This window comes from Microcoleus sp. bin48.metabat.b7b8b9.023 (assembly GCF_013299185.1).
Classification (GTDB): domain Bacteria; phylum Cyanobacteriota; class Cyanobacteriia; order Cyanobacteriales; family Microcoleaceae; genus Microcoleus.
Map to the genome: position 1 here is coordinate 1 of NZ_JAAFKG010000017.1, position 57671 is coordinate 57671.

The following is a 57671-nucleotide window of genomic DNA, read 5'->3' on the forward strand; positions in this document are numbered from 1 at the left end:
AGTGAAAGTCTTACCTCATGAGTTAAAACAGTATTTGCCCTCATGGCAACGTTCTGAAACTTTACCAAAATGGGATATCACAATTATCCCATTGTGACTGGTATTTTATTTATCCGCGAGTCCCTAGTGCGGACTTCAGTCCGCAGCAGAAAGCGGACTGAAGTCCGCACTACGAACCTTTATGATATGAGGTATGACTCGCTAGGATAAACTTATTTCACAATGCCTGTTAAGGGCAGGCATTCTGCCTGCCCACAAGAATTATGAGAGATGTTCAATCGATTTAGACTAGCGATATTTCGCTGCCTAAGTTGCACTCACAAAAACAGAAGCCGCAAGCTGACTTTGACTGACACCCTGCACAATTCCCAGATAATTGCTACCCGACTTAATCGCCGTAGAAGCGACACTTGCGGCTCCATTCAACTGCAAACTCACAGCTTCAAAAGTCAAGTTAGCAAATCCGATACCGTCAGTCAAACCAATCTTATCTCCAGCCACAAAATCGGTAATCACATCGGCACCAACTAAGGTAGCCGAAACAGACAAACCTCCCGCTAGGATAAACGTATCACTTCCAGCGCCGCCGGTCAGAATGTCTTGCCCGCGATCGCCCGCCAAGACATCATCGCCGTTACCACCAATCAAGATATCGTTTTCCTTGCCGCCTCGGAGAGTATCGTTACCGTCTCCTCCGATTAGTCGATCGTTATCATTGTTGCCGCTGATAAAATCATTACCAGCACCGCCATCAATTGAATCCGAATCTTTGCCGCCGGACAAAAGATCATCGCCGCCTGCACCGTTAATTGTATCCGCACCTTGCATTCCATTAATCGTATCAGCGCCTGCTCCTCCAGTGAGATTGTCTTTGCCGGAAAGGGCAAAAATTTGCAATCCCACAGCACTCGCAGGTATTTGAGTATCAGCAGCATCTGATAGGAAATAATTGCCACCGCTGGCTGTATTCTTGGGTGCTGTCGTCGGGGTGCCGTCCCCTGTAGCATTGGGTATTGGGGAAGTAATCGAGACTAATGTGCTGGGTGTAGGAGTTGGAGTTGGAGTTGGTACGGGAGTGGGAGTTGGAGTGGGAGTGGGAGTGGGAGTGGGAGGTGGTGCGGGATTGACACTACCATCAAGCGAAGTAGCAAAAACTTGCGTCCAATAGTGATTGTAATTGACGCTGCCAGTATCGTTGCCTAGGAAATAGTAACCAATGCCAATCTCTTTCAGGTTCGGGTTAAGAATGTTAGCCCGGTGGCCGCTGCTGTTCATCCATGATGATACAACTTGTTCGGGTGTAGAAGAACCCGCAGCGATATTTTCTGCTGCCGATCTGAATTTATAGCCCGTTGCAGTAATCCGACTTCCCATTGACGAACCATCTTTTCCGGTGTGATCGAAAAAGTCTTGCACTGCCATGTTTTGGGTGTGATTTTGCGCCGCATTCAGCAACTGAGTATTCAAGGTTAGGGGGGACAAACTCAATTTGCTGCGTTCAATGTTCGTGAGTTCTAAAACTCTATAAATAAAGTTTTGATTGGTTGTGGCTGGTGCAGGTTGTGAAACTTGAGAAGCCGATCGCTCTCCTGTTAAAATGTCCGCAGACTGAGAATTGGAATTTTGTAGTTGTTCAAGCATGGGGATGATAAAAATGTTTAAGACTGGGCTGAGCTGGTAGATGGCTTACCGTCTTAACGATAATTTCCCCGATCGCAGGCTGGGCAGGCTTCAACAATTGTCTTAATCCCTGCCACTGTTGTATATATTGTTATTATACCTATTCTTCAACTGCCGATGTCAAGATCCGGACTCTGGTTGAAAAAGCCCAGAGTGCGATCGCCCGTGGCATCAATGCAACCGAGATTCCGCAGCCACGAGTGTGCCACACAGAACAATTACCCACAATCATTGTTTCTGCAAGTAATCTATTATACTTGCTTTTTGAGATTTAACCGTTAATATACGTACAACAATACAATTTATAGCGGTTCTCAAAAAAAGTGAGGTATAGCGGTTCTCAGAAAGATGAGGTACGTTGTTGGGCTTCAGCCCTCTTTCCTAAGATTATAAAGAGCGCTGAAGCGCAACTACGTACCTAACTTGTCTGACGACAATAAAACCGCCCTGCGCGGAATCTGAGATAGAGTTTTAAATTTGAGATTTTTCCCGATTAGTAAGGTTCATATTGCGCGTCCAGTTTACGGGCTGGGGGGCTAGAAACCCGGTTTCTTCGAGTTTTGCGTTTAGTTACGAAAAATATACGAAGAAACCGGGTTTCACTCTTGTTAGCGATCGCGCGCCAACTAATTTTTTAGTAGAATCCTCACAAAAAATTATCCATTAATTCAAAACTCACCGCTTAAGACTCACAATTTCAAAATATTATCTTGTCCGACTTTAGCCTCCTGAGACACTTGCTCAACCTCATCTTTGGCAAGAATTTCCAAAGCTGCATCTGCTTCGACACCGCCCAACCGCCCCAAAGCTTGGGCGACTCTATAACGAATTTGCCAATCTGCATTGGAAGCGTAGGGAAGCAACAGCGGCAGCGCCCGTTTATCCCCTAATTCTCCTAATGCACTGATCGCAATAGTTTGGATCAATTCGTTTTCAGAACCGAGGGCATTTTCTAACATTGGAAATGCTTTCGGATCGCCCATTTCTCCCAAAGCTGCGACGATGCTGAGTTGCACCAACCATTCAGATGTACTGCTGTAAACTTGCTGCAAATCTTCTAAAGCAGCGGTTAATTTCAAGGCGCCCAAAGCATCGGCTGCTGCTGCTTGCACGTCGGGTTCGGGATCGTTTCGCAAGCTGTGAAGCAGTACCTCTAAAGCGTTGGGCAGATTTTGCTCGCCGAGGGTTGATATTTGGCTGACTGCTGCGTATCTAACGCGGACGTTTTTGTCGCCGATCGCAATTTGAATCAAATTATAGGCGATCGCCGGTTCTAGCTGTCGCAGTTGGTTGACACCTCGCAGCCTCTCGCCAAAATCCTCGGATTTTAGCAATTGTTCGACAGATTCAGGGGTAATACTCATGCTATTTTTAAATTGATAATTGGGAAGAAGAAGGAAGAAGGAAGAAGGAAGTTCGGCAACGGATTTTGTAACGGATGTAACGGATGGAATTCCGCTCTAAGTCGGAAGAAGGAAGAAGGAAGAAGGAAGAAATATTTCTGCGCGTATTCCTGACTTTTTTCTGGGGAATCTAGAGACTTATTGCATAAATCTTTGATTGATGGGGAAATCTGAGATAAACGCCAATAAACGCGGATTTTTTTCCAAAAAGCGAGCGAATCAAAGCAATTAACTTCTTAGGTAGTTGGCGATCGCCAAAAGCTTAGAGATTGAAGGAGCGATCGGCTCATTTTCTGATACAATCCTTCAATTGTAACAATTAATTAAGACTGGGCCGCCATCCATCGGATAATATCTCCCCTAGTGAGGATGCCGATTACTTTACCAGCACTATCGACTACCGGCAATCGGTGGATGCTGCGATCGTGCATTAGTTTGGCTGCTTCTTGGATAGATTTGTCTGGTTCGATGGTAATGGGTTCTTTACTCATCGCTTCTCCTACTGTTTGTCCTAAAGCTTTGTGGAGTTCTCGCTCGTAACGCGAGGGATTTTCTAGGTAAATCACGCTGTCGAGTACCATGATGTAAGCGGGCGGAGTGACGCCGGTTTCGCGCCACATCAAGTCGGTTTCGGAGATGACTCCTACCAATAAGCCATTCTCATCTACAACGGGAAGGCCGCTAATACGTCGATCGGCTAAAATTTTAATCGCTTCGTTTAAGGGCGTTTCGGGGCGCGCCAAAATCGGATCGCGACTCATCACATCGGCTACTGTTTTGGGCATGATTGGCGGTTGATTTAGTTGTTGCTCTACTTCCGATCATATAGGGAAAGCGTGACACAGATAGCACAAAGGCAGTCGGGAGAGCGGATTCGTTACCAGCTAGAAGGATGGAAAAAGTTTGAATCCCAGAATTTGAAAGGTTTTTGCGATCGCACTCACGAATTCTGCCGTTTGTCAGTCAAGCGCGCGGGCGATCGACCTGACAACATTGTTAAAATATGTTAAACAGCAGATAAATTCTTAGCGATGCCAGAATCTCCAGCCCCAGAAGCAGATACCCCACCAGAAACGCGCTGTGTATTAGTTTGCCAGTATCAATCTTGCTTGAGACATGGTTCAGCAGCAGTGCTAGCTGCTTTTGAAGCCCAACCAGTCCCAGGGGTAAAAGTTGAAGCTTCTAGCTGTCAGGGACAGTGCAACACGGGCCCAACTGTGCGAGTTACTCCAGACCAAATTTGGTATTGTCGAGTTAAACCTAGTGATGTACCGTTGATTGTGGAACAGCACCTCAAAGGGGGAAAACCTGTAGAGGCGCTGTTCAATCCAAGAATACATATGCGTTATTATTATTAGTCTTGTCTTGATTCGGTGATTTTAATTAGATATAGCGGTTATCAGAAAGATGAGGTATGTTGTTGGGCTTTAGCCCTCTGAGTTCAGTAGTTATATAAGCTGTCAGTGATACCTCATATTTTTGATAAAGGCTATATGTTCGTATGTAATTTGGATTTTTTTATTAAGTCTTTGATGGATGGCAAGCCGCAGATTTAAAGCAGATACGAGCAGATAAATACAGATTTTTTTAGATAGAAATACGTGATGATTGTGAGGGAAGTGACGCTTTGAGAATCAAAGGAATTGCGGTTAGTTTGTTAGTCCTAATTTTGGGGCGCACGTCGGCTGTAGTCGCTCAAACGCCTGCGGTTACTGCGGATATTTGTCCTGGAGAATTGGGGGCGAAGGTAGATGCGATCGCCAATCGTGCTGAATTTAGCCGATCGCGCTGGGGCATTTTGATTCAACCGCTATCTTCTACGGCGACTCTCTACAGCCGTGAGGCCACCAAATATTTCATTCCAGCATCCAATGTCAAGCTGCTAACCACAGCCGCTGCTTTGCAGAAACTCGGTGCCGATTTTCGGATTAAGACATCGGTTTACGGTGGCGCCAATGGCAGTTTGTATGTTGCTGGTAGGGGCGATCCGAGCATTGCTGAGACTCAGTTAAAATCCTTAGCATCGCAGTTGAAGCAGCGGGGAATCAGTCAAGTTAATGAGTTGATTGGCGATGACAGCTATTTTCAAGGCAGTGCAGTCAATCCGAATTGGGAATGGGAAGACGCCCAAGCTGGCTATGGCGCGCCGGTTAACAGTTTAATTTTCAATCAAAATGCGATCGAGCTTCTGTTGTCACCGCAGGCGATCGGGCAACCTCTAAAAGTCTCTTTTGCTGAACCTAAGTTAGCAAATCAGTGGCAAATTCTCAACAATTCCATCACAGTCCCCACCACCGAATCGGAGTTTGTTGAAGTTGGCAGGGAATTCGATCGACCCACAATTAGAGTTAGCGGGCAGTTGAAAGTTGGTGCGGAATCTGAATCAGCTTATGTCGCAGTTGTCAATCCCGCGTCTAACTTTTTGCAACATTTTCAGCAAGTTTTAGTGGCTGAGGGAATCGCTGTCAAACAAACTTTGGTTGCCCCAGTTTCTCGCAATGGCGATCGGGAATTAGCATTTGTTGAATCGCCACCGCTGGCGGAATTGGTGAAAGAAACTAATCGGGAAAGCAACAATCTTTATGCAGAAGTTTTATTGAGATTGTTAGGGAAAGTCACAGGCTCCATGCCTGTGCCACAAGAGGATACAGGTGAAATTGGTTTGAAAGAGTTAAAAACATCTTTAACTCAATTAGGGGTAAATCCAAATAGTTACAAATTAGCTGACGGTTCCGGACTTTCCCGCCACAATTTAATTAGTCCAGAAGCCTTGGTGCAAACTTTGAGATTGATGGCGAATTCACCTGCTGGATCTATCTACCGCGCATCACTGCCCGTGGCTGGCGAGAGCGGTACTTTGAAAAATCGCATAAACAATACACCAAACCGCGTAATTTTGCAAGCAAAAACTGGAACTTTGAGCGGAGTTTCGGCGCTGTCGGGATATATCGAAGTTCCGAATTACGAGCCGCTGGTGTTTAGCATTATCATCAATCAATCCGATCTGTCTGCTGCAAAAATGCGATCGGCAACGGACGAAATTGTGCTATTATTAAACCGCCTCCGCCGCTGTTAAAACAACAGAATCTAATATAAAAAAGTTGATATAGCGCTTCTCAGAAAGATAAGGTACGTTGTTGGGCTTCAGCCCTTTAGTTTAAGCGGTTATCGAGCTGTCTGTCATACCTCATATTTTTGAGAAAAGCTATAAGTAGTTACACCTAAAAAACACGACACCACAAAACTATACAAGTTTTATATTTAACTACATTACAGCGGTCGGGATCGAAAAGCAGCTAGAATAAAAACAGAAGAATTAAAACCATTGGGTCGTTTCAGCCTGCTATCAGTCGGCGGGTTCTGTACTTCCCGAAAATAAGTTTAACTTTCCAACTATGAAATCTTTAGATTCCGAACAGCAACACAGCTTTGTCGAAACCAACAACATCCGCTTGCACTGCGTTTCTCAAGGAGAAGGCGAGCTCGTTATCCTCCTGCACGGGTTTCCCGAGTTTTGGTACTCTTGGCGCCATCAAATTCCTGCTTTAGCACGCCATTTCAAGGTTGTGGTGCCGGATTTGCGGGGCTACAACGATTCGGACAAGCCGGAAAGCGGTTATGATTTGGATACGCTGAGTGCGGATATTCGCGGTTTGATCGATCGGCTCGGCTATACAAAAGCTCACATTGTCGGTCACGATTGCGGTGGTGCGATCGCCTGGAACTTAGCTCAAAAGTTCCCCGAAAAACTCAACCGCTTAGCAATTTTAAACGCTCCGCACCCGCAGCGATTCGTGCAGGAAATGGCAAGCAATTTAGACCAACTCCGTCGCAGTTGGCACATTTTGGCTTTTCAAGTTCCCGGCATCCCCGAATGGTTGATCCGGCAAAATTTGAAAGATTTTGTACAAAATATCTTGCAAGGACAAGCTGTTCGCAAAGGAGCTTTTAGCGCTGAGGAAACTAAGATTTATCAAACCGCTTTAGAAAAGCCAGGAGTGTTAGCGGCTGCGATGAATTATTACCAGCAGATGTTGCACCCGCAGCGTCTTTGGCATTGGGGGCAGAATTTAGAACCTGTGACAGTGCCTACTTTGGTGCTTTGGGGAGAAGAAGATGCGTTTTTGAGCCACACGCTTGTAGAAGGTTTGGATCGGTTAATTACGGCGCCGTTTAAGTTAAAATTAATTCCTCACTGCGGTCACTGGATTCAGCAGGAAGCGCCCCAAACAGTGAATCGAGAATTACTCAATTTTTTGAGAAATTCCTCTCGTTCTTTGGCTTTGGCATAAAACATTTTAAAGGTTGCAAATAAAAACCCGGTTTCCGTGTGAAACCGGGTTTTTATTTTTCTCCGAGCATATCTGTAGGGTGCGTCACTAGAGAATTTCTGAGTTACCAGAGAATTAAATCAGGCTGACGCACCGTGCTATAGCCTTTCTCAAAGAAATGAGGTATGACTGACAGCTTCTATCACTATTAAGCTAAGAGGGCTTAAGCCCAACAACATACCTCATCTTTGTGAGAACCGCTATATCTAACTTATTTCGCCTCAACAACAGATATAAATGCCCGACACGAGGGTCAAAATCGATTCCCAAATTTTAGACCGTAGTTCAAGTTCCCTGATTCATCGAGTTGAGTCAACCTAAAATCTAAAATCTTAAATCGACTTATGAGTCCCAGAGCATATTTTCTTGCATCAACAGTGCAATCATCGCAGTTCTAGAACAAACACCGAGTTTGATAAAAATCCGCCTCACGTAAGTAGCAACCGTCCAGTGACTGATATTTAAATTTTTGGCAATACATTTGTTGGGCAGACCTTGGGCTACTAATTGGGCGATCGCTCTTTCTCGCGGGCTCAGGCTGATTACCGGTTTGTAAATTGTGCTTTGCATAGTTTTGCAGTGCAGTGACGAGTTAAAAAATTAATCAATTAATGGTAGAATCCCCAGTTTCTCTCGGACTTCAGATAAGGGAGTTTCCCAATCAGATGCAACGTCCCAGTCAATTAGTCGCTCGGCTAATTTTCCATGTTTTAAACCTTTGATAATTTGTCCGATCGCACATTTGCCACTGAGCAGTCCAACTAACACTAAAATCGCACAGGAAGGGCGAAATACTTGAGCGCGAGTAAACGCTTGAAGTACAAATTCATCTTCAGGAGAAGGTGAAAGACCCGTCAGAACGTGCCAAACGTCGTGGTTTCGTTGAATCCAGTCTCCAGATGCGATCGGCTCAAACCCTTGTTCGTCTAGAAATCGCGCCACTTCGCACCCTAATGTTCCTGCTGGCAGTTGACGCAATTTTTCCAAGTCTATTTCAAAATGTCGATCGCTCTCAATTTGAGGATTAATTGTTTGAGCCATCTTTAATATAACTCCTAATCGACCGTCAGTCATGATTGATTCTCCCTGGAATAAGAATTTAAGTTCCTGAAAAATGAAATTCATGTTTGTCCAGTTCATTTTTGCGATGAATCAAGACAACTTTTTTTTACAGTTCAGCTCAGAAATCCTACATTCTGTAACAGCAATTAACTTTCAGGAGCTTTTACATTTCTTTACAAACAGCCTCAGAGGTGAAATCTGTCAGTTGTCAAAATCTGGCTAGTGTTCGTTACCGCAGCTTGACCCAGAGGGAAGTAACCGTAAACTCCACAGTATTTAGCGGTGATTGGAACTCCTTTACTTACGTATATGAATCTATTTTGCTCTTAAGTATTTGTACTTGCAATGAGTTAGAAGCTGAAGCGTGTAAACCCAGTGATGCGAGTGCTACCAAGTGAATCAAGGTGAAGAGACCTGAAGCAGGGTGAAGTAAACAGTTGACAGTTGACAGTTGACAGTTGACAGCTTGCCCTGTGGCAAGATTATTCGTAGGGTGTGTCGCCACTAAAATTTTCTGAATTAAAATCGACTTTTCGAGTAGCGACGCACCTCAATAGCTCTCGGTGACAGAAATTGCCCCGGGCGGGCGATGGCTACGTCCCGGCTTGCGCCTACGCACTCGAAGCGAGCTAGTATTGATGCAAAAATGAGATGCACCCATTTAACAGAGAGCATCTCATTTTTGTAACAAGCATTTTTTATTTGAGTGCTGTCCGCGACAAAATTTAAATTTCTTCCATATCTCCTACATCTTGAATGTCATCATCAACATCAATATCATCAGCATCGACATCATCAGCATCGACATCCACAGGAGCGACAGAATTAGCAGAAACCACTGCCCCAGTATCAAGTTTTTCCCGTACTAGGCGCTCGATCTCATTTTTGAAATCGATATTTTTCTCCATGTGTTGAATCACTTTGTCTCGTCCTTGAGCGATGTTCTCGCCGTTGTAACTATACCAAGAACCTTTTTTCAGGATTACTCCCATCTCGTCTGCCAAGTCAGTCAGACAGCCTAAGGTAGAAATGCCTTTACCAAATACAATGTCAAATTCGGCAATGCGGAAAGGCGGAGCAACTTTATTTTTAGCAACTTTAACTTTTGTGCGGTTGCCGTATTCTTCGGTACCTTTTTTCAAGCTTTGAATGCGGCGAATGTCGAGCCGCACGCTGGCGTAAAATTTGAGGGCGTTACCACCTGTTGTTGTTTCGGGGTTGCCGTAAGTTATGCCGATTTTCTGCCGCAATTGGTTGAGGAAAATCACGGTACAGCCGGATTTGCCGATGTTGCCGGTGATTTTCCGCAGTGCTTGACTCATCAAGCGGGCTTGCAAACCCATGTGGGAGTCGCCCATGTCGCCTTCGATTTCGGCGCGGGGGACGAGGGCGGCTACGGAGTCAATGACTACGATATCGACGGCGACGGATCGCACGAGTTGATCGACAATTTCTAGGGCCATTTCGCCGGTATCCGGCTGGGAAACTAAGAGATTTTCAATATCGACGCCTAATGCTGAGGCGTAGGTGGGATCGAGGGCGTGCTCGGCATCTACGAAGGCTGCGATTCCGCCGGTTTTTTGGACTTCGGCGATCGCGTGGAGCGCTAGAGTAGTTTTACCGGAACTTTCGGGGCCGTAAATTTCAATTACTCGGCCTTTTGGCAAACCGCCGCCCAAAGCAATGTCCAGTGTCAGAGCTCCGGTGGGGATGGTTTCTACCCTCATGCGTGTGGAGTCTCCCAATCGGACGATCGCTCCTTTGCCAAAGCTGCGCTCGATTTGGGACAGTACGGAAGTTAGGGCTTTTTGCTTTTCTGTGTTTTCAGTAGTTTTTGTAGAAGCTTCTTTTTTTGCCATTTTCGGTACGCGGGTAGACCCCTTGCGGAGCTTGTTGATTAACTGTACAACACGTATGTTAGCAGTTATTTTTGGGGTCTGGAGGTTCTGGGGGGATTTGGTTTAGAATTCTTGATTTTGGGCTGGTTGGGCGCGATCGCGCCCCGATCCGGAAAGAATTGGTTGAAAGCCCGCCCGCCTTCGAGGGAGAAATTAAAATCATATCGTGTCCGGTCGGTTGACCGCGATAAGATCCGTTCGTAGTGCGGACTTCAGTCCGCAGCATATTGCGGACTGAAGTCCGCACTACGAACAGTCAACTGTTGACGGTGGCTCTTAGTTGAAAGGTAGAAGGCTTTCGGCAGAGGGTAGAATGATGGTCAGTTGGGATCTGTATTGTATCGATCGAGCTTTAACAGGGCCCAAACGGGAGGTTTTCCACAGCAATACAAAGGTTGCAGCAGGCGAACCCGGTAAAAAACCCGGTTTCTGAGCGTAGTGGTGCGATCGTCCCCTAAGTCGATCGGTACGCCTCTGGGACGATCGCCACAATTAGGATAAGCATGGCATCTACAACAAATCAAGACACATCTGTTAATCCCAAAATTCCCCAAAATTCCCGGTTGCTAATCAGCTTATTGGCGATCGGAATTTTACTAGGTATCGGATTTCGGTTCTTCGAGATCGATCGCAAACTTTACTGGCACGACGAAGCTTACACATCAATCCGCGCCGCTGGTTTCACCAGGCAAGAAATCGACGACGAACTATTTCAAAACCGGATTATTCCTGCACCAGAATTGCAGAAATATCAGCAGATAAAACCGGGAAGTACAGCAGCAGACACAATACGTTCGTTAGCACTGGAAGATCCGCAGCATCCGCCTTTGTACTTTTTGATGGCTCGTTTGTGGATGCAGCAATTTGGCAGTTCTCTTGCAGCATCTCGCAGTTTGCCAGCAATATTGAGTTTGCTGTCGCTGCCTTTGATGTACGTTTTAGCCCAGGAACTTTTCGCTTCAAATTTGACAGCCTTAGTAGCAACAACGCTGTTGGCTTTATCTCCCTTTGACATCTTGTTTGCTCAGACAGCAAGGCAGTACAGTTTGCTGACTGTAACGGTGATTGGCAGCAGTTGGCTGTTGCTGAGAGCATTGCGATTGCGGGGCTGGCAAAATTGGGCGTATTACTCGATCGCGATCGCGATCGGTTGCTACACTCACCCTTTCTTCACGTTAACACTTGTCGGACATGGAGTTTTTATAATTGCTTGCTGGCTGTTTGTCAAAAAAAGAAAATTGCGAGGTCACTTAACTAATTCGCAATTTTTCTTAGCAGTAACAGCCGCTTTAATCTTGTATCTGCCGTGGATTTACGTGCTGGCGACCAACCTGGAACGAGCCTCAGCAACAACAGATTGGACGCGAATATCTCCTGGTTGGCTGTACCTGGCAAAATTGTGGACGCTCAGCTTTACAGCCTTATTTTTTGACTTCGACTTCGGCTTTGACAATATCTGGACTTATCTGCTGAGATTGCCATTTTTGCTGTTAATTGTGGCAGCCGTTTACAACATCTGCCGCCGCACAAATATTTCGACTTTGCTGTTTATTGTAACATCAATTTTTGTCCCGTTTTTGATGCTGGTTTTACCGGATATAATCTTAGGTGGCAAACGCTCCGCCGTCAGCCGCTATCTGATTTCCTGCTTTCCGGGGGTGCAGCTAGCAGTTGCTTGCTTGCTGGCCAGTAATGTGAAAACTCAGCAGCGGTTTTGGCAAGTCATTTTAGCGGGGGTATTTACAGCAAGCATAGCATCCTGTACAGTCAGCGGTGTTTCTGATACTTGGTGGAGCAAAGACTTGAGCTATTTTAATGCTGAAGTTGCGAGAAATATTAACAAAGAGGCGATGGCTAATCGCTCGATTAAAGATACAATTGTAATTAGCGATCGCGGTAATGACTTTACTAACATGGGAGATTTGCTCTCCCTGAGTTATTTGCTCGACAAAGATGTACGGCTGATGTTGCTGAGTCAGTCGCCCGATATCGAGATGCTGAACAAATATTCGGCTCCTCTAGTATTCCGCCCTTCGGAAAAATTGCGATCGGCACTCAAGCAAAATCAACGCCGCCTAGAGCCGATATTGGCATACGCCAAACTTTTTCGAGTGCGGCGGATTTCTTAGTTATCGGTAGGGTACGTCAGAAAAAAAACTGTTTGAGTTATCTCAATTATTTGAACAGACGCACCTTAAGTCATTATTTGGACATTTTTGATAATAAAAGTATGTTGTTGCGCTTGGGCGCTCTTTATCTAATATATAAGAGCGCCCAAGCGCAACAACGTACCTCAAGATTAACCCCTATAAGAGTGCCAGTTGAGTTGTTTCAAATATTTGGGCTGACTCACCCTAGACCACCAGCAATCATTATTTGAATAATTAGGATTAAACGTCATGCAAGAGTCAAACAATTCTGCTTCGGAAACCGCACAGAAATTTCGCAATCTTCAGACAGAATTACGCGAACGTTGGCGAGAGATAGAAGAATTTGACAGCGGAGATTGTGATATTATCGTCATTCCTTCTCTCAGCTTAGATCAGCAAGAAATTCTGAAAGTTGAGGGTGCTTACCACTACGAAGAGCGGCATTTATTTTCATTGATTCGCCTGCGAAATCCTCGCACGCGCTTAATTTACATTACCTCGGAGCCGCTGCACCCCATGATTATAGATTATTACCTGCAATTGCTCCCAGGTATTCCATTTTCTCACGCGCGCGATCGCCTTTTGCTCTTCTCGGCTTACGATGCATCGGCGAAATCCCTCACCCAGAAAATTTTAGAACGTCCCCGCTTGATGGAGCGAATTCGCCAAGCAGTACGCCCGACAAAATCTTATATGGTTTGCTACAACTCAACGCCCTTAGAGCGGGAGTTATCTGTTAAATTGGGAATTCCTTTGTGGGCTAGCGATCCGGATTTGCTTTATTGGGGAACAAAAAGCGGCAGCCGGCAAATTTTTCAAGAAGCTGGCGTACCTTATCCTGACGGTTCCGAGTTGGTTTGGAATGCAGAAGATTTGGCCCAAGCTGCGGCTGCGTTGTGGGAAAGACAGCCGGATTTGCAGCGGATGGTAATTAAGTTAAATGAAGGTTTTTCGGGGGAAGGAAATGCAATTTTAGATTTGAAGCCGATCGCAGGTAAAGCACCTCAAGAAAGAGTTAAAGCAATTGGCGATTGCTTCCACAATTTGCGCTTTCAAGCAACAGGCGAAACCTGGAAAAATTTCAGCAGTCGCATTCCCGAATTAGGGGCAATTGCGGAAGCATTTATCGAAGGAGAAGAAAAGCGATCGCCCAGCGTTCAAGGTCGAATTGTTCCCAGCGGCGAAGTAGAAATTCTCTCAACCCACGACCAGATTTTAGGAGGCCCGGACGGTCAAATTTTCTTAGGTTGCCGATTTCCTGCGGATGAATCCTATCGGCTGGCGTTGCAAGAATTGGGATGGAAAGTGGGGAAAAATCTAGCGGCAAAAGGTGCTTTAGAGCGATTTGGAGTGGATTATGTTGCTGTCAAGCAAGCGGACGGGAAATGGGATATTCAAGCAATAGAAATTAACTTGCGAAAAGGAGGTACTACTCATCCGTTTATGGCTTTAAAACTGTTAACAAATGGTCGGTACGAGCGAACTACGGGATTGTTTTACAGCCAGCAGGGGCGTCCGAAATATTATGTGGCTTCGGATAATTTGAAAAAGGAGCGATATCGGGGATTGTTGCCGAATGATTTGATGGATATTATTGCTGACAATCAACTGCATTTTGACACTGGTACTGAGACGGGAAGCGTATTTCATTTAATGGGTTGTTTGTCGGAGTTTGGCAAATTGGGATTGACGAGTATTGGCAATTCGCCGCAAGAAGCTGAGGATATGTATAACAAGGTTGTGAAAGTTCTCGATCGCGAAACTTGAGGCTAAATCTGCTCGTCAACCCACAAACCCCGGCGGTTTCCAACCGCCGAGGATTTGAAATGATTCCGATGTCACCGGAATTGATATCACCCATCAACTCACAAACCCCGGCGGTTGAAACCGCGTCTACACAACCAAAACCCGCCTCCGCGGGTTGAAGAGTCGATCCTAATATTGCTCTGAAATTCCATATTTCTTAGTCCGCGGAGGCGGACATCGTTTGTGTAGACGCGGTTTCCAACCGCCGAGGATTTGAAATGATTCCGATGTCAAAGGATCGGAATATTGATATTACTCATCAACTCACAAACCCCGGCGGTTGAAACCGCGTCTACACAACCAAAACCCGCCTCCGCGGGTTGAAGAGTCGATCCTAATATTGCTCTGAAATTCAATATTTCTTAGTCCGCGGAGGCGGACATCGTTTGTGTAGACGCGGTTTCCAACCGCCGAGGATTTGAAATGATTCTGATGTCACCGGAGGCGGACATCGTTTGTGTAGACGCGGTTTCCAACCGCCGAGGATTTGAAATGATTCTGATGTCACCGGAGGCGGACATCGTTTGTGTAGACGCGGTTTCCAACCGCCGAGGATTTGAAATGATTCTGATGTCACCGGAGGCGGACATCGTTTGTGTAGACGCGGTTTCCAACCGCCGAGGATTTGAAATGATTCTGATGTCACCGGAGGCGGACATCGTTTGTGTAGACGCGGTTTCCAACCGCCGAGGATTTGAAATGATTCTGATGTCACCGGAGGCGGAAATGGTTTGTGTAGATGCGGTTTCCAACCGCCGAGGATTTGAATGGTAGCTAATTTTTAGCGGGATAAATTGGCGTGGGGTCGATCGAGCCTGTGCGGTTGAGAGGCCAAAAACGGACGATCGCCCTACCGATGATATTTTGTCTGGGTACAAAGCCCCAATAATGGCTGTCACAGCTTGCGTTGCGGTTGTCCCCGAGTACCAAGTAAGAATTTTGAGATACTACTACAGGCCCGTAGGGATATTGCGGAATTTCTTCAATATATTTTTCCTGTAGCGGCTGCTTGTTGATATAAACTTTTCCATCTTTGACTTCCACAGTATCGCCCGGAAGTCCGATCACTCGCTTGATATAGGCATCTTTGATCGGCGGTGGCTGTCCCGTGCACAAACTCGCCGGATCGGGAGGCATAAACACGATAATATCTCCTCGCTGCGGGTCTTGGAGTCGATAGCTCACCTTGTCTATAATTAATCGATCGTTAATTTGTAGGGTTGGGAGCATTGAGCCGGTGGGAATGTAGCGAGCTTCAGCAACCAAAGTGCGGATACCAAAGGCTAAGAATGCTGCTAAGCCGATCGTCTTAATTCCTTCTATCCAAGGATTTTCGGTATCTTGCGGGGGTTTCTGGTCGGCTGACTTGTCTAGACGAGTCATAAGTATTTAAGTCACTGGGCTGGATACAAATTATAAACTTATTTCGGGGTTTTTTGAGGAAATCTGCAAAATCTGCGCCCCAGACGTGAGTTTTTGTACTATCTGGTTGAGTAAGGTGCGCCGAGGTCGATCGTAAAAATTACAATTTTCCCGAAAGCTAGTTATATTTATTAGTATTTTTCCAACTCTTTTGAGGATAAAATTTGTCTGGGGTTCTACGTACATTACCTATTTAATTATAGCTTATGCCGACCACATCAAGTTTGTTAATCCGCCGCGCTCGCATTCTGTTACCTGACGGTGAGTTTTTGGTAGGGGACGTGCAAATTAGCGATGGCAAAATTGTTCGGGTTGCTCCGGAGATTGCGGCATCGGGCGATCGCGAAATAAATGCGATCGGCTTAACTCTCTTGCCCGGAGTAATTGACCCGCAGGTACACTTCCGCGAACCGGGTTTGGAACACAAGGAAGATTTGTTTACGGCTAGCTGTGCCTGCGCTAAGGGCGGTGTGACATCGTTTCTGGAAATGCCGAATACCCGCCCCCTAACCACAACCCAAGCGGCCTTAGATGACAAGCTAAGGCGCGCTGCTGACAAGTGTTTGGTCAATTACGGCTTTTTTATTGGGGCGACGCCGGAGAATTTACCGGATTTGTTGGATGCGAATCCGACTCCGGGGATTAAGGTGTTTATGGGTTCGATGCACGGACTGTTGTTGATGGATGGAGAGGAAAATTTAGAGCGAGTTTTCGCAAAGGGCGATCGATTAATTGCAGTACACGCCGAAGATCAAACTAGAATTAATCAGCGCCGTCAGGAATTTGCCGGCAGTACCGATTTAGCCGTGCACTCGCAAATTCAAGACAATCAAGCAGCCTTGTTAGCAACTCAGCTAGCCGTAAAACTTTCTAAAAAATATCAACGCCGACTGCACATTCTGCATCTTTCAACTGGCGACGAAGCTGAGTTTTTGCGACAAGAAAAACCCAGTTGGGTAACAGCAGAAGTAACCCCGCAGCATTTGTTGTTAAATACCAGCGCCTATCAAAAAATCGGCAGTTTAGCCCAGATGAATCCGCCGTTGCGCGATACCCGCGATAACGAAATACTTTGGCAAGCCTTATTAGACGGCGTAATTGATTTTATCGCCACCGATCACGCGCCGCACACATTAGCAGAAAAAGCTCAAGAATATCCAAATAGCCCATCGGGAATGCCCGGTGTCGAAACTTCTTTGCCTTTAATGCTGACGCAAGCAGTCGAGGGAAGATGTACAGTTGCCCAAGTTGCTAATTGGATGTCTGCGGCTGTTGCTAAGGCTTATAAGATCCCGAACAAAGGGGCGATTGCTCCGGGTTTTGACGCCGATTTAGTTTTAGTCGATTTGGACAACTACCGCCCGGTAATCGGAGCAGAAATGGCGAGCAAGTGCGGCTGGAGTTCCTTTGAAGGTTGGAATTTAACAGGATGGCCCGTGGTGACAGTTGTGGGAGGAAAAGTTGTTTTTGAGAACAGTAAATTGGATACAAATGTCCGAGGTGAAGCCTTGAAATTTGACGCAGAGTAGTCAATTTATATAAACAAAGGTATGTAGTTGCGCTTGGGCGCTCTTTCATATATAAGAGAGCGCCCAAGCGCAAGTATAGCCTTTATCAAAAAGGTGAAGTATGCCATATTCTATGTACATCAAGGTTTTCGACATTTAATATATACCTCATCTATCCCAGAACCGCTATACGTACTTTTCTATAGAAAAAAAGAGCGCCCAAGCGCAACTACATACCTAAAACATCAAGGTTTTCGACATTTAATATAGCCTTTCTCAAAAAGATGAGGTATGACTAAAAGCTTACATAACCACTTAAACTCTTAGGGCCCAAGCCCAACAACATACCTCATCTTTCTGAGAACCGCTATATATACCTCATCTATCCCAGAACCGCTATACGTACTTTTCTATAGAAGAAAAGAGCGCTCAAGCGCAACTACATACCTAAAACATTACAGCAAAATTTGTGCTAAAATTATCTGAATATATTACCTGACGAGCGAGGCTATATTATATATGCTTAAAGAACTAGAAATACAACTTCTTGCCTTAACTCCGACTGAGAAATCTGATGCAATACGGCTTTTAACCCAAAGTTTAAACAATACCTGGCCGGGAATTACCAAGACTCCCGATGTGTGCGGCGGCGATGCTTGTATCGCCAAAACTCGCATCCCAGTTTGGCTGCTTGAAAGTTGGCGCCGTCAAGGTTCAAGCGATGCTGAACTTCTACAATTTTATCCCCATCTAAGCGCTGCCAATCTAGTCAATGTTTGGACTTATGCTGATGCACATCTGGAGGAAATCGAAGAAGCAATCCGCAAAAATGAGGAAGATTGACTTATGCTAAATAAGTTTATGAAGCGATTCCTCACCTTGCGAGAAATGTTTCTGAAGAATAGAGAATCGCCCTTTTTCAATCTTGTGATTGCCAATCCAATAAATAGCCGCTACCAATCAATTCAATTTGCCGTCCACTATCTTGATAACTCAGACAAATTTGCAAAGAATTCTCTGGTTTGTACGGCAATCTTTCGGCCCATTCGATCGCCACAATCCCCAAATCCCTTTCTAATCCGTCCCAATAACTCTCTAAGTGCAAAGCCTCCGCTTCTTCGGGTTCGAGTCGATACAAGTCTAGATGGTACAGCGGAATCCGCCCTGCAAAATACTCGTTAATCAGGGTGAAAGTAGGACTTTCCACAGATTCCGAGATTCCCAAGCCTTCGGCGATACCTTGCACTAAGGTGGTTTTGCCGGCGCCTAAGTCTCCTTGTAACAAGATTACAGTGCCTGGTGGGAGCGATCGACCTAATTTTATGCCCAACTTGCGCGTAGCTTCAGCATCTGGAAGAGGAAGTATCATATCAGTTATTTGTTATTTGTTATTTGTTATTTGTTATTCGCTTGGGGCTGCTAATAACCAATAACATTAGTTTGCACAGCCAACAGTCAACAGCCAACAGTCAACAGTCAACAGTCAACAGTCAACAGTCAACTGTCAACAGTTAACAGTCAACTGTCAACTGCTTAAATGTTCTGGGCGCGGCCGTACCAACGCAGCAACATCCCCGCCAATCTTTGGGAATTGTGGCGAATTAAACCGGTATTTTTATCTTCATCCATGACATTGGCGATGACAATGCGCCGCCCCAGTTGCGTTATGGCTTCACGATCGAGTACAACCGGATAGGAATTCTCCTGAGAATAGCGGATCAAAGATTTTGCAGATGGGACTTTTCCTTGAACTACTACAGCATCGAACAGGGGGCGGCCGCAAGCCCGATCGATCGCCCGAATGTGATCGGCAACGCTGTATCCGTCTGTTTCCCCCGGCTGAGTCATAATATTGCACACATAAATGCGCGGAACTTCACTGTGGGCGATCGCATCAGCAATTTCCTTCACCAACAAATTCGGAATTACACTCGTATAAAGACTCCCCGGCCCAATAATAATAAAATCCGCTTCTTGTAATGCTTCAACCGCCCTCGGTAAAGCCGGAGGATTAGCCGGAGTGCAGCCAATTTTGACGATTTGCCCGTTAGCTTCGCTAATGCTGGACTCCCCCTCTATTCTCCGGCCGTCAGCCAGTTCTGCCCACAAAGAAACGTCGCTCAGAGTAGCCGGCAGCACTTCCCCTCTGACAGCTAAAACTTTAGAACTGGCGGCGATCGCCTGTTCCAAATCTCCAGCAATATCGCTCATCGCCGTCAAAAACAAATTACCAAAACTGTGACCGACCAAACCGTCACCGGCCTGAAAGCGGTATTGAAATAACTCGGTTAATAACTTTTCCTCATCGGCCAAAGCTGCCAAACAATTGCGAATATCTCCCGGCGGCAATACTCCAATTTCCCGCCGCAGTCGCCCGGAAGACCCGCCGTCATCGGCCACGGTGACGATCGCAGTAATTTTGGCACTGTAATCCTTCAATCCCCTAAGCAAATGAGAAAGGCCTGTACCCCCCCCAATGGCGACAATTTTCGGGCCGCGATGCAAGCGGCGGTGGTTGAGGAGTCGATCGACCAATTCCTCATTGCCTTCGGGCATCAGCACTTGGGTAATCGAGTTCAAACTGCGAGTTTGGCCCCACAGAATTAACAAAATTCCGCCCGCAATCACGATCGGCCCCGACACGTAATTGGGAATAACTTCGGCAATCCAAGTCAAAAAATTTCTCAACAATTGCAACAGGAAAAAAATCGGAGTCATCCCAGTCCAAATCGCTAAACCCAAACTGGCAAGTACCACACCGCTAGCACTGATCAGCAGCCACCGTTTCACCAACAGTCCGGGGGCCAACCACTTAAACCACTGGTGAACTCGCCCGTTCCGCAAAGAAGAAGGGTAAGGATTTCTGGATTGGACAAAAACCTGCTTAGCTTTGGCAAAGACTCGCAGGGCTTTAGGAAATGAACTAATTGACATGGTTAATTAGTCTTAATGGTATTGGAATAGCTCAAGCTGACAAATTTACAATACAAGAGAGTTTTGATTCTGGCAGTCAATTTAAGTCATTAGTCATTAATCATTAGTCATTAGTCATTAGCTAGACTGATGACTGATGACTGACAACATAATAATCGATCGCATCTTATGGCTGAGCCGCTAATCGAACTCAAGGGGGTAAGTAAGTCCTTCGGGGATAACCAGATCCTCGATCGAGTGGATCTGAGGATATATCGGGGAGAGGCCCTGGCAATTATTGGCCCTTCCGGGACGGGGAAATCTACGATTTTGCGGATAATTGCGGGTTTGTTGGCCCCGGATGCGGGCGAGGTTTTCGTTCAGGGACAGCGGCGGCTGGGATGGGTGGACGACGTGGCAGATCCGATCGGGATTGGGATGGTGTTTCAGCAAGCTGCTTTGTTTGATTCGCTTACGGTAGAGGAGAATGTCGGTTTTTTACTGTACCAGCATTCTAAGCTGCCGCGCCGCCGGATTCGGGAATTGGTGGAGGAAAAGTTAGAGATGGTGGGTTTGCGGGGAATTGGCGATCGCTATCCAGCGCAGTTGTCTGGGGGAATGCGGAAGCGGGTAAGTTTTGCCCGCGCCATCATGGCAAATCCCGATAATGCGAGGGACAATCCGGAGGTTTTGTTGTACGACGAACCGACGGCGGGCTTAGATCCCATCGCTTCGACGGTAATTGAAGATTTAATTCGGGATTTGCAGAGAGCTCAGGGAGTTTGTAGCACTTATGCGATCGTCACTCACCAAGACAGTACCATTCGCCGGACTGCCGATCGCATTGTGTTTCTCTATCAAGGCAAAGTGCAGTGGGAGGGAACTGTCAGCGACATTGCATCGACAGATAATTTGTTAATTAAACAATTTTTTAGCGGCAGCGTTACTGGGCCAATTCAAGTGATTGGGTAGTCAATTGTCAGTGGGCAGTTGGCAGTTGACAGTTGGCAGTTGGCAGTTGACAGTTGTTACTTGACAGTGGGCGGTTGTTAGGAAAGCGGTTGGCCGTGGTTAATTGTTTGTATTATTGGAGATGGAAGATGTCACAAACAAATTTTCAAAAGTTAGATGTTTATAAATTATCAGAAAAATTAGCTGATGAAATTTGGAATATTGTTATAAAATGGGACGCACTAGCAAAAGATACGGTCGGCAAGCAAATTATTCGATCGGCTGATAGTATTGGTGCTAATATTGCTGAAGGAGATGGTCGAGGTAGCTATCAGGATCATCGGAGATTTATCAAAATTGCCAGAGGTTCTTTATATGAAACAAAGCACTGGTTGAGACGGGCTTATACTAGGCAACTACTAACAACTACGCAAGTAGAAACACTCAAGCCAATTATTGACGAACTGTCGCCCCGGCTAAACGCCTATCTAAAATCTATAGGCAACACATCAGATAAAAATTAACAACTGCCAACTATCAACTATCAACTATCAACTGCCAACTGCCAACTGCCAACTGCCAACTGCCAACTGTCAACTGTCAACTGCCAACTGTCAACTGCCAATTGCCAAAGGAGGCAATATGCGATCGCGAACTGTAAGAGAAGGTTCTGTCGGATTCTTAATTTTAGTAGGAATCGGTTTATTTGGTGGCTTAGTGCTCTGGCTACAGGGCGTACAACTAGGGAACCGCAGCTACAAATTCGCCGTAGAATTTGCCAGCGCCCAGGGAATGCAAATAGGTACACCCGTCAGGTATCGCGGCGTCGCCGTCGGTAAAATTACCGCCATCAAAGCCAGCGCCAACGGCGTAGACGTGACGATGGAGATAGCCCCCGGTACTTTAGTCATGCCGCGCGATGTGGCGATCGAAGCAAATAAATCGGGTTTAATTGGCGAATCGTCGATCGACATTACCCCCAACTCAATTTTACCAGACTCCTTACTCACCGCCAATCCCTTTAGTCCCGACTGTCCCCCTGAGATAATCTGCAAAAATTCGCGCTTAAAAGGTCAAGCTGGAGTCAGTCTCGACGAACTAATTCGATCTACCGTCCGCCTAGCTAATTTATACACCGACCCCGCCCTGTTCAACAATATCAAATCGATTTCCGAGAATACAGCCAACACAGCGAAAGGTGCAGCTAAACTCACTCAAGATTTATCAAGTTTAACTCAAACTGCCAAAGCAGAAATCAAAACATTGAATAAATCAGTAACAGGAGACGTTGGCAACTTAACTCAATCAGTCAAAAGCGAATTAGCAACTTTAAATCAATCATTAAAAGGAGAAGCCAACAGTTTAAATCAATCTCTGAAAGTAGAAGTCAACAGTTTAACTCAATCCTTAAAAGGAGAAGCATCCAGCTTAAACCAGTCCCTCAAGGGAGAAATATCAGGAGTTGCCGCCGATGTTTCCAAAGTAGCAGCCACAGCAGACACTTCCACAAAAGCCGTATCTGCCGCTGCCATAAATTCAGCCAATTCAGTAACTCAAGCAGCAAATAAAATCACATTAACAGCAAACGAAGTCAATTCATTAGTGACAACCAACCGCGCCAGTTTAGTCTCAACCCTGAATAACATCAATCAAAGCAGTCAAGAATTGCGGGTAGCCGTCAGCAGTTTGAGTCCAACAATTAATCGAATCAACCAAGGACAATTGCTGACTAATTTAGAAGTTTTATCAGCGAATGCCGCCCAAGCTTCTGCTACTTTGCGAGATTTATCCAACCAGGTAAACAATCCCGCCACCTTGCTATTATTGCAGCAAACCTTAGATTCTGCACGAGCTACATTTCAGAACGTGCAGAAAATCACTTCCGACGTGGATGAACTGACGGGAGACCCGGCTTTCCGCAACAACATTCGCAGGTTATTTAACGGATTGGGAGGCTTGTTGGGTTCGACAGAACAACTGCGGCAACAAGTTAAAGTGGCTCAAACATTAGCTCCTCTTTCCGAGAAAGTAAATGCGAGTACAACGGCAGTAAATCAATCAGTTAAGCCGGGATTTCCCAGTTTTAATAAAAAAGAAAAATTGCCTGTTATCCCTTCTCAAACTGCAAAAACACCAGAATTACTTGCCCCCGAAAAAAACCATTAAAACATGGTATGATTGAATAACAAGAATTGTTGCCAGATTCGCGATTTTCTAGAATTAGTAAGGTGCGCTGCGGCGCACCCGAAAGTTAGTAAGGTACGCAGCGTGTACCCCGATATTCAATTTATTTTGCAAATCCTAATGATGCTGTTACTGAATTCATCAAAGCTTTGCGGGAATAGTTCAAATAACCTAAGATTAAATATACAGCGTATTCCAGGTTCATAAAGGTAGTAGGGACACGGCATTGCCGTATCCCTACGGGGATTTATCGATATGGGGTGTACTTCATAAATGTGGAATCTGTTATAACTAGAATAAAGGAGCGATCGACATGGTTCAAGCTTTAACAAAAATAGTAACATTTGACGAATTTATTGCATGGTATCCTGAGAATTCAGAACATCGCTACGAACTGCACAATGGAGTAATTGTTGAAATGCCCAAAGGAACTGGCCAACATTCAGAAATATCTGGTTTTCTCAACATAGAAGTCGGTATTGTGTGTCGCAATGCCAGATTGCCCTATTTTCTTCCCAAAGAATGCGTTCTCAAACCCGATCGCACTGAATCAGGATATGAGCCAGATGTCATCGCTCTCGATCGCCAGCAAGTGATAAATGAACCGCGCTGGGCAGCAGAATCGATTATCACAATGGGTTCTTCGGTACGTTTAGCAGTAGAAGTAGTTAGCGCTAACTGGCAGACTGACTATCTGACCAAACTGCGAGATTATGAAGAAATGGGTATTTTTGAATATTGGATTGTAGATTATTTGGGATTGGGTGGAAGGCGCTACATAGGCAATCCCAAACAACCGACGCTTTCGGTATATCAATTGGTTGACGGGGAGTACGAGTTGACGCAGTTCCGGGGAGACGATCGAATTGAATCGGCTGCTTTTCCAGAGTTGAACTTGACTGCTCAACAGGTGTTTGAAGCAGGAATTATTAATGAATGAGGAGAATTATCATAGAATAAGAGGTATTAACAACTAAAAAACAGAAGTCGCGGTTCTTCTAAGACAAATCGCATTTTACATTAATTAGATAGACCTAGTTACTTGCGGCAAAAAAGTTTATAATAGATATACAACTCACAGGAAGCACGACCATGACAGCAGTCGTTACCACCCTCAAAACTTCTGAAATCATATACCCTAGCGCTGATGGAGAACCAGTGGCAGAAACTTACGACCATCTTTACGCAATTTTAACCACTTTAGAAGTCTTAAAACAATACCTCGCAGACCGTCGAGCTACTGTTTTAGCAAACCAATATTTGTACTACGCTCAAGGTTTCCCCAAATTGCGCGTAGCACCTGATGTGATGGTGATTTTTGATGTAGAACCAGGTGGCAGAGATAATTACAAAATCTGGGAAGAAGGCCAAGTGCCGAAAGTGATTTTTGAAATAACATCACCGGGCACAAAGTCGGAAGATATAATCAATAAAAAAGACTTGTATGAGGGGATAGAAGTTGAGGAATATTGGTTGTTTGACCCTAGAGGTGAATGGATTCGGGAACAATTGCGCGGGTATCGATTGGGGGAAGATGGGTATGAATTAATCAGAGACAATCGCAGCGAGGTATTGCAACTGCGGTTAGAAATAGAAGGAAAACTGATTGGGTTTTATCGCGAAGATAATGGGGAGAAATTATTGATTCCCGATGAATTGGCTTCAGCTTTGCAAGCGGAACGGCAACGGGCTGCTGAACTCGAAGCTTTGTTAGAGCGTTATCGAGATCAGTTTGGAGAATTACCATAGTAATATCAATAGTAATATCGATTCCGGTTTCACTCCTTATGATATAGAGGAAACGGCAGTGCGGTTTCCTCTGCTGGAACTCCTAAACTTCAGTGTATTCTTTGCTTTTTTGAGAATCTAACCAACGTTGATAAGCTTCCTTGTCTCCTCTAAAGGAATCAAGAGAAACTTGACGTTCTGGCATGGGTTTTAGTGGAGCATCAATGGGCGAATATTGGCAATAGCAGATTACTACGATATCAAATTCGCCGATCGGAATATCGGGAGTATAAGTCTCAACCCGCGCAACTTCCCAATCGCTGGTGCGGTAATGAGTGCTATAACCGTGTCTATCTGGATCGTGTTCTGCTTCTACGCGAACAAACTCTGGGGGACGATAGCCAACTTCAGGAATTTCGTCATTAGAAGAGTCAAAGTGTTCGGCTAAAATCTTGGTTAGGCATTGGGTGTGTTCAAGCTTGCGTTTTTCCCAACCAGGTTGGCGCTTGTCTGCTCTAAAGACAATCCATTTACGCATCTTCATCCTCCTTGCTTTCTAGTTCTTTGTACCAGTCTGGAAACTCCGTTTGACCTTTAAAAACACAATCAACTTTGAAAAATTGGCCGTCAATTTTCTCAACCTCAATTAGTTTCCAACCATATTTTTGTTCCATCTCTTCACAACAATCTGGATCTGCTGCTGCGTGTCGAGACTTGTCTTCATCTGGATCGTAACGCAACCATCGTGGATTTTTTGTCATAATTGATATTGCTCCCTGTGTTGGGTTGACAACCTTGGAGAAGTCGTCTGGACTCGGTATTTGTGGTACTGCGTCCGGGCGCGTCTTTGTAAAATTATATGATAATGGTTATAATATCTGCCTGCTTCTGAACCAGACAATTGGTTGAATTTGCTTGACAATTATCAGTTTGTATGTATGAAGATTCAAGCAAAAAATTTAAATGGGGAGGGCGATCGTTTTGCGATCGAACTTGGGCAATCTAGATATAGGTACGAGTGCGAGTGCCTGGAAACAGCGACGCCAAGAGTTAGCAATGGAAAGTATACAGAAAAAATCTCGTGATAGTGTGGTTCGTAAGGGCGATCGAATTAAGCAGATTTTTGCGTTTCTATCGATGGCTGGTTTTGCGGGTTCGACAATTTTTGGTATGGTGAGCCTGTTCAGCAGCGGTTTGAGCAGTCAGCACCAGCAAAAACCTGTAGCTGCTGCTGTTTCTCAGGAGTCTTTGCTGGCGGCCCAGGAACGCGGTTATATGGGGGTTTTGCAGCGGGAACCTCAGAATCAGACGGCTCTTGAGGGGTTGGCTAATGTGCGGTTGGAGATGGGGAATCGGGTGGGGGCGATCGAGCCTTTGGAGAAGTTGGTGAAGTTGTATGGCGATCGGGCTGATTATAAGGAGCTTTTGGGGCAGGCGAAGGGGAAGTAAGGGGCGAAAGGGCGATCGAAGTAAGCAAAAACACAATTTGAAAACAGGGTATATACAATAATGGAAAATAACGTTTTCAATTATGAACTCAACCGTCTGATTCCTCCTGAAATTAAAAACGATGAATTTTACCGAGCCATCCAAAATATTGCCAAAGAAGAAGATATTCAAACAGTTTTAGAAATAGGCTCGTCTTCAGGACAAGGTAGCACAGAAGCATTTGTAACCGGGCTGCGACAAAATCCCAATCACCCAACATTATTCTGCCTAGAAATTTCAAAGCCTCGGTTTGCAGAACTCCAAAATGCTTACAAGGACGATCGTTTTGTAAAGTGCTACAACGTCTCGTCTGTTTCAATAGAACAGTTTGCTGATGAAGCCGAAGTTATTAAATTTTACAAAAGCAATCAGACTAATCTGAACTACTATCCACTTGAACAGGTTATAAACTGGCTGCATCAGGATACTGAGTATATAAAGCAATCAGGGGTATCAGGCAGGGGTATCGATCAAATTAAAAAAGAAAATAATATAGATTTTTTTGATATTGTACTAATAGATGGGTCGGAATTTACTGCAAGTGCAGAACTCGAAGAGGTTTATGGAGCAAAATATATTATTTTAGATGATATAAATACATTTAAAAATTATTACAATCTCCAGCGGATATATCGGGATTCTAATTATACTTTAATAACCGAAAACAATAGTGTACGCAATGGGTTTGCGATTTTCAAGAAAAAGGCTGTTCAACCAGTCAGCTATAAGACTATTCAGCCTGCTGTTGAAGCTGTTGACGGTTTCATGGTTCCCGGACAAGAAGAGTACCTTTTCAATAAGGTAAAATTACTGCCGCCTGATGCTGTAATCGTTGAAATAGGTTCATACAAAGGACGCTCCACCGTTGCCATGTCCTATGCCTGCATAGGCAGTAATCGAAAAATTTATTGCATAGATACCTGGGACGGAAATGATACAGACTTTTCCGACAGAAACTTTTTTGATATTTGGCAAGAAAATGTAGAAAAAAATGGATTATCTCAATATGTAGTACCCTTGCGGGGTTATTCACATCAAATCTTAAGCCAGTGGGAAGAATTAACTGGATGCAGAGCTATCGATCTTATTTTTATTGATGGTTCCCATCAGTTTTTAGACGTTTTGAAAAATTATGAGCTGTCACTCCCTCTTGTCAAAGATGGTGGGTGGATAGCGTTTCACAACGTTGTACCTACTTGGCCTGGTTCTGAACGTGTATGGCATAATATTGCCAAACATCGCTTGTTCAATCATGAGTATTCGTCAACTCTGGCCTGCGGTCAAAAAAATTCTACTGCTTTCTCCTCTACTTCATCACCCGAATTACCCATTTACTTTTTTACTATTGTCCTCAACGGTCAACCATTCATCGAGTATCACATAGAAATATTCAAGCAACTACCCTTTAAATGGCATTGGCATATAGTCGAAGGTGTAGCGGACTTGAAGCATGATACAGCGTGGTCTTTACAAAATGGCGGACGCATTAGCGACGAAATCCACTCCAAGGGACGCAGCAATGACGGCACAGCAGAATACCTAGACGAACTGGCAAAGCTATATCCTGAAAATGTCACGGTTTATCGCAAACCGGAGGGTATTTTTTGGGATGGAAAACGCGAAATGGTGAATGCACCACTAGCTAATATTGACGAGGAGTGTTTGCTGTGGCAAGTCGATGTAGATGAATTGTGGACTGTTGAGCAACTGTGTACTGCCCGATATATGTTCATCAATAATCCTGAAAAAACGGCTGCTTTTTATTGGTGTTGGTATTTTGTCGGAGAGAATCTGGTTATTAGCACTCGCAACTGTTATGCTCAAAATCCTGCACAAGAATGGTTGCGAACCTGGAGGTTGAAGCCTGGTCATGTCTGGGTACGTCATGAACCCCCCATTTTAGCTGAACCTTTATCAGATGGTGAGTTGAGAAATGTGGCAGATTTTAACGCTTTTCGACACGAAGAAACAGAAAACCTGGGATTGATTTTCCAGCACTTTGCTTATGTGATACCAGAACAGTTGAGATTTAAAGAGCAATATTATGGTTATACCAATGCCCTATGGCAATGGACATCCTTGCAGCGACAGACTAGATTTCCAGCTCTATTACGTGAGTATTTAGGCTGGGTACAGGATGGAACAACGGTTGATACTGCCGAGTCATGCGGTATAATCCCGATCGCCCAAAAAGCATCTAACGGCACTGATTGGCGATTTGTAGAACCCGATGTTTTACAAAGTAGAAATTTAACAAGTCAAACAGAATCTCCGACGATTCTGATTGATGGCGTATTTTTCCAACTTTACAGAACAGGAATAGCTCGCGTCTGGCAATCGTTGTTAGAAGAATGGGCAAAAGGTGACTTTAGCAAGCATATTGTTGTTCTCGATCGAGTTGGCACTGCCCCGAAAATTCCCGGTATTCGGTATCGAGATGTGCTGCCTTACGACTACGGAACTACGGATGCAGATCGAGAAATGTTACAGCAAGTTTGTGATGAAGAGGGTGCAAATTTATTTATCTCGACTTACTACACAACGCCACTATCAACTCCTTCTGTATTCATGGCTTATGACATGATTCCCGAAGTTTTAGGAGCGAATTTTGATGAACCAATGTGGCGAGAAAAGCATTCTGCGATCCGCCACGCATCTTCATACATCTCTATTTCAGAAAATACAGTCCGTGACCTGATAGAGTTTTTTCCCGCTATTTCTTCAGAGTTGGTAACAGTTGCTCACTGTGGAGTCTCAAGTAATTTTTCACCAGCCAGCCAAGAAGATATTAATCATTTCAAAACCAAGTATGGGATATCCAAACCATACTTTATTTCAGTCGGCGGTGGCTCAGACTATAAAAATATTCGATTATTTTTTCAAGCTTTTGCTCAACTGGCTAGCAAACAAGGCTTTGAAGTTGTCTGTACAGGAAGTGGAGTGTTATTAGACGCAGAATTTAGAGCTTATACTTCAGGTAGTGTAGTTCACAAGCTGCAACTCAATGATGAGGAGTTGAGATTAGCTTATTCAGGTGCGATCGCCTTGGTTTACCCATCAAAGTATGAAGGTTTTGGTCTGCCTGTTCTTGAAGCAATAACTTGTGGATGTCCAGTCATTACTTGTCCTAATTCTTCCCTTCCAGAAGTTGCAGGCGACGCGGCATTATATGTGAAGGATGATGATGTTGATGGATTGGCTAATGCACTTTGCGAGGTACAAAAACCGAGGGTTCGCAACTCATTAATTGCTGCTGGGCTGGAACAATCTAAAAAATTTTCTTGGTCAAAAATGGCTAAAACAGTTAGTACAGCACTGATTGAAGCAACTCTTTTGCCCTTGAATTTGAAACATATTAATTTAATTATTTTCCCAGATTGGTCGCAAATAGAAGAGTCTTTGGGTTTTGAGTTAGTACAAGCGCTCGGAAAGCTCGCAACTCACCCAGACAAACATAAAATGGCTCTACTGGTAGACACGAGCAATATTTCTGAGGAAGATGCCAATCTCGCTTTATCAAGCGTAGCGATGAATCTTTTGATGGAAGAAGATTTAGACGTTTCCGACGGGCCGGAAATTTCACTTATTGGGCATTTTAGCGAAATGCAGCGGTCAGCCTTGATACCTCGACTTTACGGTCGGATTGTCTTAGATAATGAGAATCAAGAGGCGATCGCACGATTAGGAACCGAAGAAATCCCATTTTATTCTTTAGATAGTTTGACCAATAGGTAATCTGGGCAGTCAGAATCAGGATCACTATAGTTGCCACTAGGATGAACAGCGATATTTCAACAGCAAAATCAACTCTCAAGTTTATGTTAGACAAACCAATATTTTTTTATTGTACAGAAAATCAATTTTCTCATTTGAGTATATGTTTAGCTGAAGGCTTCAAGGAACTGGGAATACCATTTTATTCAAATATAAACCATTGGCAGATATCACCCGATAGGGAAGAATATCTTTTCTGCTCTGACCCAAGCATCACTTATACTGACTGCTGTGTTGTCATACTGGACTTCAGAGTGCTGCTCAACTCGAACCAAGTAGAACTGCTTAAAAATCTATTTCACTCAGATCGAAAATATATCACCGTATATTTAGACGATATGGATGGTCTTACTATTTGGAATCCTGAGTTGAATAGTTTTGACTTTAGATTTAAAACTCACTACAACAGCAAGGGAGAATATCCATCAAACTGCAAGCCTTGGATTTTTGGGCTATCTAATCGCATCCTCCGAGAAACCAGCGATATATACGAATTCATTGAAAGAAAAAGACATCTACTGGTTAACTTCAGAGTTGAGCATAACAGGTTAAATTATTTTAATTCGTGGCTAAAAATTAATCAAGGTTTGATAAAATTTGACAATGCATTTGTCCTCATTGAGCGCCCTTTAAGGCAGATTAGTAGGGAACAATTTTTGCCTCTAATTCAGGACATTATGCCAGTGGATAGTACGAGCGATGATTTCGGCAATCCTCCCTCAGATAGCTATCACTACTTGCAGTGGTTGCAAACGGGCAAGCGTCACTATCCAAATTACTACCAACGTTTGAAAGAATCTGCTGCTTGTGCTTGCTTTGGGGGTTCTATTAGCCCAAGCTATGTCACAAGGGAACCAATTGTAGAATGGTGGGACAGTTGGCGCTTTTGGGAATCATTGGCGGCTGGGTGCGTAACATTTCACGTAGATTTCGATAAGTATGGAGTTAAACTGCCAGTAATGCCAGAAAACTGGCGGCACTATATCGGAATCGATTTAGACAATATGCAAGATACTGTCGATCGCATTGCTGACGATCCAGGGATTTTAGAGAAAATCTCTAGAGAAGGTCGGCAGTGGGCTATTGACAATTATGCCCCTACTCCTACAGCTTTGCGTTTTTTGGAAATGCTCGGTTTTCACATTCCACAAACGGAAAAATACCAGGAAAATAAAGACGAGCGGGCGTTTTTTTCGCTGTTGCTTGATTTGAGGGAAATTAACTTAATTATTTTCCCAGATTGGTCTCAATCAGAAGAGTCTCTCAGTTTAGATTTGAAAAGAGTGATTGGGGCGATCGCAACTCACCCAGACAAAAGTAAAATTACTCTACTGGTGGACACTACAAACATTTCTGACGAAGATGCCAATTTATTTTTATCTAGCGCTGCCATGAATCTGCTAATGGAACAAGATTTAGATGTTTCTGACGGGCCTGAAATTAGATCCATCGCCCATTTGAACGAAAGCCAACGGGAAGCACTCGTGCCTCGCCTCTATGCTAGAATTGTCTTGGACAAAGAAAATAAAAATTCGATCGCTCTAGCGAATTTAGGAAACATTCGTTCCGTTCAACTAGAGAGTTTTATCCAGCAAAATTACTAACAAATCCTCCTATCTCCTATAAATCTCCCACATCTGCTCGTAAGCTTTCTCCATCTCTCGCGTAAACTGTTTAGCATTCCAAAGAGGAGCAATTTGTCTTGACTGCCGTAATTTCCAGGAAATTTGTTCTCGCAGCGAAGCATCTTTCCCCAAGCGTATCCCCCATTCGACATATTCCTCATCCGTCCAAGCAATTCCCTCAGTCACACCCGCATTCATCATCATCGTGTAGCTGTTACGGGCCGCAAATTGCTCCCCTACCCGCGTCACCAGAGGAATACACATCCACAGAGTTTCTAGAGTAGTTGTAGCACCGTTGTAAGGATAAGTATCCAGGACTACATCGGCAATGCCCAAGTTAGCTCGGTGAACGGCTTCTGCTCCTACCTCTGGCAAAAAACGCAGGCGATCGCATTCTACACCTTCTTCTTCTGCTAACTGAAAAAAGAAGCTTTTAATTGATTCTTCATCAGCAGAACCTTTGATTAAAAAGTAACTATTCGGTACTTCTCCAAGAATCTTTATCTGTAGTCGCGCTGTATCTGGATGGCGTTTATAGCCCCTCTGAGCGCTGAGATATACAACAGCATCACTCGGAATACCCAACATATCCCGACGCAAATCTGGTACGCCCACCTCAAAACCATCAACAGCTATATAAGTTTGAGGCAACCGCCAAATTTTTTCACTGTAATATTCCCCAGCAGACTCCGGCAAAACATAGGGATCTGCAATAAAATAGTCAACCGCAGGCAGTCCAGAAGCATCCCAACCCAGCCAAGTTACTTGAACAGGCGCAGGCTTAAGTGCCATCACTTCACAAGCCACATCCAGGGTGATACTATCGAGATCGATCAAAATATCAATCTCATCTTCATAAATTTGCTCCGCTACTTCACTTCCAAAAAGACCCCCTTTGTAGGCTTTGTCAACCTGATTTACATACCATTCCTGTAGAGAGTCATGATTCTTTCTATATACTGAGAAATAGCCATGAATTTCAAATAGATCGCGATTGTGATACTGAAAGAGCCATCGGGCTAGCCAGCCCACAGAATGTCTTCGGAGGCAATGCGATAAGTAACCAATCTTCAAACGCTTACCAACAGTCGCAATGCTTTTACTGGTTGGCACTCGTTGCCTGTATCGATCTGCCTGATCCTTGGCATAAGTTTCAACATTAGTTTGACATAACTGAGAAACTTGATTTTGAATTGGTTTATTAATCTTCGGAGCGTCTTCAAAGTACGGTAAAAAGAAGGTAGTAAGAAACAGATTTTGGACTGTACTCGGATGAAGTGATTTTGGTTGTTCCGTTATCAGTGATTCTAACAGTAATTTGTGCCTCTGAATGACAGGAAATACCTCGTCCCAATATCCACCTGCACTCATCAATCCCCGCATAATTTGATGGTTAGAAAAAACTCTATCTGGTAATTGCTTGCACAAGGAATAGCGCAATTTTGCAAATTCGATACCCTCATCATATTGCTGAGCATTTTGGTAATAAGTAGCTAACTGTAACAAAATTCCCAGATTATTAGTATCTAAACGGCGAGCCAACTCTGCAAAGCGTATCGCTAGTCCAGGTATCAATGCCGAGTGAGCAATTTCAGCCGAGGCTGCGATCGCGATTTCTATAAAAACTATAGGTTGGCTGACGTGGGGCAGACAGGCTTCCGCAAATTCCAGCGACGAGGGGTGCAGGGGATCGAAATCTAAAACACTTTTGAGGACTTGCATTAATAGCTCAAAGTCTATTTCTCCGAGTTGATCCGACTGGAGATGCTCAATCAAGCCCAGAGAATTGAGTGCCTCCCCTGTGTAAGTCTCAAGCAGAACAGACAATCCAACCAAATGCAACAGGTTGCTAATATCTGTCGGATTAATTTCCCGGATGTGCTGCCGAATTGCCCAAGCTACTGAATAGTCTCCTAGCTCTCTGCGCCGCTCTGCTTCCGCTTGCAGCACTTGTATCAGTTCCGTTGTCCACTCATCGACTTGTTCAGGCTCCCCTTTTGCCATACCTAGCAGCCAAGTCGTCTGAGCTTCTACCTCTTGTTCCTGCATCAACAACATCAAGCCCAAATGCCAGTAATAGGATTTGGTGTCTGGATCTGCTTCAATTGCCTGCTCGTATAACTTTACTGCCTGACCATAATGCCCCTGCATTGCGTATTTATCTGCTTGTTGCTGCAAAGTTTCTTTGTCAGCCGAGCCTGGGTTATCTAAATAGTTAGAACGTGTCAAATTTTTAATATGGGAAACTAATTTTTCTGAAAATTATTGAAATGGGTAGCGTATACAAACACTACCCACTTTCCTAAAAATTTTAGGTTAGGTCGATATGACCATCCTACTAGCTGTAATGTATCTATTACTTGGACACTTCTGTACCACCACCCGCACAGCGAGTATTAGCATTAGTAGCAGCCACGGTAGGATCTGGCACAGCAGCACCTGCAGCAGCACCATCGTACTCGCACAACACTGCGGTGGTGGTTTTATCTCCAGTACCACCACCAATTCCTGCTCCACCCGCGTATGCTTTGAGAGTAGCAGTGTTGATAGGTGTTGCTATATTGACTGCATCGGATAGCACACCTTTAGGATTTTTCACTGAGTAAGTGTAGTTAGTGGTTTGAGTTTTGATTCCCAAACCCAAAGCGTCAACGCCACTTACAAAGGAATTGTCTTCGGCAAATTTAGCTTGCTGAGCGCGGTTCATGGAACCGACGTATTGCTTAGCTTCAGATTGCTTAGCTTTGTTAGCTTGGTTGAGGAAGGAAGGCAATGCAATAGCCGACAGAATACCGATGATGATGATAACGACTAACAATTCAATCAGCGTGAAACCCTTATCTTGTCTTTTTTGATTGAGGTGATGCAGGAATTTAGCTTTTAATTCAGTTTTCATGGTTTGTTTCTCCTAGAGGCGTGGGATGCTTGATTTCTAACTCTTAGAGATAACTTACCCACTTCTGACGGCTTTGATATCACTCGCTGGATTTTTTTTTTCGTTTTTAAGCAGATCGCTCCAAAAGCACATCCAGAAAAGCTTCCAGCATACTTCAGAGTTCATTCACTTCCTTAATAGCTCTCTGGTGGCTCACTGGCTTTGGGGTGACAGCATCCAGTGGGTTGAACTTGAGCCACAGTTCAAGTAAAGACACCATCGGTGGCGCTTTCTTCCGCAAAGCCAGGAGAGAACTACCCACCATGCTCTTTCGAGAGCGTCACTTGGGTGGGCAAAGGGATGTATCGCCGTGTTTCCTCCAGCCCGATGGTAGCAGCTATCCTCGGCTGGCGGGCATCGCAACAGCCAATATAGGAGATGGAGGGCGATCGTCCGTACCACGGTTTGCTACTTTGCTCTCAATCGAGCCCCTCTCCTAAGATTCGATCCAGAAAACCAGAAACTGAAACAATCTTGGTATTGCCCAAAGTTTCTACCTCAGTAAAATCTCGATCGCCAGTTATTAAAAAATCTGCATTACCAGCCAAAGCACAAGCGAGAAATTTAGCATCTTTCCTATCCCTCGGAAAATCTACCTCAACCTCCACCTCAATCAACTGCGTTACCGTATCAAAAATCTCCCACCACTCTTCTATTACTTCCTGGCTTAGCTTAAACTTGGGACGCAACAAAACATCCTTATATTCGGCTATAATTTCTAATGATACCAGCCACTGCCAGTCCGGGCGATCGATGATTGACTGAATCGCTCTTTTGGGCATCCGTCCCCTCAAGATCGCAGATACTAAAATATTAGTATCAACAACAATCTTCATTCGCCTCTCCGGTAAGCTTCTATCTCTGCTGCAATCTCCTCCTCTGTAATTTCTTGAACCTCTGGTATAGCTTGCGTTTTATCAAATAAGTCCTTGACTTTACGAGCAATGATTCGGCGACTATTTTGCTGGGACAAAAGCCTTAACGCTTCTCTCAGCACGGCTTCTATATTTTCATATTTTCCCGTATCTAATTGAGATTGAATCAACTGTTCTAATTCAGGGTTTAAAACAACATTCATCGTCACTTTCCTGGTAAAAACTATAATGTGCCGCAGTCATGGCCCAGACTTCTCCATTGGTATCATCTTAAGTCTGAAAACCTTTGTATCTCTCGTTTGTAGCCCAGTCTAGATCCCCCTAAATCCCCCTTAAGAAGGGGGACTTTGAGCAGCATCTTGTTCCCCCCTTCTTAAGGGGGGCTAGGAGGGATCGATTCCTAATCGTTAAAGAGTAGACTGAGACTATGTTTGACTTTAAGTTGACACCAATGAGACTTGGCATAATAGTCTCAATGCCTAATTATACAACCAACCAGCACATCCATGAACAGCAACATCAGCCCGATCGCCAAAGTATTCACCCTCTCAGCCGCCCTTTCCCTAGCCATCAAGTACGCAGGGCCCAGCCTATCCATAGCCTCAACCGACTTCAACGCCCTGATCGCAGTGTTTACCCCCAGTATCATCCTAGCTGCGATTCTGGGCTGGCGGGCATGGCAACAGCAGGCGAGGTAAGAGTTGAGCAGCCCCACAAAACACCAAAAGCCCCACAATACCCAACAATACAGGACAGACGATCGCATGGATCTAACCACCTTAAATCTCAAACCCTTAAATTTACTGATTTTTCCCGATTGGAACCAACCAGAAGAATCACTTTATTTAGAGTTAGAAGAAATGATGAGGAATCTGATCGCTCATCCCGATCGCGATTTCCTCACTATTTTAATAGATGCCAGCGAAACTTTAGAACGATCCGAATTAGATGCCGATCTAATTATATCAGCAATTGTTCTGAATCTGTTCATGGAAGAAGATTTAGATACTAGCTGCGAACCGGAAATTATTTTATTGGAAAACCTCAGTCAAAGTCAGTGGTTGGATATTTTGCCACAGATTCAATATCGAATTAAGTTAAAGGCAGAAAATCACCAAGCAATAGCCGACTCAGGAACCGAAAAAATCCCTGTATTGGAACTGAAACAACTTAGCGAAATCACCATTGACTCCCAAGCATTAGCAGCGTTGAGACAATTTGGCAGCCAACTCTACCGTCAAGGAAGATACGAAGCAGCGAGCAATTACTATCAAAGGTTTTTGGCATCCCAGACAGGAGATATAGAACTGTATTCTAACTTGAGCGAGTGTTTGAGGAATCTCAACAGAATCGAAGAGGCGATCGCAATTCTCGAACAAGGCATTCGCCATTACCCAACAGCCGGACAACTGCACTTTGAAATCATCAAAATTTGCCAGCAAAACGGACGCATTCAGCAAGCTATATCGAGTGCAGAAAGAGCAACGCAAATACTGCCCGATGAATATGTTTTTAAACTTTTTAAACACTTAACATTGCCGATTGTTTACGACACCTCAGATGAAATCGAATTTTACAAGGAAAGATATGTCGGAGAATTAGAAACATTAATTCAGGAAACTTCCCTAAACAACCCCCAAGAAAAAATTAATGCTTTGCGTGGCTTTGGGAGTTTCACTAATTTTTACCTGGCTTATCAAGCCCACAATGTTGTGGAATCCCAATCCAAATATGCCAATTTAGTTCATCAAATTATGGCGGCGAACTATCCCCAGTGGGTGCAACCGCGCTCGATGCCTCCCTTGTTGGAAAATGGCAAAATTAGAGTCGGTTATATTTCTAGTTTTTTGCATTCTTACAGCGGCACTTTGTGGCTGACTGGCTGGTTGCGTTATGCCAACACTAAACAATTTGAAATTTACTGTTACTACACGGGTAACGATCCAGATCTAGTTACAGAACAATTTCGCGAATACAGCACAGAATTTCGCCACATTCCTCACAACTTAGAAGCTGTATGCCAACAAATTATTGATGACAAATTGCACATTCTTGTCTTCCCAGAAATTGGCATGGATGCACCAACTATCCAAATAGCAGCTTTGCATCTTGCACCGATACAATGTACGGCGTGGGGACATCCTGTCACCTCTGGTTTACCGACGATTGATTATTTTATTTCCAGCGAATTGATGGAACCAGAAAATGCACGATCGCACTACTCAGAAACCTTAGTTAAGTTGCCTAATATTGGGGTTTCCTACCCAAAACCACTCGTGGGAGAATTAAACAATAGTCGCTTGGATTTTGACCTCCGAGAAGATGCAATAATTTACTTTTGCTGCCAAGCTCCTTTCAAATACTTACCGCAATATGATTGTATCTTAGCAGAAATAGCCCGCCGCGTTCCCCAAGCTCAGTTTATTTTTCCGCGCGGTGAACTGTTGCGGAAGCGGCTAAAGCGTGCTTTTGCTGCTGTTAATCTCGACAGCGAAGATTACTGTCTTTTCCGAGCGATTGCAACTCGACAAGAGTATATAGCCATGAACTTTCTTGCCGATGTTTTCTTGGATACTTTCACTTGGTCGGGGGGCAATACGTCTTTGGAGGCGATCGCCTGCAATTTACCCATAGTAACTTGTCCGGGAGAATTTATGCGGGGACTTCATGCAGATAGCTTTCTCAAAATGCTGGGAGTGACAGATACGATCGCACAAAACGAAGCAGCATATATTGAAATTGCTGTCAAGTTAGGTAAAGATTCACAGTGGCGGCGAGATATTGCCGAACGGATGAGTCAGCGACAAGATAATCTGTTTGACGATCGAGTTTGCGTGACTGCGTTAGAGGCTTTTTATCAAGAAGTTGTTCGAGAAAGACTTAAGCAGTTGACAGTTGATAGTTGACAGTTGACAGTTGAAAGCGCGGTTTTTCGGATGGGATTTATATCAAGTCCGATCGAATGATGACAATAAAATTAGTTTGTAGTGAGGACTTTAGTCCTGATTCTATGAAGGACTAAAGTCCTCACTACGAACCTTAGATCCGAAACCCTCGAAAATCGCCCTGGGACTTCGTCCGGGGCACCCTACAAGTCATATAATATAGGTTAGGGCGATCGCAACCATACTTGAGGCACTCACCATGATTCAAACCATAACAGAATTAGTGACATTCGATGAATTCATTGACTGGTATCCTGAGAATTCAGGATGTCACTATGAACTACACAATGGAGAAATTGTTGAAATGCCAAAAGCAACAGGCAAACATTCTAAACTTACAGGTTTTCTCATCGCCGATCTCAACTTTGAAATCAGACGGCTACAACTACCCTACTTCATCCCGAAAGAATCCGTCATCAAACCGATGCGCGAGGAATCTGGGTATGAACCAGATATTATTGTACTCAACGAAGAAACCATTGGAAACGAGCCACGATGGGAGAAATCATCAATTATTACAATGGGTTCATCAGTCCCCCTAATCGTAGAAGTAACTAGCACTAATTGGGAGGATGATTATGCTCGCAAATTAGAGGCTTACGAATCAATGGGAATCCACGAATATTGGATTGTAGACTATCTAGGATTGGGCGGGAGACGGTTTATCGGCAATCCCAAGCAACCAACTTTTTCGGTTTACCAACTAATAGATGGGGAATACCAAGTTAAACTGTTTAGAGGGGCTGAGGTGATTGAGTCCCCAACTTTCCCAGAATTGAATCTGACAGCGCAGCAGGTGTTCGGTAAAGGGAATTGAAGAGGCTGGGTTGTAGGAGTATATTGTAAAGAGGCGATCGCATTTAAGCTATCTTGTAGAGACGCGATTGCAAAAGCGTCTAAAGCAAGGTCGGCAATTCCCCGTTATAATATCTAAAAATCGCATGAAGCTAGGACAGTGGATCGGCTTATTAGCCCTCATCGCATCTTGTTACATCCTCTGGCAAATCAGGCAAGCCCTACTGCTGCTGTTTGCCGCCATCGTCTTAGCCACGGCGTTAAACAAACTAGCACGCTACTTACAAAAAAAATTCCGACTCAAAAGGTCGATCGCCGTACTGTGCTCAATTAGCTTCTTATTCCTCGTCTTCGTAGGCTTGTTTCTGATAATTGTACCACCCTTTGCCCTGCAATTCCAACAACTTACCCAAAGAGCTCCTCAAGGAATAGCAAGATTAAATGATTGGGTAGATCAAATCGAAACTCGCTTCTCGGGACAACTAGGCCAGCGCCTGCCAAATCTTGATGTTAACGACATTATGCGGCAACTGCAACCTTTATTCAACCAACTCGTTGGCGGTGCAGGAGCATTTGTCGGCAATACATTAGGCGTTATCCTGAGTTTTTTGTTAGTCTTAGTTTTGACCTTGATGACCTTAGCAGATCCCCTATCTTACCGCAAAGCATTTATACAACTATTTCCGTCTTTTTACCGCCGACGAATCGAGGGTATTTTAGACGAATGTGAAATAGCTCTCGGTAGATGGGTGATTGGTGCATTAATTAGCATGAGTGTGATTGCTTTTTTGAGCTTAATTGGTTTGTCAGTTTTGCAAGTTCCCCTACCGTTAGCTCACGCTGTAGTAGCAGGATTTCTGAACTTAATTCCGAATATTGGCCCTACGATCAGCGTCATTCCGCCAATGACGATCGCACTTTTAGACTCTCCCTTAAAATCAGGTTTAGTTCTCATCCTTTACTTCCTAATTCAACAGTTTGAAAGCAACATCCTCACCCCCTACGTCATGGCACAGCAAGTATCATTGCTGCCAGCAGTAACATTAATAGCTCAAGTATTCTTCGCCACCTTTTTTGGATTTTTAGGCTTATTACTAGCCCTCCCCCTCACAGTTGTCGCTCAAGTTTGGATTAGGGAAGCGCTAATTAAAGACATTCTCAACCAGTGGAATGCTAATCCTCAAAGGTTGGCCGCAATTGATTCGGCTATCCACGAAGAATATGAATCTATAGGAGTCACACAAAGCCGAGTGGAAAAGTTACCCGAACACCAACCCGACATCCAAGATGATGCTAAAAATGACGCAAATGAAGTTCCGGGAAATCAGTAATTCAAGTTTGTACTCATCCCGATTCTGGCTTAAATAGCAGTTTATTTTTGAGTCCGCGAAGGCGGACTTTGTTTTTATAGAAGCGATTTCAATCGCCGTCTCATCCCGATTCTGGCTTAAATAGCAGTTTATTTTTGAGTCCGCGAAGGCAGACTTTGTTTTTATAGAAGCGATTTCAATCGCCGATTATTATAAATCTATAGCATTTATCAGAAAGATGAGGTATGACTGTAAATGGAGTTTTTGATGCGACCTCGCTTACTATATAATCACTACTCTAAGAGGGCTAAAGCCCAACAACGTACCTCACCTTTTTGAGAACCGCTATATATCTTGTATTCTATCCCTCTAAACGCCATCTTGTCCAGCGCTAAAAATCTGTTTTACAGTCAAATTCAGCTCTGGAAATGTGGGCGAAACAATCCTATCGCTCCCCCGAAACTGACTAACTTGATACTCGCCATCAACCAAATGGTAAACAAAGAAAGTAGGTTGTTTCGGATTGCCAATATAGCGTCTGCCGCCAAGTCCCAAATAATCCGCAATCCAGTATTCAGAAATACCCAAAGCTTCGTAATCAACCAACTTGTAGCCATAATCATCCCGCCAATTGGTACTGACAACTTCGACAATTAGCCGGACAGAACTACCCATTGTAATGATAGATTGCTTTTTCCATCTCTGTTCGCTGTTCGTCCCTTGTCTGTCCAAAACTATCGCATCCGGTTCGTAACCAGATAGCTCGTTATCAGCTTTGACAACGCATTCCTTGGGAAGGAAGTAGGGAAGTCCTAGTCGTCGGACTTCAAAGTTGAGTTCAGCGACAAGGAAGCCAGCTACTTCTGAATGTTCTCCGGTTGCTTTAGGCATCTCAACAATAGCTCGATTGTGCAGTTCGTAACGTTTCTCCGAATTTTCAGGATACCAGTCAATAAATTCATCGAAGGTGACTGGTTTTAATATCGCTTGAGTCATGGAGTTCGCTCCTTATATTATTTATGTAGGACTTATGCAATCATCCTCAGAAACCCGGTTTCTGACCGTATTTATCGCGATCGAACCCAAGATTTTCGTAGAAACCGGGTTTCTTAGCCTCACTCTTATTATGATATTATCAGATCCGTTATAATGTCTTCCTTTCATTTTAAATCTAGACCGATCGCCAAAACTGCATTGGCGCGATCGACATTCCATCCAACTAAAATCTAAAAACTAAAATCTAAAATAGTCTTATGAGATCGATCGACGAAATCAACGATAAAATCAGCCAAGGCAAAGCCACAGTCTGGACAATCGAAGAACTCAAAACCAGAGTCAGAGAAACCAGCATTACCCAAGCCGCCAAAGAAGTCGATGTCATCACCACCGGCACCTTCGAGCCCATGGAATCCTCCGGCGCCATCATCAACCTCGGCCATACCGACCCCCCGATCAAAATCCGGCAGTGCTGGCTGGACGGCGTTTTAGCCTACTCCGGCTTCGGCGCCGTAGATTTGTACCTCGGAGCCACCCAAGTAACCGAAGATGGCGAAGAATCGCGGGAACGGGGCGGCGGACACGTCATCGAAGACTTGATTGCCGGCAAACCCGTGCAGTTGCGGGCTTTAGGGCAAGTAACAGACTGCTATCCCCGCGCCTCCTTTGAAACCACGATTACCCGCGATACCATCAACCAGTTTTATTTATTCAATCCCCGGAACGCCTATCAAAACTTTATTGTAGGAGTCAACGGGGGCGATCGGCCACTGTTCACCTACCTCGGCCCCCTGCAACCGAACCTCGGTAACGCCGTCTATTCGAGCCTAGGAGCCATGTCACCCCTGCTCAACGACCCCCACCTCCAACTCATCGGCATCGGCACCAGAATCTTTTTAGGAGGCGCTCAGGGCTACATCACCTGGGAAGGAACCCAACACTTCCCGCTGCAAAAACGGCAGCCCAACGGCACTCCGATCGGCCCAGCCGCCACCCTGGCACTCATCGGCGACGCCAAACAGATGAACTCGAAATGGGTGCGAGGCTGCTACTTCAAAAACTACGGCCCATCCTTGATGCTGGGAGTCGGCATCCCCTTCCCCGTCTTAAACGAAACAGTCGTCGCCCACTGCGCCGTATCAGACAAAAAAATAGTAGCGCCGGTGGTAGATTTCTCTATCCCCCGGCGCGTTCGTCCCACATTCGGTTTAGTCAGTTACGCTCAATTAAAAACCGGTCGCATTCTCATTGAGGGAAAACCGGTGCGGGCCGCCCCGCTGGCGAGTATGTTTCTCTCGCGGCAAGTAGCATTGGAATTGAAGCAGCAAATTGAAGCTGGTCAATTTACTCTCACGGCGCCAGTTGCTCCCCTACCAGCCGATCGAGTATTTCTCCCACAAGATTTGTGGGGAGCCCAAGTCAGGCTGGAATAGACAATTCGTAGACTAAAGTCATGGATTATAACTTGAATGAACCACGAGAGGATATTCAAAGATGATCGACGAGAACCAATCTAAGTTCACTGATGAGGAGGTTGCTGCTGCTGAGGAACAGATTTTTGAACATACAAAGAGAATTGAGTTCTATCTGACGGAATATTCCATTGAGCTTCTCGCCCAAAAGATGCAGAAAGGAGATTTTGAGATTCCGGCCTACCAGCGCGAGTTCACATGGGAATCAGAGCGCAAATCCCGGTTCATTGAGTCGGTATTGATGGGGCTTCCGATCCCTTTCCTCTTCTTTTGGGAAAGCCCGTTAACAGGTAAGCTTGAAATTGTTGATGGTTCACAGCGCCTTAGAACCATTCAAGAGTTCGTTCTTGGGGACTTTCCCTTAGGTGACTTGGAAGAACTATCGCTACTGACCGGATTTCGATTCAAAGATCTACCCGAATCTCGGCAACGAAAAATCAAGAACCGTTCCATTAGGGGGATCGTGCTCAATGAACACGCCGATGAGCAAGCACGATTCGATCTTTTCGATCGAATTAACACAGGAAGCAAGGTCGCCAACAAGGCTGAGGTGCGTCGAGGTGCGTTAGGAGGTGCTTTCCTCGACCTTGTGATTTCACTCGCCAAAGAGCCGAGCTTTGAAGAACTTGCGCCAATATCTGACAAGCTTTTATTGGAGCGTGAGAGAGAAGAACTCGTTACACGATTTTTCGCCTACGGTGATGGACTGGAGACATACAAAGACAGAGTGTCGCCATTTCTTTTCACCTATACGAAGAAGATGAACGATCACTTTAAACACAACCCAGCGGACATTGACTCCTACCGACGGCGCTTTATGGAAATGATAGACTTTGTGTCGCGCAACTTCCCGTTAGGCTTTCGCAAAGCACCTAAAGGTAAGGCGACACCCCGATCGCGTTTTGAAGCTATAGCCATTGGAAGCTATCTGGCACTTCAGCAACGGCCAGAGATAGCTAACCAATTGATCGAAGTTGAAGAATGGTTGAATAGCAAGGACTTTACAAAAGTGACAGGAGCAGACGGTGCGAACGCAATAGGAAGACTCAGGGGTCGTATAAATTTCGTTCGCGATCGTTTACTTGGAGATTGAGGATGGAGGATTTGAGCCAAGCTTTTGAAGAGCGTTTACAGGAAATTGAAACTTACCTTGACCTGCTTGAGTCTATACAGGAACAAGTGCAGGGAGGAGCTCCACAAATCGGGGAAGCTACGATCACTCCGCAACAGCAGAAAATCCTCTATTCGAGTGTTTACTTACAGCTCTACAATCTTGTCGAGTCAACTATTACTCGGTGCGTAGATGCCGTATCTCAGGCAGTGGTTAATAACAGCTCGCTGCCCAATGAGTTGTCCATTGAGTTGCGCCGCGAGTGGGTGCGATGCACCGCACGTACCCATAATGATCTCAACTACGAGAAGCGCCTGAAATCTGCATTGAACCTCTGCGATCATCTAGTGCAGGCGCTTCCGATATCAACTTTTGAAGTTGAAAAGGGTGGGGGTGGTAGTTGGGACGATAATGGGATTGAGACCATCAGCAAACGTCTGGGCTTATCGTTGCACATCAGCTCCGATGTCTACAGGAGTGTCAAACGACCATTCCGAAACGATCAAGGTGCGCTTGCGTTTATCAAAGACCTTCGGAACGGTTTGGCGCACGGTAGCCTGTCATTTGCAGAGAGCGGCGAGGGTATTACTGTTAGCGATCTCCGTGACCTCACTGAACGAACAGCATTGTATCTGAGAGAGGTTGTAAATTGCTTCAAGTTATTCATAGATGCACATGAGTTCCTAATGCCGGAGAACCGACCTCAATGAGCACAGGCATGAATCAAGATCAGACTATTGTCGGCACTGACATACGCAAAGAGCCTCATACCGATCGCAGAAGTACAGCGATTAGCTGCATCGATCTGTTTTGCGGTTTGGGCGGTCTTACGCATGGACTGATCCGAGGAGGTATTCAGGTTGTTGCGGGCATCGACATCGATCGACAATGCCGCTTCCCATACGAGAGCAATAATGACGCTATTTTCGTCGAGCAGGATGTCAGCACTTTGTCTGGTGCCCAACTTGCAGACATTTTTGGCGATGAGAAATTGCGGTTGCTGGCAGGCTGTGCGCCCTGCCAACCATTCTCTACTTACAGCCGTAAGGGACGCCAAGAACGCCAGGATAGCAAGTGGGCACTGGTATCCGACTTCGGTCGGCTAGTACGGGAGACTCAACCCGAATTCGTGACGATGGAGAATGTACCACAGCTTTTAGAGCATGAAGTTTTCAAGGATTTTTTGAAGGAACTGGAAGGCTATTCGATCAGTTGGAGCATTGTAGATTGTGTTCAATATGGCGTTCCACAGACTCGTAAACGGCTTGTGCTCCTAGCGTCGCGATTAGGGGCAGTAGAGTTAGTACCCCCAATCTCTTCTAGACGATCGTGCACAACTGTGCGTGAGGCGATTTCCCATCTACCCGCCCTAGCAGCCGGATGCTCCGATCCAAATGACGCAATTCATGCAGCGTCCTCACTCAGTGACCTGAACCTCCGCAGAATCAGAGCCTCAAAACCCGGAGGCACATGGCATGACTGGGATGTTTCACTGCTTGCACAATGTCATCGCAAGAAATCGGGACAAACTTATCCTAGCGTGTATGGTCGTATGAAGTGGGACACCCCGGCTCCAACGATCACAACCCAATGTTTCGGCTACGGAAATGGTCGGTTCGGACACCCGGAACAGGATCGTGCAATTTCTCTTAGAGAAGCTGCTATCCTTCAGACTTTTCCAGAAAATTACCGCTTCCTTGCTCCTGGCGAAGGTGTGTGTTTCAGCAAACTGGGTCGCTTAATCGGAAACGCTGTTCCCGTCCAAATTGGCGAAGTGGTCGCGCAAAGCCTACTGGCTCATGTACAGAAATACGATAGGCGGCTAAAGTAAAAATACAACATTAAAGGTTAAAAAACTTTTAATGTTGTATTTTTACTTGCCATATTTTTTACTCTTCAACAGGCTTAGGTTTCTTGACCGGCTTAGGAAGAGGTTCCTTGGGGACAGGCGGTGCTGCGGCGGACTTGATAGTAGGACGCCCTACAGGAGTACCGTCACCGCTTGGCTTAGGAGTAAAGGGACGCTTGTTTCCCCCTCCTTTGTAGCCGCCACCGGGCTTACCGCTCCCGGGGGGGAATTTGCGCTTTTTAATCGGCAGGGCGCCAATATTGTTGGCCTGCTCAATCATCAGACTGTCAGCTTGCAATTTGACGTGGAAATCCCAAAAAAACCCGATCGCCTTTGTTCCTACATCCCCCTTGAGTTTCAGCTTAAAAAACTTCATCTTGTCGTCATTCTTGCGAGGAGCTTGCTTGATTTTGACGATGAGATACTTTTCTTCCTCTTGCGATTGTTGATAAATCACCTCGCCTCGAATCGAAAAATAGCCATCTTCAACATCAGGTTCCGAGGGCGGCAAAGATGCAGTCGGTGGTTCGGCGCTAGTCTCAATCTCCCCTGCTTCCTGATTTTCCTCATCAGAGGAAGTTTCTGGAGATTTTTTCAGGGTTTCCGGCTCCCAAACACCCATAATTTGGGCGTGCAAGTTGCCGTCTTCTTGCCTGGTGCGGGGATAGACCACCCAGAGGTGTTCTTGTTCCAGATCCAGGTGATTTTTGACTAAACTCATAACTCTACCCAGCAAAACTGCGTCGATGGCAGTTCCGTCGGCAGCTATCAACATACCTCGGGTGAATTGCTCTTCAGATTGGGTGTAGCGGCCCCGCACTAAACCAACAGCTCGGTACTGTCTGGGTTCGCTGGGAGGGGGAATGGGATGTTGGCGCATGACAGAGGGTATGTCATCATCATCGACCTGAGTTTCGTTAGTGGGAGGCTTGGGGGTTGGGGTAGGTGCGACTGTGAGTTCAGTTGTCTTACCAGCAGATTCCGCAGGCGCTGCTGGCTCCGAGAGCGCAGGAGCATCGCTGGGCTTTGGCTTTGTTTTGTCCCCATCGGGGGCAGAACTGTAGCGTGGTCGTTGCAGCGTATCCTTTGGCGCTGGGGCGTCCGTTGGCGCTGGGGCGTCCGTTGGCGCGTCCGTTGGCGCTGGGGCGTCCGTTGTCGCTGGGGCGTCCGTTGGCGCTGGTGGTTGCTTTTGATCGACAGGTGCAGCCGACGCGGAAGACACGGGACTTTCGTCTGGTGTGTCGGGCACGGAGGCTGTAACTGCGGGCTGATTCACGGCGGGCTCGGTTGGCTGAGCCTTGCGAGCAGAAGTAGATTTGGACGATTTGGAAGACCGGTTCGGAGAGGGGTTCATAAAAACTCCTTGCAGCGGAGACACATCCCTTGAGGGAAATTAGGAATAAACTGAAGAAACTGATTTAAAAACTACTAGCACCCGACTTGAGGCTTGCGCCGGAAAGTTGGGTTTTGACCCGTCAACGCCAACTTTCTACTGCGCTACGAGCAATCCTGGATTCGCTGGCTGCTCTAATCCTTGTTGGCAAAGAGTTTGAGAGTTGCTAACCCACGGATCGGTCGATCGCCCGAAAGCTGGCGTTGCTGGCTAATAGCGTTTAGGATATTCAGATACTTCAAGTCCGGACAATCTAGGATATATCCCGACATAGCGTGTTGAATACCTGAGCATCCAACCCGGCAATATCTCGCAATGATTTGAGGAAAATCCCCAAAGCGCCGTTCCAATCTCTCTGGAGTAGCTTGCCTATTTTACTTAATCCAATTACCTAACGGACTGATCCGCCATATTTTCGGTAATTTTGAGCTTGACCGCACTCTTATTGGACGAAAGCCACATTCCTTGGGGCTGCGGGTCTTTGTGTCCAAAATAGTTTGGCTAGCGTGGAGTTGCGGGTCTGTTACCATATTAGCTGCAAGCAAAAGACTGGTTTGTGAATTGGGACTTTGAACTTAAGAACTTTTATGGTTGCATAGATCTGGTTAAATCGCAGACGCCCCTAGGCGATGGGTTGATTCTTAGAAAATAGTAGATTTTAAGTTGGGATAGTTGAATTATGGAAAAAGCAAACAAGGGTCGCGGGTTGATTACTGTCGTGGTAGTGCTTGCGCTCATCGCTTTTGTGGGATTTTCTCTGGTTCCAATTTTGGACAGTATTCTCAAGGGCAATCAAGCGCAAAGTCGATCGACTCCAACGCCAACTCAGACAGCCGCATCTAACGATAAGCAATCGCAGTTGCTGCAAGATCAGGTGAGGGGGTATGAATTGGTTTTGCAGCGGGAACCTGACAATGTAACGGCTTTGCGGGGACTTTTGCAGGTACGGCTGGAGTTGATCGGACAAGGAGTGGGGGCGATCAAGGATGTGGTGCCGACTTTGGAAAAGTTGGCTAAACTGAATCCTGAAACTACGGAATACGGGATTTTGCTGGCTCAGGCTAAGGAACGCACGGGCGATCGCGAAGGGGCTGCTGGGGCCTATCGATCGATTTTAGCGTCTAAGCCTGGGGAAATTAAGGCTTTGCAGGGGTTGGTGAATTTGCTGTTGGTGCAGCAACGGCCCGAAGCTGCGATCGGACTGCTGCAAGATACGCTGAAGGCTGCTCCGGCGCAGAATCAGGCGAAACCGGGAAGTATTGATGTCACTTCGGTGCAGTTGATTTTGGGACAGGTTTATGCAGTGCAGAAGCGCTACCCAGAGGCGATCGCGATTTACGACGAATCGGCTAAGGCGAATCCAAAAGATTTTCGTCCGATTTTAGCTCATGCGATCGTGTTGAAGGAACAGGGCAAAACAGACGAAGCAAAAACGCTGTTTGATAAAGCGACTGAGTTAGCTCCACCTAACTATAAAGACCAAATCAATCAGTTAGCTAGTGGCACTCCTTCGCCTTCTCCTGCGGCAGAAAAAGCGAGTCCAGACCCTGCTGCTTCTCCGAGTCCACAACCGGCAGAGTCTCCCAGTCCAGAAGGTGCGCTACCGAAACCTTAAGGACATTTGTAGGGGCGGTACGAAGAGTTTCCGCCCCACGATTTTGAGTTAAAAACTTGATATTTTTAACTCAAAACTTCTTATTTTATTCGGAATTCTAAATTAGAGAGTATCGGCAAAAATAACGATTATAAGGTTTGTAGTGAGGACTTCAGTCCTTTGATTGGATGCGGACTAAAGTCCTCACTACGAACCTAGGATTATAAGGTTTGTAGTGAGGACTTCAGTCCTTTGATTGGATGCGGACTAAAGTCCTCACTACGAACCTAGGATTATAAGGTTTGTAGTGAGGACTTCAGTCCTTTGATTGGATGCGGACTAAAGTCCTCACTACGAACCTGGGACATGATATTATAAATTAAGTCAGACCTCGGAGGGAATTATGACCGAAAGCGTTGACCGCGTTGTTCTACCTCCTGCTTTTCCAGACCACACTCAATTACCAGAGTCGGATGGTACTTTTGTGAAAAATTTCCAGGAGCATCCACAAAGTTTAATTTTAACAGATTCCATCGGCCCGATTTTGCAGCAGCGGCATCCTGACGGACAATATGCGATCGGTCAAGACTGCGGCATTTATTGGCGAGAAACCGATCCACCGGAAAAAGGTGCAGAAGCTCCTGATTGGTTTTACGTTCCCAATCTACCTCCTAATTTAGACGGTCAAATTCGGCGTTCCTACGTGTTATGGCGCGAACACATAGCACCGTTAATCGCGTTGGAATTTGCTAGCGGAAATGGCGATGAAGAGCGGGATATTACTCCGTTGTCTCGCACCGAAGAAGGGGTAATCACCAAACCTGGCAAGTTTTGGGCCTACGAGCGGGTGATGCGAATTCCCTATTACGGCATCTATGAAATTAATAGCGGCAGATTAGCAGTTTATCGGTTGATTGACGGATATTATCAACTCTTGGAACTGAATGAACGGGGTCATTTTGCGATCGCACCTTTAGGCGTAGAATTGGGACTTTGGCAAGGAAGTTATCAGAATCAAACTATGCTGTGGCTGCGCTGGTGGGATGAGGAAGGTAATTTGCTGTTGATTGGCGATGAAAGAGCCGAATTGGAGAGATTGCGAGGGGAACAACAGCGGGAAATAGCCGAACAAGAAAGATTGCGGGCAGAACAAGAAAGATTGCGGGCTGACAGTGCACAGCAGGCACAACAAGCTGAATTTCAGGCAAGAAGGGCTGCAATTCCCCGGTTGTTGGGAATGGGCTTGAGTGCCGAACAGGTGGCGGAGGCGTTAGGTTTATCGGTGGAGGAAGTTAGGGAGGATGGTGGAGAGTGAGATAGTGAGAGGGAAATTGGGAAAAGGGCGATTATAAAGTTAACTTTACCCTCTAGAATATTCTCAAATCTCAACTGTCTGCTTCTCAGCTTTTGGAAGAAGTAATAGCCAGTGCCACATCCTCACGAGTTGCTCCCATCGCTAGCATTGTCCTTACCATCAAATCAAGAGAAACAGACGGATCGCCTGCTTCAATTTTAGCTACCCGTGACTGACTAGACTTGATTTTCTTAGCTAAACTTTCTTGAGAAAGGTTTTGACTGATGCGAAGCTGCTTCAAGCGTTTAATTAGAGACAGCTTCATCTCAATAAAAGCAATTTCTTCGGCTGAAAGTTCTAGAAAGTCTGCGGCATCTCCCACCCGCCAACCTGCTGCTTCTAAACGTTGACGTTTAATGGCATCCATTGTCAATATTACCTCTTGTAATTATATGAATTGCACAGACCAAGGATTGTGAATAGTGAATTGTCCAAGTTGTAAGGTGGGCAATACCCACCCTAATGAAAGTCCCGAAATAACTAGGTTTCTCCTGAGCTTAGATCGTACAATTTCAGTCGTCTTTGACAGTTTTCGATCGCGCGCTTGGGTGTTTTCTGGGTAGTTTTTTGAAACACATCTGCAATGACAATAGCATCTGAGTCAATCCGGTAAATAATCCGCCACTGTTTATCGGCTTCACTATCATCGATCCGCAATTCGTGGCAGTGAGGGCCGATGTTTGGCATAGGTCGAGAGACAGGCATCGCTAAAATTTCTCCATTTTGTAACATCCTTAGTAACATCCCTGCCTCGATTCGCGCTGAGGCGGAAAAAGGAGGAGTTTTGACCTCGCCTCTTAGCCAAACAACATCCTTTTTCTCGTCTTGGGATTGCATAAATTAAGTAAAGTCCAGTCATAAAGTTTACAATAATATGTCGTATCTGACATAATTATAGCCCAATATGACTAAAAGTGGTACAAAAGACTAAAGATTGTCTAATTTAGTCTCAGGCAGAGCGATCGACCGATTGGTTTTTTTGTGTACGAACGTACACAATTCCTCACTCGAATAAAATCTTTTTAGGTCTGGTCACTGACCTAGGAGGGTTGCGAATAGGTCTAGGAACTATATCAGACAAGGGTTGCAGCCCGTATACTCTGTTGATAAAATGGTACGTTCTCAATTCCAAAGGTTTTCCTTGTTCCCAAGCCCAGCACGGGAACAAGAATGTCACACTAGCTTCTAATACTTCCTCTCCTGCGGCTCAAACATCGTAATCGCCACCGGCATATAAGCCAAATCAATTCCCGCAGGCGAATAATACGCCAGCGTATGCTTCAAGAAATTGCCGTCATCCCGCTGCGGAAAATCTTCCCGCGAATGAGCTCCCCGACTTTCCTGGCGGTTCAAAGCCGAAGTTAAAATCATTCTCCCCACAATTATCAAACTCCGCAATTCCAAAGCTTCCACAATTTCCGTATTCCAAGACTTACCCTTGTCGTCCAAGTAAACTTCTTGATATTGTTTTTCCAATTCCTCCAATTTATGCAAACCTTCCTGCATCAATTCGGCGCTACGAAATACTCCACAATACTCGGTCATCGTATCTTGGAACTTTTGCCGAATTTGATTGATTCGGTATTGTCCGGGACGGTCTACAAGTGCTTGAATTTGCTCTTGGGTTTCCTGAATATAACGCTGTTCGTCTACTGCGGGTAACTTGCGATTTTGGACAAATTGTGCTATGGTTGCGCCAGTAACTTTGCCGTAAACTACGCATTCCAAAAGCGAATTGCTGCCCAAACGGTTAGCGCCGTGAACAGAGACGCAAGCTGCTTCGCCGGCCGCAAAGAAACCGTCCACCAAACTGTCAGCACTGCTGCGAACTTGTCCGCCAATATTAGTTGGAATTCCCCCCATTGAATAGTGAGCCGTAGGACGCACTGGCATCGGCTGGTCTACGGCATCAATTCCTAGTAAACGGTGCGCTTCTTCCCAAGCAAAAGGTATTTTGGTCATGATTTTTTCCCGTCCCATGTGCCGCAAATCAAGGTAGATAAATGGGCCGCCTGCACTACCATCGAGATTAATTCCTCTACCTGCACGAATTTCTAAGGAAATCGATCGCGATGTAATGTCCCTGGGCGCCAATTCCATCCGCGACGGGGCATAATTCGCCATAAATCGATCGCCCTCGGAATTAATCAAATAAGCCCCTTCACCCCGCACAGCTTCTGAAATCAACACTCCCACCGGATACAAACCCGTCGGGTGAAACTGCACAAACTCCATATCTTCCAGTGGCAACCCTGCCATCGCCGCCATCGCCAAACCGTCTCCAGTCGAGGCGTAATCGTTCGAGGTAGTGTTGTAAACTCGGCCGTAACCCCCCGTAGCAAACATCACCGCCTTCGCGCGCACGACGGCAATTTCGCCGTCTATTAGGTTAAACATAACTACGCCCTTGGCTTGGCCTGCTTCCAAAATCAGGCGGGTGACATACCACTCTTGATAGATGTGAACTCCGTAACGGCGGAGATTGTTGACTAATTCGTGGAGGATGGCGTGACCGGTTTTGTCGGCGGCGTAGCAGGTGCGGCGGTGGGAATGTCCGCCAAAAGCGCGCTGGGCAATTCTGCCGTCACTTAGGCGCGAGAAGAGGACTCCCATGTGTTCTAAATCGATGATGACACCGGGCGCTTCGCGGGTGAGGATTTCTACGGCGTCTTGGTCGGCTAAATAGTCTGAACCTTTTACTGTGTCAAAGGCGTGGGCTTTCCAACTGTCATCTGGATCGACATTTTGGAGGCTGGAGGCCATGCCGCCTTGGGCGGCGACAGAGTGCGATCGAATCGGGTGAGTTTTGGCAACAACAGCTACCTTTAAACTGGGGTCAGTCCGGGCAATTTCTACGGCTGCGCGGCAACCTGCTAAACCGCCGCCAACTATTATCACGTCGTGTTCTAGCATTTTTTGAATTATTTTGAGTGTTCTCCTCAACTTATCGTGACGCAAAAAAAAACTTCCTACCAAAACATCGGGAAGTTTCTTAACTTTTGATTTCAATCGAAAATCAAAGTCTAAAATTTCAAATTGGACTAGCCGACGCTTTCGACAGACCTCTGATGGGACTGATTTCCCGTTGCAGAAGGTTGATCTTCGGTGGCGGGGTCTACAGAAAGCACTTCTATGTTATTGAGTAGAGTTGTCACGAAAGCAAAGAGCAAGAATGGCAGAGACAGCACTAAAATCAAGCCAACTGTCGCCAAGGCGTAGATTTGGCGGGCGCTGCTCCAGAGGGCGAGTGCGGACGCTAGACTCAGGAAGATGACTATCAGCCAAACAATGATTTGACCGTAAATGTCGCCAAAGGTGAGGGTACATTTAAGGCGATAGTTTTGAATGTTATCCATTTGATGCCTCGGGAGATTGCTATTACGACTTGTCGAAAAATACTTTGACAGTCCGTCAATGCCGACTGTAAATTTTTAATTTTAGCTGCTGCAACTTGCTTTTTGCGTTGTTTTAAACATTTTTATAGAAGTTTGCAACAAGACTTTATACATTTGTGCTTCTGACTGGGAAATTTTACCGAAACCAGACTTAGGCACTTCGACAAAGAAACCGGGTTTTTTACTGTTTTGGCGCCTGTAACGAGTCTTTTCGCAAAAAACTCGGTTTCTGAACCCCCGTGCGTGAGGAATACGAAACCAGACTTAGGCACTTCGACAAAAAAAACCGGGTTTTTTACTGTTTTGGCGCCTGTAACGCGTATTTTCGCAAAAAACCCGGTTTCTGAACCCCCGTGCGTGCAGGACTACGACAGAAAGGTACAAGGGGAAAGTCTACTTTTTGACCGATCGCGATTTTTGTAAAGTAATGTTAAGCTGCATGGGTATGGAATCAACCTTTATAGCGTTTTACCTGTGTTTTAGCCCATGTCTTCCGATCGCACATTAATGATTTCGCGCTGTTTCCTGGCTGGTGTGGGAACGCAGATGTTTGTACACCACCAGCAGCGGATTCCGCAAGAAAGTCCGGTACTGGTGGTGAGCAATCACCGCAGTTTCTTAGATCCTGTGGTGCTGACAGCGGGTTTGGGTCGATCGATCCGGTTTGCTTGTCATCACTACATGGGTCAAGTTCCAGTGATTCGGGAACTTGTCACGAGTTTTGGGGCTTTTCCTTTGGAAGCACCGGAGCACCGACAGCAACATTTTTTCGCTCAAGCGACGGCGCTGCTACAAGACAGGGAGATGGTGGGGGTGTTTCCTGAGGGTGCAGAACCGATGGTGAACTTTACTCAACCCAATACCATCGGGAAGTTTCAGCGGGGATTTGCTCATTTGGCTTTGCGGGCGCCGGTGCGGGATTTGGCGGTATTGCCGGTGGCGATTGCTTCGATGGAGGAAAAGTCGGTGCGATCGGGTTTACCGCTGAAGTTGCTGAGTTTGTTCGATCCTTCCGAACCGTTGTTCGATCGCGCTGGGTGGCATCCTGTGATAGTTTATCAACGAGTTAATATTTTAATCGGCCGCCCTTACTGGATTACAGTCGATCGACAGCAGCAGTATCGAGGCAAAAAAGCCAAAGCAGTTGTGGCTGAACTTACAGAGCACTGTCAGGGGGAAATTGCACAATTACTCGATCGAGGATGTTTGTAAAGAAGTCTGTTGACTGTTGACTGTTGACTGTTGACTGTTGACTGTTGTCAAAACGAGCAATGAATTACCAACTACCAATTGCTACCCTTCGGCTTTGCGAGCAAGATTACCAATTACCAATTACCAATTACCAATTACCAATTACCAATTACCAATTACCAATTACCAATTACCAATTACCAATTACCAATTACCAACTATAGCGGTTTTCAAGCGTGGTGATGTATGCCCCATGCCCTATGCCCCATGCCCCATGCCCCATGCCCCATGCCCCATGCCCCATGCCCAATTATTAATTACCAATTACCAGATTAAGTTTAATCATGGCAACTGCTAACAACAAGGTTCGTTTTCTGTGCCCGAAACCGCCAAAACCCGATCGCCCTTTATTTGTATTTCTGCCCGGTATGGACGGGGGCGGTTTGCTGCTGCGATCGCAAATTCCTAAATTAGCTCCGCATTTCGACATTCGCTGCTTAGCGATACCGGCCGACGACATGGCTAGCTGGGAGGTACTGGTTAAGGAAACAATTGCCTTAATTGAAGCAGAAAAGAAAGGCAATCAGCGACCAGTTTATCTGTGCGGCGAGTCATTTGGAGGATGTTTAGCGATAAAAGTTGTTTTAGAAGCTCCCCAATTGTGCGATCGACTAATTTTAGTTAATCCAGCTTCTTCATTCCGACAACAGCCTTGGGTGCAGTGGGGTTCTCACCTGACTCAGTGGCTGCCGGCGAATCTTTATCCGCTATCGGTAATCGGTCTGTTGCCGATATTAGCATCCTTAGGAAAGATTGGGCGGGACGAGCGGCGAGCTTTGCTGGAAGCGATGCAAGCGGTACCGCAACACACGTCTGTGTGGAGATTGGCGTTAGTGCGATCGTTCAATGTTGATGAAAATCAGTTGCGTGCGATCGAACAGCCGACGTTAGTAATTGCTAGCGGAGCCGATCGGCTGCTGCCTTCTATGGCAGAAGGGAAGCTTTTAGTCAAGGTAATTCCGAATGCTGAAAAGGTGATGCTGGCTAACAGCGGTCATGCTTGTTTGTTGGAAACTGATGTTGACCTTTACGCAATTATCCAAGCTCGCAATTTTTTGGCAGAATCCACAGAAAATCTGTCATTAGTTAGCAGTCATTAGTCAACAGTCAATAGTTATTAGTATAGCCTTTCTCAGATAGATGAGGTATGACTGTAAATGGAGTTGTTAGGTGCATATCTTGCTATACAACAAATTCAAAGAGGGCTGAAGCCCAACAACATACCTCATCTTTTTGAGAAAGGCTATAGTAGGGTGTGTCGCGAGCGAAAATCCCTCAACAAAGAGCGAAAATCTCACTGGCGACGCACCGGAGACGATTGGCGATTGGTGACCTTCAGTTGGGAATGATATCAAGTCCGAGCGATCGCAATATTTGGGCGCTTGGTGCGTCGCTACCAAATTGTTGATTTGCTCCACCTCTAGTCTGCTCTTCGTCACACCCTACAGCTAATAACTAATGACCAATGACCAATGACCAATGACCAATGACCGATAACTAATTAAGATTCAGCCATTTTTGAGCATTAAGCCGCTGTACGACACCAAAGACCATGAGGTCTAGGGTAATCTTGCGCTCGTCTATCAAAAAAGGCTCTAAAGTGCTGGTTTTGGTGTTATTTTCAGCGCAGGAAAATGCTCTTTGACTTTGAATATCTTCTTGAGGAAAATACAAGTTAAATTGGCGCTGACCTTCTTGAAATTTACCAATTACCTGCCAGCAATCTCCGGCGGAACTCATGCCAGCAACGGGGAGTTTTTGCTTGGTCAAACTCACATCTAAATCCTTAACGCCCTGTTTAGTTAAAGCAGTTTGCAAGGCGGGCAAATAATCTTGTTGAATAAATTCCGCAAAGGGCTTGTCTTCAACAGCGGGTGCTTTTTCCTTTTTAGCTTTAGCTGGAGGCTTGTCACCGTCTGGCTTGGCGGCCGCTTTTTTAGCAGCGGGCGCAGGCTTATCAGCGCTGGGGATGTCACTGGTTTCGGGAGTGTCGGAACTCGGAGCGTTTTCAGCAGAAAGGGTCTCTGTTTCGGCTTCGCCTGCTGCTGGATTTTTCGGTTCTTCTGCCATTGGTGCTTCCTTTTAAAAAGTGATGAGTAGAGGATTGAACCTCCCCAGGGCTAAAGCCAGGGGGATTCCTGCCCACCCAAAAGGGCGACAGTGGGACATTCAAATATCCCTCTAGACCCTCAAGCTTGTGGCTATCGGGCTTACTTTTTATTTGTTTGTTTTCCGAGTCCATCACTCTTGCCAGATAGGTACGCTCCTCAACCTGCCTTTATTTGCCCTTTAAGTATTCTGGGTCTGGCGCCAGATATCTCGGTTGCCGGGATTTCTCCGCACTAGGTTGATTCAATACGTAGATGGTTATTCTTACTCACCTCTGGATTTTACCACTGTGGCGGTCGCCGCGCACTCGCTCCAAGGCAACTGAAGTCGCTAATAGGCTAGACCCCAGCCTTAAAAGGACGGG

General features: G+C 45.4%; 54 protein-coding genes. 30 read left to right on the forward strand and 24 right to left on the reverse strand.

Going from position 1 to position 57671, the window contains the following annotated elements; genetic code table 11:
* Positions 1-306 precede the first annotated feature (306 nt).
* From QZW82_RS12075 to QZW82_RS12085, 3 genes are all read right to left on the reverse strand, one after another.
* The gene (locus tag QZW82_RS12075; protein WP_293148376.1) at positions 307-1641 is read right to left on the reverse strand and encodes a CAP domain-containing protein; all 1335 of its coding nucleotides are present in this window, start codon (positions 1639-1641) and stop codon (positions 307-309) included.
* Positions 1642-2369: 728 nt separating this feature from the next.
* Positions 2370-3044: a phycobilisome degradation protein NblB gene (gene nblB / locus QZW82_RS12080; RefSeq protein WP_293148378.1), complete on the reverse strand. Its 675-nt coding sequence runs from the start codon at positions 3042-3044 to the stop codon at positions 2370-2372.
* Positions 3045-3406: 362 nt separating this feature from the next.
* On the reverse strand, positions 3407-3868 hold the full coding sequence (locus QZW82_RS12085; protein WP_293148380.1) for a CBS domain-containing protein: 462 nt from the start codon (positions 3866-3868) through the stop codon (positions 3407-3409).
* A 51-nt stretch (positions 3869-3919) separates the two neighbouring features.
* On the opposite strand from QZW82_RS12085, the gene QZW82_RS12090 reads away from it, so the two are divergent.
* From QZW82_RS12090 to QZW82_RS12105, 4 genes are all read left to right on the forward strand, one after another.
* Positions 3920-4093 carry a hypothetical protein gene (locus tag QZW82_RS12090; protein ID WP_293148382.1) on the forward strand — a complete coding sequence of 58 codons (174 nt, stop codon included), beginning with the start codon at positions 3920-3922 and terminating at the stop codon, positions 4091-4093.
* A gap of 21 nt (positions 4094-4114) precedes the next feature.
* The gene (locus QZW82_RS12095; protein ID WP_293148384.1) at positions 4115-4441 is read left to right on the forward strand and encodes a (2Fe-2S) ferredoxin domain-containing protein; all 327 of its coding nucleotides are present in this window, start codon (positions 4115-4117) and stop codon (positions 4439-4441) included.
* Positions 4442-4716: 275 nt separating this feature from the next.
* On the forward strand, positions 4717-6159 hold the full coding sequence (gene dacB / locus QZW82_RS12100) for a D-alanyl-D-alanine carboxypeptidase/D-alanyl-D-alanine-endopeptidase (RefSeq protein WP_293148558.1): 1443 nt from the start codon (positions 4717-4719) through the stop codon (positions 6157-6159).
* A 319-nt stretch (positions 6160-6478) separates the two neighbouring features.
* The gene (locus QZW82_RS12105) at positions 6479-7375 is read left to right on the forward strand and encodes an alpha/beta hydrolase (RefSeq protein WP_293148386.1); all 897 of its coding nucleotides are present in this window, start codon (positions 6479-6481) and stop codon (positions 7373-7375) included.
* 381 nt (positions 7376-7756) lie between these two features.
* Here QZW82_RS12105 and QZW82_RS12110 read toward each other — a convergent pair whose 3' ends face one another.
* The 4 genes from QZW82_RS12110 to recA form a co-directional block, all read right to left on the reverse strand.
* Positions 7757-7984: a helix-turn-helix transcriptional regulator gene (locus tag QZW82_RS12110; RefSeq protein WP_293148388.1), complete on the reverse strand. Its 228-nt coding sequence runs from the start codon at positions 7982-7984 to the stop codon at positions 7757-7759.
* Between the two features lie 30 nt (positions 7985-8014).
* A complete protein-coding gene (locus QZW82_RS12115; RefSeq protein ID WP_293148390.1) occupies positions 8015-8488 on the reverse strand; it encodes a Coq4 family protein in 474 nt (157 codons plus the stop codon).
* Between the two features lie 289 nt (positions 8489-8777).
* The gene (locus QZW82_RS12120) at positions 8778-8981 is read right to left on the reverse strand and encodes a hypothetical protein (protein WP_293148391.1); all 204 of its coding nucleotides are present in this window, start codon (positions 8979-8981) and stop codon (positions 8778-8780) included.
* Positions 8982-9201: 220 nt separating this feature from the next.
* Complete coding sequence (gene recA / locus QZW82_RS12125) at positions 9202-10335, reverse strand: recombinase RecA (protein WP_293148393.1); 1134 nt, start codon at positions 10333-10335, stop codon at positions 9202-9204.
* Positions 10336-10877: 542 nt separating this feature from the next.
* Here recA and QZW82_RS12130 point away from each other — a divergent pair.
* The 3 genes from QZW82_RS12130 to QZW82_RS12140 all read left to right on the forward strand — a co-directional run bounded on the left by QZW82_RS12130 (position 10878) and on the right by QZW82_RS12140 (position 15104).
* Complete coding sequence (locus QZW82_RS12130; protein ID WP_293148395.1) at positions 10878-12503, forward strand: glycosyltransferase family 39 protein; 1626 nt, start codon at positions 10878-10880, stop codon at positions 12501-12503.
* Positions 12504-12773: 270 nt separating this feature from the next.
* Positions 12774-14291 carry a peptide ligase PGM1-related protein gene (locus QZW82_RS12135; RefSeq protein ID WP_293148397.1) on the forward strand — a complete coding sequence of 506 codons (1518 nt, stop codon included), beginning with the start codon at positions 12774-12776 and terminating at the stop codon, positions 14289-14291.
* Between the two features lie 462 nt (positions 14292-14753).
* Entirely contained in the window at positions 14754-15104 is a 351-nt protein-coding gene (locus tag QZW82_RS12140) for a hypothetical protein (protein WP_293148399.1), read from the forward strand.
* On the opposite strand, the gene lepB is transcribed toward QZW82_RS12140, so the two are convergent.
* Positions 15105-15713 carry a signal peptidase I gene (lepB, locus tag QZW82_RS12145; protein ID WP_293148401.1) on the reverse strand — a complete coding sequence of 203 codons (609 nt, stop codon included), beginning with the start codon at positions 15711-15713 and terminating at the stop codon, positions 15105-15107.
* Between the two features lie 245 nt (positions 15714-15958).
* On the opposite strand from lepB, the gene QZW82_RS12150 reads away from it, so the two are divergent.
* Together QZW82_RS12150 and QZW82_RS12155 are read left to right on the forward strand one after the other, a co-directional pair.
* Positions 15959-17281, forward strand: coding sequence for a dihydroorotase (locus QZW82_RS12150; protein ID WP_293148403.1), 1323 nt, complete (start codon positions 15959-15961; stop codon positions 17279-17281).
* A 498-nt stretch (positions 17282-17779) separates the two neighbouring features.
* On the forward strand, positions 17780-18103 hold the full coding sequence (locus QZW82_RS12155; protein ID WP_293148405.1) for a DUF433 domain-containing protein: 324 nt from the start codon (positions 17780-17782) through the stop codon (positions 18101-18103).
* A gap of 76 nt (positions 18104-18179) precedes the next feature.
* Here the strand turns inward: QZW82_RS12155 and tsaE are convergent, their stop codons facing one another.
* Together tsaE and QZW82_RS12165 are read right to left on the reverse strand one after the other, a co-directional pair.
* Positions 18180-18629, reverse strand: a complete 450-nt coding sequence (tsaE, locus tag QZW82_RS12160; protein ID WP_293148407.1) for a tRNA (adenosine(37)-N6)-threonylcarbamoyltransferase complex ATPase subunit type 1 TsaE — start codon at positions 18627-18629, stop codon at positions 18180-18182.
* 164 nt (positions 18630-18793) lie between these two features.
* Positions 18794-20194: a gluconeogenesis factor YvcK family protein gene (locus QZW82_RS12165; protein ID WP_293148409.1), complete on the reverse strand. Its 1401-nt coding sequence runs from the start codon at positions 20192-20194 to the stop codon at positions 18794-18796.
* Between the two features lie 168 nt (positions 20195-20362).
* On the opposite strand from QZW82_RS12165, the gene QZW82_RS12170 reads away from it, so the two are divergent.
* The 5 genes from QZW82_RS12170 to QZW82_RS12190 all read left to right on the forward strand — a co-directional run bounded on the left by QZW82_RS12170 (position 20363) and on the right by QZW82_RS12190 (position 25057).
* A complete protein-coding gene (locus tag QZW82_RS12170; protein ID WP_293148410.1) occupies positions 20363-21145 on the forward strand; it encodes an ABC transporter ATP-binding protein in 783 nt (260 codons plus the stop codon).
* 128 nt (positions 21146-21273) lie between these two features.
* The gene (locus QZW82_RS12175; RefSeq protein WP_293148411.1) at positions 21274-21648 is read left to right on the forward strand and encodes a four helix bundle protein; all 375 of its coding nucleotides are present in this window, start codon (positions 21274-21276) and stop codon (positions 21646-21648) included.
* 118 nt (positions 21649-21766) lie between these two features.
* Positions 21767-23290, forward strand: a complete 1524-nt coding sequence (locus QZW82_RS12180; protein WP_293148413.1) for an MlaD family protein — start codon at positions 21767-21769, stop codon at positions 23288-23290.
* Positions 23291-23621: 331 nt separating this feature from the next.
* Positions 23622-24248, forward strand: a complete 627-nt coding sequence (locus tag QZW82_RS12185) for a Uma2 family endonuclease (protein WP_293148415.1) — start codon at positions 23622-23624, stop codon at positions 24246-24248.
* 152 nt (positions 24249-24400) lie between these two features.
* Positions 24401-25057, forward strand: coding sequence for a Uma2 family endonuclease (locus QZW82_RS12190; RefSeq protein WP_293148417.1), 657 nt, complete (start codon positions 24401-24403; stop codon positions 25055-25057).
* A gap of 82 nt (positions 25058-25139) precedes the next feature.
* Here QZW82_RS12190 and QZW82_RS12195 read toward each other — a convergent pair whose 3' ends face one another.
* Positions 25140-25574, reverse strand: a complete 435-nt coding sequence (locus QZW82_RS12195; protein WP_293148419.1) for a hypothetical protein — start codon at positions 25572-25574, stop codon at positions 25140-25142.
* Positions 25567-25797 (reverse strand): hypothetical protein, encoded by a 231-nt coding sequence (locus QZW82_RS12200; RefSeq protein WP_293148421.1) that lies wholly within the window; start codon positions 25795-25797, stop codon positions 25567-25569. Before QZW82_RS12200 ends, QZW82_RS12195 begins: the two co-directional genes overlap by 8 nt.
* A gap of 202 nt (positions 25798-25999) precedes the next feature.
* On the opposite strand from QZW82_RS12200, the gene QZW82_RS12205 reads away from it, so the two are divergent.
* The 3 genes from QZW82_RS12205 to QZW82_RS12215 all read left to right on the forward strand — a co-directional run bounded on the left by QZW82_RS12205 (position 26000) and on the right by QZW82_RS12215 (position 31902).
* Complete coding sequence (locus tag QZW82_RS12205) at positions 26000-26485, forward strand: tetratricopeptide repeat protein (RefSeq protein WP_293148423.1); 486 nt, start codon at positions 26000-26002, stop codon at positions 26483-26485.
* A 60-nt stretch (positions 26486-26545) separates the two neighbouring features.
* Positions 26546-30259 carry a class I SAM-dependent methyltransferase gene (locus QZW82_RS12210; protein ID WP_293148425.1) on the forward strand — a complete coding sequence of 1238 codons (3714 nt, stop codon included), beginning with the start codon at positions 26546-26548 and terminating at the stop codon, positions 30257-30259.
* A 695-nt stretch (positions 30260-30954) separates the two neighbouring features.
* On the forward strand, positions 30955-31902 hold the full coding sequence (locus QZW82_RS12215; RefSeq protein WP_293148427.1) for a hypothetical protein: 948 nt from the start codon (positions 30955-30957) through the stop codon (positions 31900-31902).
* A 9-nt stretch (positions 31903-31911) separates the two neighbouring features.
* Here the strand turns inward: QZW82_RS12215 and QZW82_RS12220 are convergent, their stop codons facing one another.
* The 5 genes from QZW82_RS12220 to QZW82_RS12240 form a co-directional block, all read right to left on the reverse strand.
* Positions 31912-34074 (reverse strand): O-linked N-acetylglucosamine transferase, SPINDLY family protein, encoded by a 2163-nt coding sequence (locus QZW82_RS12220; protein ID WP_293148559.1) that lies wholly within the window; start codon positions 34072-34074, stop codon positions 31912-31914.
* Between the two features lie 205 nt (positions 34075-34279).
* On the reverse strand, positions 34280-34819 hold the full coding sequence (locus QZW82_RS12225) for a type IV pilin-like G/H family protein (protein ID WP_293148429.1): 540 nt from the start codon (positions 34817-34819) through the stop codon (positions 34280-34282).
* A 154-nt stretch (positions 34820-34973) separates the two neighbouring features.
* On the reverse strand, positions 34974-35123 hold the full coding sequence (locus tag QZW82_RS12230) for a hypothetical protein (protein ID WP_293148431.1): 150 nt from the start codon (positions 35121-35123) through the stop codon (positions 34974-34976).
* 154 nt (positions 35124-35277) lie between these two features.
* On the reverse strand, positions 35278-35694 hold the full coding sequence (locus tag QZW82_RS12235) for a putative toxin-antitoxin system toxin component, PIN family (protein WP_293148433.1): 417 nt from the start codon (positions 35692-35694) through the stop codon (positions 35278-35280).
* Positions 35691-35936, reverse strand: coding sequence for a type II toxin-antitoxin system ParD family antitoxin (locus QZW82_RS12240; protein WP_293148435.1), 246 nt, complete (start codon positions 35934-35936; stop codon positions 35691-35693). Before QZW82_RS12240 ends, QZW82_RS12235 begins: the two co-directional genes overlap by 4 nt.
* Positions 35937-36239: 303 nt before the next feature.
* Between QZW82_RS12240 and QZW82_RS12245 the strand changes: the two genes are divergently transcribed.
* The 4 genes from QZW82_RS12245 to QZW82_RS12260 all read left to right on the forward strand — a co-directional run bounded on the left by QZW82_RS12245 (position 36240) and on the right by QZW82_RS12260 (position 40804).
* Positions 36240-36431, forward strand: coding sequence for a hypothetical protein (locus QZW82_RS12245; RefSeq protein ID WP_293148437.1), 192 nt, complete (start codon positions 36240-36242; stop codon positions 36429-36431).
* 3 nt (positions 36432-36434) lie between these two features.
* Complete coding sequence (locus QZW82_RS12250) at positions 36435-38639, forward strand: tetratricopeptide repeat protein (protein WP_293148439.1); 2205 nt, start codon at positions 36435-36437, stop codon at positions 38637-38639.
* 238 nt (positions 38640-38877) lie between these two features.
* A complete protein-coding gene (locus QZW82_RS12255) occupies positions 38878-39495 on the forward strand; it encodes a Uma2 family endonuclease (RefSeq protein ID WP_293148441.1) in 618 nt (205 codons plus the stop codon).
* 124 nt (positions 39496-39619) lie between these two features.
* Complete coding sequence (locus QZW82_RS12260) at positions 39620-40804, forward strand: AI-2E family transporter (protein ID WP_293148443.1); 1185 nt, start codon at positions 39620-39622, stop codon at positions 40802-40804.
* 348 nt (positions 40805-41152) lie between these two features.
* Here the strand turns inward: QZW82_RS12260 and QZW82_RS12265 are convergent, their stop codons facing one another.
* The gene (locus QZW82_RS12265; protein WP_293148445.1) at positions 41153-41779 is read right to left on the reverse strand and encodes a Uma2 family endonuclease; all 627 of its coding nucleotides are present in this window, start codon (positions 41777-41779) and stop codon (positions 41153-41155) included.
* Between the two features lie 257 nt (positions 41780-42036).
* On the opposite strand from QZW82_RS12265, the gene QZW82_RS12270 reads away from it, so the two are divergent.
* From QZW82_RS12270 to QZW82_RS12285, 4 genes are all read left to right on the forward strand, one after another.
* Positions 42037-43212, forward strand: coding sequence for a homocysteine biosynthesis protein (locus tag QZW82_RS12270; protein ID WP_293148447.1), 1176 nt, complete (start codon positions 42037-42039; stop codon positions 43210-43212).
* Positions 43213-43273: 61 nt separating this feature from the next.
* On the forward strand, positions 43274-44344 hold the full coding sequence (locus QZW82_RS12275; protein ID WP_293148449.1) for a DUF262 domain-containing protein: 1071 nt from the start codon (positions 43274-43276) through the stop codon (positions 44342-44344).
* A 2-nt stretch (positions 44345-44346) separates the two neighbouring features.
* On the forward strand, positions 44347-45072 hold the full coding sequence (locus tag QZW82_RS12280; RefSeq protein ID WP_293148451.1) for an MAE_28990/MAE_18760 family HEPN-like nuclease: 726 nt from the start codon (positions 44347-44349) through the stop codon (positions 45070-45072).
* Positions 45069-46193, forward strand: a complete 1125-nt coding sequence (locus QZW82_RS12285; protein ID WP_293148453.1) for a DNA cytosine methyltransferase — start codon at positions 45069-45071, stop codon at positions 46191-46193. The genes QZW82_RS12280 and QZW82_RS12285 overlap by 4 nt, the downstream gene beginning before the upstream one ends.
* 58 nt (positions 46194-46251) lie before the next feature.
* On the opposite strand, the gene QZW82_RS12290 is transcribed toward QZW82_RS12285, so the two are convergent.
* Complete coding sequence (locus tag QZW82_RS12290) at positions 46252-47565, reverse strand: hypothetical protein (protein ID WP_293148455.1); 1314 nt, start codon at positions 47563-47565, stop codon at positions 46252-46254.
* A gap of 718 nt (positions 47566-48283) precedes the next feature.
* Here QZW82_RS12290 and QZW82_RS12295 point away from each other — a divergent pair.
* Positions 48284-49219 (forward strand): tetratricopeptide repeat protein, encoded by a 936-nt coding sequence (locus tag QZW82_RS12295; RefSeq protein ID WP_293148457.1) that lies wholly within the window; start codon positions 48284-48286, stop codon positions 49217-49219.
* Positions 49220-49601: 382 nt separating this feature from the next.
* Positions 49602-50513: a Uma2 family endonuclease gene (locus QZW82_RS12300; RefSeq protein WP_293148459.1), complete on the forward strand. Its 912-nt coding sequence runs from the start codon at positions 49602-49604 to the stop codon at positions 50511-50513.
* Between the two features lie 85 nt (positions 50514-50598).
* Here the strand turns inward: QZW82_RS12300 and QZW82_RS12305 are convergent, their stop codons facing one another.
* The 4 genes from QZW82_RS12305 to QZW82_RS12320 all read right to left on the reverse strand — a co-directional run bounded on the left by QZW82_RS12305 (position 50599) and on the right by QZW82_RS12320 (position 53908).
* A complete protein-coding gene (locus QZW82_RS12305; RefSeq protein WP_096831015.1) occupies positions 50599-50919 on the reverse strand; it encodes a helix-turn-helix transcriptional regulator in 321 nt (106 codons plus the stop codon).
* 113 nt (positions 50920-51032) lie between these two features.
* Positions 51033-51389 (reverse strand): type II toxin-antitoxin system RelE/ParE family toxin, encoded by a 357-nt coding sequence (locus QZW82_RS12310; protein WP_293148462.1) that lies wholly within the window; start codon positions 51387-51389, stop codon positions 51033-51035.
* Positions 51390-51737: 348 nt separating this feature from the next.
* Complete coding sequence (locus tag QZW82_RS12315) at positions 51738-53465, reverse strand: succinate dehydrogenase/fumarate reductase flavoprotein subunit (protein ID WP_293148464.1); 1728 nt, start codon at positions 53463-53465, stop codon at positions 51738-51740.
* A 128-nt stretch (positions 53466-53593) separates the two neighbouring features.
* Positions 53594-53908 carry a hypothetical protein gene (locus QZW82_RS12320; protein ID WP_293148466.1) on the reverse strand — a complete coding sequence of 105 codons (315 nt, stop codon included), beginning with the start codon at positions 53906-53908 and terminating at the stop codon, positions 53594-53596.
* 525 nt (positions 53909-54433) lie between these two features.
* Between QZW82_RS12320 and QZW82_RS12325 the strand changes: the two genes are divergently transcribed.
* The 3 genes from QZW82_RS12325 (at position 54434) to QZW82_RS12335 (ending at position 56298) form a co-directional block, all read left to right on the forward strand.
* A complete protein-coding gene (locus tag QZW82_RS12325) occupies positions 54434-55159 on the forward strand; it encodes a lysophospholipid acyltransferase family protein (RefSeq protein WP_293148468.1) in 726 nt (241 codons plus the stop codon).
* A 59-nt stretch (positions 55160-55218) separates the two neighbouring features.
* The gene (locus QZW82_RS12330; RefSeq protein ID WP_293148470.1) at positions 55219-55362 is read left to right on the forward strand and encodes a hypothetical protein; all 144 of its coding nucleotides are present in this window, start codon (positions 55219-55221) and stop codon (positions 55360-55362) included.
* A gap of 120 nt (positions 55363-55482) precedes the next feature.
* Complete coding sequence (locus QZW82_RS12335) at positions 55483-56298, forward strand: alpha/beta fold hydrolase (protein WP_293148472.1); 816 nt, start codon at positions 55483-55485, stop codon at positions 56296-56298.
* 397 nt (positions 56299-56695) lie between these two features.
* Here QZW82_RS12335 and QZW82_RS12340 read toward each other — a convergent pair whose 3' ends face one another.
* Positions 56696-57268 carry a DUF2996 domain-containing protein gene (locus tag QZW82_RS12340; protein WP_293148474.1) on the reverse strand — a complete coding sequence of 191 codons (573 nt, stop codon included), beginning with the start codon at positions 57266-57268 and terminating at the stop codon, positions 56696-56698.
* Between the last annotated feature and the right edge of the window lie 403 nt (positions 57269-57671).

Bases quoted from the DNA above. Each gene is read 5' to 3' on its own strand.
- QZW82_RS12320 (WP_293148466.1), bottom strand. From the start codon at position 53,908: ATGGATAACATTCAAAACTATCGCCTTAAATGTACCCTCACCTTTGGC.
- recA (WP_293148393.1), bottom strand. From the start codon at position 10,335: ATGGCAAAAAAAGAAGCTTCTACAAAAACTACTGAAAACACAGAAAAG.
- QZW82_RS12110 (WP_293148388.1), bottom strand. From the start codon at position 7,984: ATGCAAAGCACAATTTACAAACCGGTAATCAGCCTGAGCCCGCGAGAA.
- QZW82_RS12115 (WP_293148390.1), bottom strand. From the start codon at position 8,488: ATGACTGACGGTCGATTAGGAGTTATATTAAAGATGGCTCAAACAATT.
- QZW82_RS12315 (WP_293148464.1), bottom strand. From the start codon at position 53,465: ATGCTAGAACACGACGTGATAATAGTTGGCGGCGGTTTAGCAGGTTGC.
- QZW82_RS12200 (WP_293148421.1), bottom strand. From the start codon at position 25,797: ATGACAAAAAATCCACGATGGTTGCGTTACGATCCAGATGAAGACAAG.
- tsaE (WP_293148407.1), bottom strand. From the start codon at position 18,629: ATGATACTTCCTCTTCCAGATGCTGAAGCTACGCGCAAGTTGGGCATA.
- lepB (WP_293148401.1), bottom strand. From the start codon at position 15,713: ATGACTCGTCTAGACAAGTCAGCCGACCAGAAACCCCCGCAAGATACC.
- QZW82_RS12275 (WP_293148449.1), top strand. From the start codon at position 43,274: ATGATCGACGAGAACCAATCTAAGTTCACTGATGAGGAGGTTGCTGCT.
- QZW82_RS12210 (WP_293148425.1), top strand. From the start codon at position 26,546: ATGGAAAATAACGTTTTCAATTATGAACTCAACCGTCTGATTCCTCCT.
- QZW82_RS12305 (WP_096831015.1), bottom strand. From the start codon at position 50,919: ATGGATGCCATTAAACGTCAACGTTTAGAAGCAGCAGGTTGGCGGGTG.
- QZW82_RS12260 (WP_293148443.1), top strand. From the start codon at position 39,620: ATGAAGCTAGGACAGTGGATCGGCTTATTAGCCCTCATCGCATCTTGT.
- QZW82_RS12340 (WP_293148474.1), bottom strand. From the start codon at position 57,268: ATGGCAGAAGAACCGAAAAATCCAGCAGCAGGCGAAGCCGAAACAGAG.
- QZW82_RS12325 (WP_293148468.1), top strand. From the start codon at position 54,434: ATGTCTTCCGATCGCACATTAATGATTTCGCGCTGTTTCCTGGCTGGT.
- QZW82_RS12240 (WP_293148435.1), bottom strand. From the start codon at position 35,936: ATGAATGTTGTTTTAAACCCTGAATTAGAACAGTTGATTCAATCTCAA.
- QZW82_RS12220 (WP_293148559.1), bottom strand. From the start codon at position 34,074: ATGCAGGGGCATTATGGTCAGGCAGTAAAGTTATACGAGCAGGCAATT.
- QZW82_RS12130 (WP_293148395.1), top strand. From the start codon at position 10,878: ATGGCATCTACAACAAATCAAGACACATCTGTTAATCCCAAAATTCCC.
- QZW82_RS12195 (WP_293148419.1), bottom strand. From the start codon at position 25,574: ATGCGTAAATGGATTGTCTTTAGAGCAGACAAGCGCCAACCTGGTTGG.
- QZW82_RS12245 (WP_293148437.1), top strand. From the start codon at position 36,240: ATGAACAGCAACATCAGCCCGATCGCCAAAGTATTCACCCTCTCAGCC.
- QZW82_RS12335 (WP_293148472.1), top strand. From the start codon at position 55,483: ATGGCAACTGCTAACAACAAGGTTCGTTTTCTGTGCCCGAAACCGCCA.
- QZW82_RS12300 (WP_293148459.1), top strand. From the start codon at position 49,602: ATGACCGAAAGCGTTGACCGCGTTGTTCTACCTCCTGCTTTTCCAGAC.
- QZW82_RS12230 (WP_293148431.1), bottom strand. From the start codon at position 35,123: ATGGTGGGTAGTTCTCTCCTGGCTTTGCGGAAGAAAGCGCCACCGATG.
- QZW82_RS12140 (WP_293148399.1), top strand. From the start codon at position 14,754: ATGATTCTGATGTCACCGGAGGCGGACATCGTTTGTGTAGACGCGGTT.
- QZW82_RS12285 (WP_293148453.1), top strand. From the start codon at position 45,069: ATGAGCACAGGCATGAATCAAGATCAGACTATTGTCGGCACTGACATA.
- QZW82_RS12170 (WP_293148410.1), top strand. From the start codon at position 20,363: ATGGCTGAGCCGCTAATCGAACTCAAGGGGGTAAGTAAGTCCTTCGGG.
- QZW82_RS12150 (WP_293148403.1), top strand. From the start codon at position 15,959: ATGCCGACCACATCAAGTTTGTTAATCCGCCGCGCTCGCATTCTGTTA.
- QZW82_RS12135 (WP_293148397.1), top strand. From the start codon at position 12,774: ATGCAAGAGTCAAACAATTCTGCTTCGGAAACCGCACAGAAATTTCGC.
- QZW82_RS12265 (WP_293148445.1), bottom strand. From the start codon at position 41,779: ATGACTCAAGCGATATTAAAACCAGTCACCTTCGATGAATTTATTGAC.
- QZW82_RS12310 (WP_293148462.1), bottom strand. From the start codon at position 51,389: ATGCAATCCCAAGACGAGAAAAAGGATGTTGTTTGGCTAAGAGGCGAG.
- QZW82_RS12190 (WP_293148417.1), top strand. From the start codon at position 24,401: ATGACAGCAGTCGTTACCACCCTCAAAACTTCTGAAATCATATACCCT.
- QZW82_RS12295 (WP_293148457.1), top strand. From the start codon at position 48,284: ATGGAAAAAGCAAACAAGGGTCGCGGGTTGATTACTGTCGTGGTAGTG.
- QZW82_RS12175 (WP_293148411.1), top strand. From the start codon at position 21,274: ATGTCACAAACAAATTTTCAAAAGTTAGATGTTTATAAATTATCAGAA.
- QZW82_RS12330 (WP_293148470.1), top strand. From the start codon at position 55,219: ATGAATTACCAACTACCAATTGCTACCCTTCGGCTTTGCGAGCAAGAT.
- QZW82_RS12270 (WP_293148447.1), top strand. From the start codon at position 42,037: ATGAGATCGATCGACGAAATCAACGATAAAATCAGCCAAGGCAAAGCC.
- QZW82_RS12185 (WP_293148415.1), top strand. From the start codon at position 23,622: ATGGTTCAAGCTTTAACAAAAATAGTAACATTTGACGAATTTATTGCA.
- QZW82_RS12165 (WP_293148409.1), bottom strand. From the start codon at position 20,194: ATGTCAATTAGTTCATTTCCTAAAGCCCTGCGAGTCTTTGCCAAAGCT.
- QZW82_RS12075 (WP_293148376.1), bottom strand. From the start codon at position 1,641: ATGCTTGAACAACTACAAAATTCCAATTCTCAGTCTGCGGACATTTTA.
- QZW82_RS12255 (WP_293148441.1), top strand. From the start codon at position 38,878: ATGATTCAAACCATAACAGAATTAGTGACATTCGATGAATTCATTGAC.
- QZW82_RS12085 (WP_293148380.1), bottom strand. From the start codon at position 3,868: ATGCCCAAAACAGTAGCCGATGTGATGAGTCGCGATCCGATTTTGGCG.
- QZW82_RS12155 (WP_293148405.1), top strand. From the start codon at position 17,780: ATGCTTAAAGAACTAGAAATACAACTTCTTGCCTTAACTCCGACTGAG.
- QZW82_RS12225 (WP_293148429.1), bottom strand. From the start codon at position 34,819: ATGAAAACTGAATTAAAAGCTAAATTCCTGCATCACCTCAATCAAAAA.
- QZW82_RS12180 (WP_293148413.1), top strand. From the start codon at position 21,767: ATGCGATCGCGAACTGTAAGAGAAGGTTCTGTCGGATTCTTAATTTTA.
- QZW82_RS12290 (WP_293148455.1), bottom strand. From the start codon at position 47,565: ATGAACCCCTCTCCGAACCGGTCTTCCAAATCGTCCAAATCTACTTCT.
- QZW82_RS12205 (WP_293148423.1), top strand. From the start codon at position 26,000: ATGGGGAGGGCGATCGTTTTGCGATCGAACTTGGGCAATCTAGATATA.
- QZW82_RS12280 (WP_293148451.1), top strand. From the start codon at position 44,347: ATGGAGGATTTGAGCCAAGCTTTTGAAGAGCGTTTACAGGAAATTGAA.
- QZW82_RS12235 (WP_293148433.1), bottom strand. From the start codon at position 35,694: ATGAAGATTGTTGTTGATACTAATATTTTAGTATCTGCGATCTTGAGG.
- QZW82_RS12105 (WP_293148386.1), top strand. From the start codon at position 6,479: ATGAAATCTTTAGATTCCGAACAGCAACACAGCTTTGTCGAAACCAAC.
- QZW82_RS12095 (WP_293148384.1), top strand. From the start codon at position 4,115: ATGCCAGAATCTCCAGCCCCAGAAGCAGATACCCCACCAGAAACGCGC.
- nblB (WP_293148378.1), bottom strand. From the start codon at position 3,044: ATGAGTATTACCCCTGAATCTGTCGAACAATTGCTAAAATCCGAGGAT.